Below are 56,524 nucleotides of genomic sequence, written 5' to 3'. Positions count from 1 at the left end.
GGGTGGCCCGAGTTGGCGCGCTGGACCGCGTCCATGGACAGGGCGCGGATGGCGTTGGCGAGGTGGCGGCGCGGCGGGCGGTGCTGGGTCGGGTCGGAGGCCATCGATCTTCCTGCGGTGGTGAGAGAGAATCCATCAATCACGCGGTACAACGCGCGGTGTGACGCGTGGCGAAACGCATGCGCGGGCCCGAACGCCCGCGAGGCGCATTCTAATCCACCGTGCCCGGCCAGCGGCCGCGGCCGGGCCGCCCTCCCCACCGATGGCTGCCGATCTTGCCCGCACCGCGGCTTCCGCGCTATAATCGACCGGATTTGCTGCCGGGCCCTGGCGCCCGGCGGTGAACGAAGACTCGGGGCACGCCCCCGAACAACTACACACGCATTCCGTCACATCCGGCGGGGTTGCCGTCCCGGCTCCGGTCACACGGGCCCGACGGTCGTCGGATGGGGAACTGCGGAGGCCTAAACCGAACGGGATCGATCCTACGCACCTGAGCGTGCGGGACGGCCCGGACAACGAGGAAAACGACATGCCCAACGTCACCATGCGCCAGATGCTCGAAGCTGGCGTTCATTTCGGACATCAGACCCGCTACTGGAACCCGAAGATGGAACCCTATATCTTCGGCGCGCGGGGCAAGATCCACATCATCAACCTGGAACGCACGCTGCCGATGCTCAAGGAGTCGCTGGACTTCCTGAGCCGCATGGCCAGCAAGCGCGGCACGATCATGTTCGTCGGCACCAAGCGCGCCGCGGGCCAGGCCATCGCCGAAGAAGCCGCGCGCTGCGGCATGCCCTACGTGTCGCACCGCTGGCTCGGCGGCATGCTGACCAACTTCCGCACGATCCGCCAGTCGATCAACCGCCTGAAGGAACTCGAGGCGATGGAGACCGACGGCAGCTTCGACAAGCTGGTCAAGAAGGAAGTGCTCGAACTGACCCGTGAGCGCGACCGCCTCGAGCAGAGCCTCGGCGGCATCAAGAACATGGACGCCCTGCCCGATGCGATGTTCGTCATCGACATCGGCCACGAGGACATCGCGATCGCCGAAGCCCGCAAGCTGGGCATCCCGGTCGTCGCCGTGGTCGACACGAACCACAACCCGGAACTCGTCGACTACGTGATCCCGGGCAACGACGACGCGATCCGCTCGGTCCGCCTGTACGCCCAGCTGGCCGCCGACGCCGTGCTCGAAGGCAAGGCTTCGGTCCCGCAGGTCGCCGGCGACAAGGACGAGTTCGTCGAGCTCGACGCCGAGGGCAACCCGGTCGAGTCGGCCGAACCGGCCAAGAAGGTCGCGAAGAAGAAGACCGCCAAGAAGGTCGCGAAGAAGACCACCAAGAAGACCGCCAAGAAGGTGGCCAAGAAGACCGCGAAAAAGGCGGCCAAGAAGGCTGCGGCCAAGTCCGACGACGCGCCGGAAGCCACCGCGACGGTCGAAGAGAAGGCAGCCGACGACGCTGCCGGCAACGAAACGGAAAGCAAGGACGAGTCATGAGCATTACTGCATCCCTGGTCAAGGAACTGCGCGAGCGCACCGGCGCCGGCATGATGGAGTGCAAGAAGGCACTCGTTGAAACCGACGGCGACCTCGACGCCGCGATCGAGCACCTGCGCAAGAGCGGCCTGGCCAAGGCCGACAAGAAGGCCGGCCGGGTGGCCGCCGAAGGCGCGGTCATCGACGCCGGCGCCGACGGCAAGGCGGTCCTGGTCGAGATCAACTGCGAAACGGACTTCGTGGCCAAGGACGACAACTTCCTCGGCTTCGCCAACCGCGTCGCCGAGATCGCCCTGGAAACGGGAACGGAAGACGTCAAGGCACTCGGCGAAGCCGAATTCGCCGACGGCGAGACGGTCGAGGCGCGCCGGCAGCAGCTGGTCGCCAAGCTCGGCGAGAACATCCAGCTGCGCCGCACCGCGCAGATGGGCGTCGACGGCGGCGTGATCGGGCGCTACATCCACGGCGGCCGGATCGGCGTGCTGGTCGGCCTGCAGGGCGGCGACGAGGAACTGGCCCGCGACATCGCCATGCACGTCGCGGCGCTGAACCCGCCCTACGTCGACGAAGACGACGTGCCGGCCGAAGTGCTCGAGCGCGAGAAGAACATCCTGAAGGCCCAGGCCGAAGAGTCCGGCAAGCCCGCCGACATCATCGAGAAGATGATCACCGGGCGCCTGCGCAAGCACCTGGCCGAGATCACCCTGGTCGGCCAGCCCTTCGTCAAGGACAGCGACCAGACGGTCGGCAAGCTGCTCAAGAGCGCCGGTGCCAAGGTCGTCGGCATGGTCCGTCTCGAGGTCGGCGAAGGCATCGAGAAGGAAGAGTCGGACTTCGCCGCCGAGGTGATGCAGCAGGCGCGCGGGAACTGATCCGGCCATGGTCGATTCCACGCGCTTCGGCCGGATCCTGCTCAAGCTCAGCGGCGAAGCGCTGCTGGGCGAGCAGGACTACGGAATCGACCCCAAGGTCAGCTCGCGGATCGCCCGCGAGGTGGCCGAAGTCGCCCGAGCCGGTGTCCAGGTGGGCATCGTCATCGGCGGCGGCAACATCTTCCGCGGCGCCGGCCTGGCCTCGGCCGGCATGGACCGGATCACCGGCGACCACATGGGTATGCTGGCCACGGTCATGAACAGCCTGGCGTTGCAGGACGCGCTCGAGCGTGCCGGCGTCACCACCCGCGTGATGTCGGCAATCTCGGTCCGCGAGGTCTGCGAGGACTACATCCGTCGCCGCGCCGTCCGCCACCTCGAGAAGGGCCGCGTGGTGATCTTCGCCGCCGGCACCGGCAACCCCTTCTTCACCACCGACACGGCCGCCAGCCTGCGCGCGATCGAGATCGGTGCCGACCTGATGATCAAGGCGACGAAGGTCGACGGCGTCTATTCGGCGGACCCGATGACCGATCCGGACGCGAAGCGCTACGACAAGGTCGGCTACGACGAAGTCATCGAACACAAGCTCAACGTCATGGACACCAACGCCATGGTGCTGTGCCGCGACCAGTCGATGCCGATCCGGGTGATCAACCTGAATACCAGCGGCGCCCTGGCCCGCCTGCTGGACGGCGAGGACGTCGGCACGCTGGTCGAATAGACCGCGACCCGCCGAACCGACGCGCCGGCGCCCGACCCCCGCCCGCCGCCTGCCCGAATTCCGCCCGATTTGACTGCTACAATCGCGAGTCGAATCGCCCCGTGCACGAGTTCGCGGAGCCCCCTGTTTCCACTGCCCGAGTGAACCGATCATGCTTGCTGACATCAAGAAGGATGCCTCGTCGCGCATGGACAAGAGCCTGGATGCGCTGAAGTCCGAACTGGCCAAGATCCGGACCGGACGCGCCCACCCCAGCCTGCTCGAACACGTCCATGTCGAATACTACGGATCGGAAGTGCCGATCGGCCAGGCCGCCAACGTGACCGTCGAGGACTCGCGGACGCTGGCCGTGACCCCCTTCGACAAGTCGATGGTGCAGAAGATCGAGAAGGCCATCATGACCTCCGATCTCGGCCTGAATCCGGCCACCGCCGGCACCGTGATCCGCGTGCCCCTGCCCGCCCTGACCGAAGAGCGTCGCGCCGACCTGACCAAGATCGTGCACGCCGAGGGCGAACAGGCCAAGGTCGCGATCCGAAACATCCGCCGCGACGCGAACCAGCACATGAAGGAAATGCTGAAGAGCAAGGACATCACCGAGGACGACCTGCGCCGCGGTGAAGCCGACATCCAGCAGCTCACGGACCAGCACGTCGCGCGCGTCGACGAAATGGTCGCGGTCAAGGAAAAAGAGCTGATGGAGATCTGACCCATGGTGTCGGCGGATCGACCGCGCCACCTGGCCATCATCATGGACGGCAACGGCCGCTGGGCCGCCCGGCGCGGCAAGGCCCGGACCTACGGCCACCAGGCCGGCACGGAAGCGGCGCGCAAGATCGTGCGAGCCGTGGCCGAGCGCGGCATCCCGATCCTGACCGTCTACGCCTTCTCCAGCGAGAACTGGACCCGGCCGCGTCACGAAGTGCGGCGCCTGATGTCGCTGTTCCGCCACGCCCTGGACCGCGAACTCGATCGCCTTCACGAGCACGGGGTTCGCTTGAACTTCATCGGCCGCCGCGAGGCCTTCTCCAGGCTGCTCCAGCGCGGCATGGAACGCGCCGAGGCGCTGACCCGCGAAAACGACCGCCTGATCCTCAACGTGGCGGCCAACTACGGCGGCCGGGCCGACATCACCGACGCGATGCGCGCGATGGCCGGGAAGGTCCGCCGCGGCGAGCTCGATCCCGATGCGATCGACGAGACGGTCGTGGCGCAGCACCTCGCGCTGCGCGACATGCCGGAACCGGACCTGTTCATCCGCACCGGCGGCGAGCAGCGCCTGTCGAACTTCCTGCCGTGGAACCTCGCCTACACGGAACTCTATTTCTGCGACACGCTGTGGCCGGACTTCGACGAGACCGACCTGGACCGCGCGCTCGATGCCTTCGCGCTCCGCGAGCGGCGCTTCGGAGGGCTGGGCGAGCCGACCCTGAAGCATGCTTAGGTCCCGCGTCCTGACCGCGCTGGTGATGGCCGCGGTGCTGCTGACCGCGATCTTCGCCCTCGATCCGGTGCCCCTGACCGTCGCGCTGGCCCTGCTGGTGCTGGTCGTCGGTGGACTGGAGGGCGCCGGCCTGGCCGGCCTGCACGGCGCCGTCGCCCGGACCGGCTGGATCGCCTTCCTGCTGGCCCTCGGTGCCGGGCTGCTGCTACTCATCCACCGCCCGGGTGCCGCCGTGTTCCTGTTCGCCATCGCCACCGGCATCTGGCTCGGCCACTGCATCGCGCTGGCCTGGCCCGACCGCGGCCGACCGAAGGGCACGGAACTGCAGTGGCGCAAGCTGTTCGACCTGGCCCTTATCCTGGGCGCGACCTTCATTTCCCTGGCCTGGCTGCACGCCGGCAGCCCGTGGCTGGTGTTCGCGCTGATCCTGGTGATCGCCGGCGCCGACATCGGCGCCTATTTCACCGGCCACGCGATCGGCGGCACCAAGCTGGCACCCCGGATCAGCCCGGGCAAGACCCGCTCCGGCGCCGTCGGCGGCATCGTTGCCGGCGCGCTCGCCGGCGCGGCGACCAGCCAGCTGCCCGACGTGCCCTACGGCCCCCTGACCGGCCTCGGCGCGGGCGCGTTGCTGGCGCTGCTGTCGATCGGCGGCGACCTCACGCTCAGCCTGATGAAGCGCCACCGCGGGATCAAGGACACGTCGAACCTGCTGCCGGGCCACGGCGGCATCCTCGACCGCATCGACAGCGTCGGCGCGGCCGCGCCCGCGTTCGCCCTGCTGATCTGGTTCACCCGGGCGGTCGCGGCATGACGCGGACCGGAACGAACGCCGAAGGGGCCCGCCGCCATGCTTGACGTGCTCGCCTCCGTCGGCTGGCTGGCGCTCGCCCTGGGCCTGCTGGTGACCTTCCACGAGTACGGCCACTACTGGGTCGCGCGCCGCTGCGGGGTGCGCGTCCTGCGCTTCTCGATCGGCTTCGGCCGCCCGCTGCTGCGCCGACGCAACGCCGCGGGCACGGAGTTCGTGGTCGCGGCGATCCCGCTCGGCGGCTACGTCAAGATGCTCGACGAGCGCGAGATGCCCGTCGCGCCGGACGAGGCGGACGACGCGTTCAACCGGAAGTCGCTGGCCCAGCGCTCGGCGATCGTCGCCGCCGGCCCGATCTTCAACCTGATCTTCGCGGTCGCCGCCTTCTGGCTGATGTTCATGATCGGCATCGCCGACTCGCGGCCGGTGATCGGCCCGCCGGAGGGGTTGGCCGCGGAAGCGGGGCTGGAGAACGAGGACCGCATCGTCCGGGTCGGCGACGAGCGGGTCGAGACCTGGACCCACGCCCTGCTCGCGCTGATTCCGCCGGCGCTGGATCGCGAAGCCGTCGAGGTCGAGGTCGAGGACGTGGCCGGCCTGCGCCGCACGGTCGAGCTGCCCCTGGGCCGGCTCGGCCCCGAATTCCGCGAGGACCGGACGCTGGAGGCGATCGGCCTGGCGCCGTGGCGGCCGGACCTGCCGCCGGTGATCGGGACGGTCTCGTCCGACTCGCCCGCCGAACGCGCCGGCCTGCAAGCCGGCGACCGCGTCGTGGCCGTCGACGGCGAGCCGGTCGACGGCTGGCAGCGGATGGCCCGGGCGATCCCCGAGGCGACCGAAGGCGGAGGCGCCATCGACCTCACCATCGAGCGCAACGGGAACCTGCGCACGGTCTCGATCGTGCCGGAACTCGTCGACGGCCGCCCGGTGGTCGGCATCACCGCGCCGGACGCCGATGCGGAACTCCGTCGTCGCATGGAGCGGACCTTCACGATCCTGCGCTTCGGGCCGGTCGAGGGGCTGGGTCAGGCCTTCGCCGAGACCTGGCGCCTGACCAGCGGCACGCTGGGCATTCTCGGCCGCATGGTCACCGGCCAGGCGTCGCTGGCCAACCTCTCGGGGCCGATCACCATCGCCCAGATGGCCCAGGACTCGGCCCGCCTCGGCGTTTCGCGGTTCCTGTTCTTCCTCGGCCTGATCAGCCTGTCGCTGGCGATCATCAACCTGCTGCCGATTCCCGTGCTCGACGGCGGCCACCTGCTGTATTTCCTGATCGAGGCGATCAAGGGCAGCCCCGTGTCGGAGCGCGGCCAGGTCATCGGCCAGACGATCGGTCTGGTCGCGGTTGCCGCACTGATGAGCCTGGCGATATTTAACGATATAGTACGAGTCTTTCAGTAAACTCGGCGCGCGTCATGGCGCCGAACCCACCCGGACACCGCTTTTTCATGAGAAAACTCCTTCTTCTCCTGGTGCTGCTCGCGAGCGCGCCCCTGCACGCCCAGAACTTCGTCGTCGAGGAGATCCGCGTCGACGGCCTGCAGCGCATCTCCGAGGGCACGGTGTTCAGCTTCCTGCCGATCGAGGTCGGCGACCGCCTGACCCCGACCCTGGCCCGCTCGAGCATCCGCGACCTCTACCGCAGCGGCTTCTTCCAGGACGTCGAGCTCGCTCGCGAGGGCGACATCCTGATCATCGAGGTGGTCGAGCGCCCGGCGATCTCCTCGGTGACGATCACCGGCAACAAGAAGATTCCCTCGGAGGGGCTGATGCCGGCCCTCCAGGACATCGGGATCGCCGAGGGCGAGGTGTTCGACCGGCTGGCCCTGGACCAGGTGGAACAGGAGCTCATCCGCCAGTACTACGGCCAGGGCCACTACAACGTCGACATCGACGTCCGCCTGTCGCAGCTCGACCGCAACCGCGTCGACATCGGCATCGTGATCGTCGAGGGCAAGGTCGCCAAGATCCGCCACATCAACATCGTCGGCAACGAGACCTTCGACGAAGACGAACTGCGCAAGGACTTCGAGTCCGGCACGGAAAACGATTTCTGGGGGCTTTACTTCTGGCAGGGCCGGCCGAACTACACGCGCGAGAAGCTCTCGGGCGACCTGGAGCGCCTGCGCGCGTTCTACCTCGACCGCGGCTACGTCGACTTCGCGATCGAGTCGACCCAGGTCTCGGTCAGCCCCGACCGGCAGAACATCTACATCACCGCCAACGTCCGCGAAGGCGAGGTCTATTCGGTCACCGACGTCAACCTGACCGGTGACCTCGTCGTCGATTCCGAGGTCCTCGAGCCCTTCGTCGCGATCGAAGGCGGCGAGACCTTCTCGCGCGAGAAGGTCGAGCAGACCGTCGACAACATCACCGGACTGCTGGCGAACTTCGGCTATGCCTTCGCCAACGTCAACCCGGTACCCCGGATCGACCGCGAGGAAAAGACCGTCGACCTGACCTTCTTCGTCGACCCGGGCAAGCGGGTCTACGTGCGCCGGGTCGAGTTCCGCGGCAACACGGTCAGCAAGGACGAAGTGCTGCGCCGCGAGATGCGCCAGTTCGAGGGCGCCTGGTTCTCGCAGGCCGCGGTCGACCGTTCGCGCCAGCGCCTGCGTCGCATCGGCTATTTCGAGGAGGTCAACATCGAGACGCCGGCGGTCGAGGGCACCGACGACCAGGTCGACATCATCGTCAGCGTCGAGGAGCGATCGACCGGCAGCTTCCAGGTCGGCCTCGGCTTCTCCCAGCTCCAGGGCCTGATCGCGTCGATCTCGGTCCAGCAGGAGAACTTCCTCGGCTCGGGCCGCACGGTCGGCTTCGCGGTCAGCCGCAGCCGGATCAACCGCCAGGTCAACCTGTCCTACACCAACCCCTACTGGACCGACGACGGCGTGTCGCGCGGCTTCTTCGTCAGCTACTCCGAATTCAACCAGGGCCGGGCGAACATCTCGGCCTTCTCGACCAGCCAGGCGGCCGCCGGCGTGAACTTCGGCTTCCCGGTCACCGAGGTCGACTACGTCCGCCTCGGCGCCAGCTACCAGGCGCTGGACATCAACATCGGCAACTTCGTCGCCGTGCCGATCGACCCGGACGACCCGGACAGCCCGGTCAACTTCGAGCTCGCCGCGACCCGGCCGCTGGCCATCACCCTGGACCGCGACGGCGACGGCTTCCTGTCCGGCGACGAGCGCGACGTCGAGACCGTGCTGTTCAACGGCAGCTGGGGCCGCGATACGCGCAACCACTTCCTGACCCCGACCCGCGGCTCGCTGAACCGCCTGTCGCTGGACCTGGCCGTGCCTGGCAGCACGCGCGAGTACTACAAGCTGGCCTACCGGGGCCGCAAGTACTGGCCGCTGGGCGAGAACCTGGCGTTTGCCGTGCGCGCCGACGTGTCCTACGGCGACGTCTACGACGACAAGGAACTGACCTTCGAGGACGTCGAGCCCGAGCGCCTGGCCGGCAACTGCCAGCTCGACGAGATCGTGACCTCCGACGGCGGCCTGCCGTTCTGGGAGCACTTCTTCGCCGGCGGCGTGTCCGACGTGCGCGGCTTCGACGACAACACGCTCGGCCCGAAGGACCAGTTCTGCCGCTCCGTGGGCGGCGACTTCAAGGTCACCGGCGGCGTGGAGATCGCCTTCCCGATCCCGTTCGCCGAGCTCAGCGGCACGCGCCTGGCCTGGTTCGTCGACGTCGGCAACGTGTTCCAGCGCTACGACACCTTCGACGAGAACCTGCTCCGCGCCTCCACCGGCCTCTCGCTGACCTGGGAAGCCCCGGTCGGCCCGATCATCATCAACCTCTCGACGCCGCTGAAGGACCGCCCGGGCGACGACGTGCAGCAGATCCAGTTCTCCTTCGGCGCCCAGTTCTAGCGATTGACCTTTCGTCCCGGGGCCGGCGGCCCCGGGCGCCCCCTGCAACGTCGCGCAACGCGGCACCCCTCGCGCCCCGTCCCGGGCACCCGGGGGGCCGCGGCGGGGAGTCGCGTTCGCGCGGCGGGGGAGGAAATTTCGCGCGCGAACGCCTATACTCGGGTACCTGAGCGTTCGGAGAAAACGCAAGAATGGTTCGCGTCCTGACATTGCCGATTGCGCTGATGATCGCGTTGATGATGGCCGGCTCCGCCTGGGGGCAGGCCGACCTGCGCATCGGCTACGTGGACATGAAGCGCCTGCTCGACAACGCACCGCAGGTGCTGGCCGGCCGCGCCGAGCTCGACATCGAATTCCGCCCCCGCAACGAAGCCCTGCTGGCCGACGAAGAGCGCCTGGTCCGGATGGAGCAGGACCTGGCCGATTCGATCGGCCTGAGCAATGAGCAGATCCTGGCCCGGGAACGCGAAATCCGCAACCTGCGCCGCTCGATCGACCGGCGGCGCGAGGACCTGGCCGAGGAACTCAACTTCCGCCGCAACGCCGAGATCAAGTCGCTGGGCGAGGAGATCGAGCTGGCCGTGCAGACCGTGGCCGAGCGCGAAGGCTACGACCTGGTGCTGTCCAGCCCGGTCGCCTTCGCCTCGCCCAAGATCGACATCACCGACCAGGTGCTGGAATTCCTGGAAGTCGACTTCGAGTTGCGGAGCCGGCGCGCGCCGCAGTGAGTTCGATGGCTGCCGGCTCCGGGGGCGATCCGGTCGCCGGGTCCGATGCGATCTCCGTCGGCGAACTGGCCGAAGCGCTCGGCGCCCGCCTGGTCGGCGACCCCGACGAGCGGGTCGACCGTCCGGCAACCCTGGCGACCGCCGGCCCCGGCGCCCTCGCCTTCCTGTCCAACCCGGCCTACCGCCCCCAGCTGAAGGAGACGCGCGCCACCGCCGTCCTCCTGGCCGAGTCCGCGCTGGATGACTGTCCCTGCGCGGCGCTGGTCGTCGACGACCCCTACCTGGCCTGGTGCATGGCGCTGGAGCGCTTCGCACGCGAACCGGACCTCGATCCGGGTATCCACGACCGTGCCCACGTCGATCCCGAAGCACGCGTCGATCCCGGCGCCGAGATCGGGCCGATGGCCGTGGTCGAAGCCGGGGCGCGCATCGGGGCCGGCGTCCGGGTCGGGCCGGGCTGCGTGGTCGGCCGGGACGCCCGACTCGAGCGGGACGTCCGCCTGACCGCCAATGTCACGCTGGGCCCGGGGGTGCAGCTCGGCGAACGAACGATCGTCCATCCGGGCGCGGTGATCGGCGCCGACGGCTTCGGCCTGGCCATGGACCAGGGACACTGGCGCAAGGTGCCCCAGCTCGGCACGGTGCGGATCGGCGCCGACTGCGAGATCGGCGCCAACACCACGATCGACCGCGGCGCGATCGACGACACGGTGCTCGGCGACGACGTGCGGCTCGACAACCAGGTCCAGGTCGCCCACAACGTGGTGATCGGCGACCACACGGCGATCGCCGGCTGCGTGGGCATCGCCGGCTCGACCCGGATCGGCCGCTACTGCATGATCGCCGGCGCCAGCGGCATCGGCGGCCACCTCGAAATCTGCGATCATGTCGTGATCACCGCGATGAGCACGGTGCTGGATTCGATCAGCGAACCGGGCCAGTACGGCTCCGGCATTCCGGCCCGGCCGCTTCGCGCCTGGCAGCGCACGCTGGTCCGACTCGGCCAGCTCGAGCGCCTGTTCCGCTCGCGCCGCCGCGCGCCGCGCTGAGCGACGAAACCCGAACCGCTGTCGACCCGACTTCCGACCCCTTCTTCGACCGACATGGACGTTACGGCATGACCGAACCCCGAACCGCCGACATCGAACGCATTCTTTCCCTGCTGCCCCATCGCTACCCGTTCCTGCTCGTCGATCGCGTGCTGGACTGGTCGGCCGACGAGAAATCCGGTCAGCCGCCCAGGATCCACGCGATGAAGAACGTGACCATGAACGAGCCGTTCTTCCAGGGCCACTTCCCGGGTCATCCGGTGATGCCCGGCGTGCTGATCCTCGAGGCCATGGCGCAGGCCGCAGGCTGCCTGGCCCACCTGGCCCGCCAGGAACAGGGCGCGAAGGACCAGCTGTTCTACCTGGTCAAGATCGACAAGGCCCGCTTCAGCAAGACCGTGGTCCCCGGCGACCAGCTGCACTTTCACGTCACCCAGAAGCGACTGATGCGCGGCATGGGCCTGTACGAGGCCGAGACCCACGTCGACGGCAAGCGCGTGGCGAGTTGCGAGATGCTCTGCGCGGCGCGACCGGACGATCGATGAACGGACGACCGACGAGCGACCACGGGGCCCGCATCCACCCGACCGCGATCGTCGACGAAGGCGCGCGGCTCGCCGAAGACGTCGAGATCGGCCCCTACGCCATCGTCGGCGGCGAGGTCGAGCTCGAGGCGGGCTGCCGGGTCGGGCCGCACGCGGTCGTCACGGGCCGCACGCGGGTCGGTGCGGGCACCCGCATCTTCCAATTCGCATCGATCGGCGAAGAGCCGCAGGACAAGAAGTTCGAGGGCGAGGCGACGGAGCTGCACATCGGGCGCGACAACACGATCCGCGAGTACGTGACGATAAATCGCGGCACCGCCGACGGCGGCGGCGTCACCCGCGTCGGCAACCGCAACTGGATGATGGCCTACAGCCACATCGCCCACGACTGCCGGGTCGGTTCGGACTGCGTGTTCGCCAACGGCGCGACGCTGGCCGGCCACGTCACCGTTGGCGACTTCGTCATCTTCGCCGGCTTCTCCGGCGCCCACCAGTTCGTCACCATCGGCGATCACGCCTTCCTGGGCATGTACGGCGGCGTCAACCAGGACGTGCCGTCCTTCGTGATGGTCTCCGGTCGCCCACCGCGTCCGCGCGGGATCAACAGCGAGGGCCTGAAGCGTCGTGGCTTCGACGCCGACGCGATCCGCGCCATCCGCGAGGCCTACCGCCTGGTCTACCGCCTCGGCCGTCCGCTCGACGAAGCGCTGGCCGAGCTCCGCGACCGGGCCGACGAGCAACCGGCCCTTCGGCGGTTCATCGAGAGCATCGAGGCCGGCACGCGGGGCCTGCTGCGCTGATGTCCTTCGTCCTGTCGGCCGGCGAAACGTCGGGCGATGCGCTGGGCGCGGCGGTCGCCGAGGCACTGCGGCAGCGACTGGGCGAGCCGGACCTGGCCGGCATCACCGGGCCGGCGATGCGCGCCGCCGGAGTCGAATCCATCGAGACCATCGACGCGCTGGACGTGATGGGCCTGTTCGAAGTGATCGGCCACCTGCCCCGCCTCGTGCGTCTCCGGCGCGGTCTGAGAACCACCATCCGCGACCGATGCCCGCGCGCCTTCGTCGGCATCGACGCACCCGATTTCAACCTGGGCCTGGCCCGCGGTCTGAAGCGCGACGGCATCCCGACCGCCCACCTGGTCGCCCCATCGGTCTGGGCCTGGCGCGGCTACCGGGTCAACAAGATCGCGCGCTCGCTGGACCTGCTGCTTGCATTGTTTCCGTTCGAGCCGGACTGCTTTTCGGGCACCGGCCTGGACTGCCGCTTCGTCGGCCACCCGCTGGCCGATGCCCTGCCGCAGTCTCCGGACCGCGCGGCCGCCCGGCGTGACCTGGACCTGCCCGCCGACCGCCCGATCGTCGCCCTGCTGCCCGGCAGCCGCGGCGGCGAGATCCGCCGCCACGCGGCCCTGCTCGCCGAGACCGCGAGGCGCATCCGGCGCGACCGGCCCGACGTCGAGCTCGTCGTGCTGCTCGCCCGGGACGACCAGCGCGAGGCCTTCTGCAGTGCTGCCGGCGCAGATGCCGCCGCCGAGACCACCGATCAGCTGCAGATCGTCACCGATCGCACGCGCACCGGTCTGACCGCCGCCGACGTCGCGCTGGCCGCGTCGGGCACGGTCACCCTCGAGGCCCTGCTGACCCGCACGCCGATGGTCGTCTACTACCGCCTGCCGGCAGCGACCTACGCCACGGCCCGCGCCCTGCGGCTGGTCCGCAGCGCGCACGTCGGCCTGCCGAACATCCTGGCCGGGCGCGAACTGGTGCCCGAACGCATCCAGTCCGAGGCCACGCCGGAACGGCTGGCGCGCGATGCGCTCGACTGGCTGGACGACGCGCCCCGGCGCGATGCCTTCCGGGCCGCCGCCGACGAACTGCACGCCACGCTGGCACGCGGGGCGGCCGATCGGGCGGCCGAGGCCCTGGTCGAACGCTTCGGAGCCTCGCCTTGAAGGCCGCGACCGTCATCCGGAGAATCGCCGGCGTCGACGAAGCCGGCCGGGGCCCGCTGGCCGGCCCGGTGGTCGCCGCCGCGGTCGTGCTCCACCCCGACCGCCCGATCGACGGCCTCGACGACTCCAAGAAGCTGACGGCGCGCCGCCGCGACGAGCTGTTCGAGTGCATCCGCGAGCGCGCCGCCGCCTTCGCGATCGTCGAGGTCGGCCCGGCCGACATCGACCGGCTCAACATCCTGCAGGCGACGATGACCGCGATGGCGCAGGCCGTCCGCGCCCTCGACCCGGCCCCGGACCACGTCCGGATCGACGGCAACCGCCTGCCCGACCTCGGCGGCATGTCCTGCGAAGCGCTGGTCGGCGGCGACGGCCTGTGCAAGGCGATTGGCGCGGCCAGCATCCTGGCCAAGGTCCACCGCGATCGCTTGATGATCGACTACCACGCGCGCTGGCCCGACTACGGCTTCGACCGCCACAAGGGCTACCCCACCGCCGCGCACCTGGCCGCCCTGGACCGCCTGGGCCCCACGCCGATCCACCGGCGAAGCTTTCGGCCGGTGCGGCAGCAGGAGTTGTTCTGAGAGGGGCAGACAGGAGATTTCGGCTGGCGTTCGGTCGAGTCGGAGCAGCCGACTCATAATCGGTAGGTCGCAGGTTCAAGTCCTGCAGGGCCCACCATCTCCCTGAATCCTATGGGATTTTGGGGGCAGTGACTCATTGATTTCTGGGTCGGGTGGTCGCGGGGGCGATCGTCGGGGTCAGTAGTCGGCGCGGCACGTTCGGTCTCCCACATTGGGCGTGGCCGAACGATACGGGCACAGTCAGACGAAGTAACGCTTGGGAATACCAACGGCTACCAAGATCAAGAACCCCAATACCAGGAAAGTCTGAGCGAGGAGAGAGAGCGCGGGAACTGGCAATGCCTCCGGAAGTGCAGGCAGGAAGGTGATTTCGAAGCTCGCTTCATCATCGCTGGGATCCGGATCCGTGAAGCTGGACAAGTATCGAATCTCAATGGTCTCGCTCGCATCCACGACACTCAATGCCCGCAGTGAGAATTGACAGTCCAGCGTCTGGTTAACGAGAAGCGGCGATATTTGCCAGACAATAATGTAGTCAGAAGGATCAACGCCTCTGCCTTGCCCAACAACGAAGCCGGGGCAATCAGCATCGAACGGAAATGAAAAATTACGGATCAGGCCGGTGGCGCCAATGACCAAGAGATCGACGTCAGCCGGCCCCTCGTTCACAGAAAGAAAGCTAACGCGTATTTCCTCGCCCGGGCGGATTTGAATGCCGTCGCTGTTGCCATTGATCAGTATATCGAGCGCAATATCTGTATCGCCGCCCGATTGAGCGACGATTGGCAGGCTGATCAGCAGGATTAGTGCAGCAGAAGTGCGAATCTTCATTGCTCAAAGCTCGACGCGAAAATAATCTCTGGCCGATCTCGATAATTAGCAATGACCGGAGCTGTCAGGACGAATGCTTTTGCATTTTCGCGGACATTAGGGATTCCGGCTGGAAATCCATTGCACTGAGCACACACAATATCAGCGTTTGAGAAAAGAAGGGGTTGGGTGCACGGCGGTGAACCACCGCCGCACCATAACGGCCAATTGACAGTCATTAAGGTCGTAAATGCCCCGCCCGTATCGGCATTGCTGTAATGCCCAAATGCGTACGGATAGGACACCTCACCAGGAGGATCTCCAGGATTAACCGGTGACTCTTCCGGGTTGTGCTCACCGCCGAAGTTGTGCCCGAACTCATGCGCGTCAATATTTTGTCCGATCTGGTTGCTGTAGATATTCACAGAGAACGCTGCAAAGGAGGAATCCCCCAACTGAATGGCTCGCGGTATATCCGCATATCCAGCAAACCCCGCTCCGCTCCCTGTCGTCATCGTTACCAAATCAGCACCAATTTCATCTCGTAGCGCCGACACGGATGTATCTGAACAACTGAGACACCCACCACGTAGGAAATAGCCTACGCCAGATCGAGGCGATTTACCGATGCGGTCAGCAGAGTTCGCGGCATAGGCTGGTGCCACGTCTTGTCCCAGGGTTCTGCGATGCCTCAGCCGCGCTGCCGTCTCGTTTCTCTTGAAGCCACCCCGCACTACCACGTGGTCAGTCGATGCGTCCGACGCCAGTTCCTCTGTGGGAAGGACCGGCTGACCGGGCGGGACTTCTCGCACCGGCGCGATTGGATCCGGGCGCGGATCTTCGAACTCGCCGAGATCTTCGCCGTCGATATCTGCGCTTACGCGGTGATGAGCAACCACGTGCACCTCGTATTGACGCTGCGCCAGGACGTGGCGCTGGCGTGGGACGACCGCGAGGTCGCGGAGCGCTGGCTGCGCTTGTTCAGCGGCCGGCCGGTGGTGAAGAACTGGCTGGCCGGGCGCCGCCAGTCGGAAGCGCAGGTTGCAGCGGCGCTGGAGCTGGTCCGGACCTACCGCGAGCGGCTGTTCGATCTGTCCTGGTTCATGCGCTGCCTGAACGAGCCGATCGCCCGGATGGCGAACGCCGAGGACAATGTCACGGGGCGGTTCTGGGAAGGGCGGTTCAAGTCGCAGGCACTGCTCGACGAGGCCGCACTGGTATCCCTGATGGCCTATGTGGACCTGAACCCGATCCGGGCCGGGATGGCCGAAACGCCGGAGGAATCCGACTACACCTCCCTACAGCAGCGGGTGATCGAATCCCGTCTGGAGAATGCACCGGAGCAAAAGGAGGCGCTGCCGGAGGACCTGCAGGCGGCGATCGGCAAACTGGCCCGCTTCGCCCCCAAGTCCGGCCTGCGGGAAGACGGCGTCCTGCCCGTCACCTTCGCCAGTTACGTGGAGCTGGTCGACTACACCGGGCGCGCGATTGCCCACGGCAAGAAGGGCGTGATCGATGATCGGCTGCCGCCGATCCTGCAACGGCTCAAGGCTCGGCCCGAAGGTGTGCTGGAGTTCCTTACCAAGCCGCAATCCCTGCGATCGCCCAGTGTGCTGGGCCCGGTTCAAGCGCTCCGCGAATTGGCCCAGGAGTTCGGACGCAAGTTCCTGAACGGACACGCCCTCGCAACGCAGTTGTTCGGCTAGACACAGGCCTGGCCGACGCCGGTCGTTATTCGATCCAGCGCTCGGGCCGCACGAGAGCGGCCGAAGAGACTTGGGTGGCTGCCTTCAGATCCGTAGTCCTGGCCGATTCCACGCCCCGCTCACGCCGATCGGTTCCTGGCCGATCACCTTGGCGATGGAAAAGCCCATGGGTGCCTCTGTTCAAAAAGCGAAAAGGCCATAAGGGCCATGAAAAGCCAAGGAGCAAGGCCATGGGCGTCTTGGTTTGGTGAAGGATATGGGTGTCTCCGTTCAGAAAGCCTTGAAGGATATGGGTGTCTCCGTTCAGAAAGCCTGGGTGTCTCCGTTCAGAAAGCCATCCCTCTCCCCTAGTCCCTCTCCCCTTGCCCCTGCCCCCTTCCACCTCGCCATTTGAATCCCCGCGGCGCGCTCCCTATACTGTGGCGGCCGTCACATCGTGGCGGCGGGGACGGGGCGACCGGCACATCCGGTCCATGGGAGCCCGTCCTTTTTCAGGGACGCCGGACCGCCGATTCCGTCCGCATGCGGCTTCACTCGCCGCGTTCGACGCGACATCGAGCCCGCCCGGCAGCTACAACCAAAAGAGGTAGACACCATGACATTCAGGATCGCCCTTCCCGGCGTTGTCTTGGCGGCCGCGCTCGTGCTGTTCGGCAGCACCGCGTGGTCCGCGACCGGCGTCGCGTTCGTCCACGGCACCGGCAAGCAGACCGACGCGCTGAACGACTACTGGACCACGGACATGGTCAACTCGGTCCGCCAGGGCCTGTCGAACAGCGCCAACTACACGGTCATCAACTGCGACTTCGAGCAGTACATGTGGAACAGCCAGGCGGCAGGTTGCCTGGCCGGGCAGTTGACCAGCTTCATCAACGCCCGCGGCATCACCGACCTGGTCGTGCTGACCCACTCCAACGGCGGCAACGTGATGCGCTGGATCCTGTCGAACCCGACCTGGGACAGCCGCTACCCGAACATCATCAACAAGACGCGCTGGGTGAATGCGCTGGCGCCGTCGTCGACCGGCACGCCGCTGGCCGAGGCGGTGATGCAGGGCAACGTGTTCGAGTCGGCGCTGGGCTGGCTGCTCGGCTACCAGAACGACGCGGTGCGCATGCAGCAGCCGAGCTGGATGGCCTACTACAACTCCAGCTGGCTGCTCGGCACGTCCGGGCGCCCGAGCCTGCCGAAGGGATTCTGGAACGTGGTCGGCACCGACGTGCGCTCGGCCATCTGGGACGGCGCCGCCTACTGCGGGGGCTACTTCAACCAGGTCGGCCTGGAGATCACCCAGAACTGGCTCGACAGCTGTTCCGACGGCTTCCTCGACTGCAGCAGCCAGAACGGCGCGGGCAGCCTGTGGTTCTACGACTACCAGGTGTCCGGCGACCGACTGTCCCACGCCCAGAGCCGGCGCGACTGCCACGGCCTGGACGTGATCCTGCGCAACGACCTGTAACGGAGGCCCCATGAAGATCACAACCATCACTCTTGCCGCCCTGGTGGCGGCCGGGCCGATCGCGTTCGCACCGGTCGCGGCCCAGGATATCGAGCCCGGCCTCAGCGCCGCCGACATCGGCTTTGCCGAGCCGCTCTCCGCAAGCTGGCTGGCCCGCCAGCCCGGCGACTTCGGTGCCGCCAAGCTGGTCGCCGACCCCGCCGCGGTACCGGCCAGCGAGCACACCGAATCGCTGCCCGTGCAGTTCGCGTGGCCCTTGAACGAAGCCCCCGCGGCGACCTTCGACCTGCCGCGCGTCGACAGCCGGCAGTACTGGGTCGACGCCACCGGCGGCGACCTGGCCAAGGGCATTTCCCTGCCGCTGACCGCGCCCGGTGCGGTGATCCGCATCTCGCCGCTAGATGCGCAAGCGAAGGTCCGCATCGCACCGGATCACCTGTCCCTGGCGATCGCTCCCCCGGCCGGGGACGAACGCACGCTGGATGCCGGCGCCCTGGCCCACCTGGCCGACGGCGCGGCGCTGAAAGCCGCCGGCATGGACGTGCCCGAAGCCTCGCTGGCGTTCCAGCTGGCCGATTCGGTGCCTGCCGGTTCGCTGAAGCTCGGCGTCGGCGCGCTGCCGCCCGGCGAGCGCATGGTGGTCCACGTGTTCGAGCCGAGAAGCCCGTGGTCCGGCCAGCTGACGCTGCCGGCGCGCGACTTCTTCACCGGCGACACGGTCTCGATGGGCTTCGGCATCGGCGACGGCAAGTCGCAGCTGCCGGTCGGCTCGGTCCAGGCCGTGGTCACGGACCCGACCGCGCGGCGGCAGTTCGATGTCCGCCTGGACCCGGCCTCCGGGACCCTGGTCGGTGACCTGCCGAAGGACCTCGACGTCACCGGCCGGAGCGGCCTGTTCGAAGCCCACGCCTACCTCGAGACCACCACCCCCGACGGGCTGGTGGTGCGGCGCGACCTGAAGATCCCGTTCTCGGTCGCACCGCCGCTGGCGCGGCTCGACGGTTCGGTGAAGGCCGAGCTGAACGCCGGCCTGACGCTGGACATCGGCGTCGAGACGGCGGTGGCCGGCCGCTACCAGCTCAACGGCCTGGTGTTCGGCACGCGGGCGGACGGCTCGCTCGCACCGATCGCCCAGGCCCAGGTCGCCGCGCCGCTGGCGGCGGGTTCGGGTCGACTGCAGCTCAAGGTCGATCGCGCGATCCTGGCCGCGAGCGGGCTGGATGCACCGTTCGAGGTGCGCGGCCTGGAGCTGCTCGACCAGGGCCGGATGTTCCGCCTGCAGCGACAGCAGGACGCGCTGCGCATCACGCGCTGATCGCTACGGCCGCCGTCCCGGCTCCGGGGCGGCGGTCGAGGCCATCGACACGGGGCCGGAAACGCCGGCGGGGCCTTCCCCGTCGGCGTTTTCTTTGCTCGTCGGGAGCGGGGTCGGCGCCGGTCTCGCGGGACGGCCGCCAGGGAGCGGCTCGGGGGCTCGAACCGGGGGCTCGAACCGGGGATTCGATTCGGAGTGACGAAGCGGCCAGTCAAGCCGGGAAGTCGATCCGGAGGCTCAGCCGGTCGTGAAGTGCTCCGGGGGCGTCGCGTCGGACGGTTCGCGCTCGACGCACTCGACCCGGGCCTGGGGGGATCCGTCGTGCAGCCAGCGCTCGAGCGCATCGAGCGCCTCGTCGTTGCCGCAGGCGAGCACCTCCACGCTGCCGTCGGCAAGGTTGATCGCGTGGCCGGTCAGGCCCAGGCGCTGCGCTTCGCGCTGGGTCGATGCGCGGAAGAACACCCCCTGCACGCGACCCTCGATGCGGAATTTCACGCAGCTCATGTCGAGGGTTCGGCGTCGACCCGGTTGCGCACGGTCTCGCCGGTGATCGGCCCGATCCAGGTCTCGGCCAGGCGCCCGTCCGGGGCGATCAGGTGGGTCGTCGGCAGCGCACGGGGCGTGCCGAGCGACGGCGGCGGCGCGTAGACATCGACCCGCAGGATCGGATAGGAGGCCGGATAGTCCTGCAGGAACTCGCGGAAGGTCTCGACGTCCGTGTCCTCGAAGGCCAGGCCGAGCACCGTGATGTCGTCGCGGCTGTCGTGCAGGTCGGACAGGTCCGGAATCTCCTTCCGGCAGGGTGCGCACCAGGTCGCCCAGTAGTTCACGACCACCCACTGGCCGCGCCATTCGCTCAGGTCGCGGGTGCGGCCGTCGAGGTCGGGCAGCGAGAATTCGGGCAGCGACGTCTCGGACTGGCCGGCGGCATCCGCGGTCGGATTGCCGGTCGGATCGCCGGTCGGAGCGCGGTCCGAGGCGAACGCCGAAGGGATGGACGCGGCAAGGGCCAGCGAAAGGCCCAGCAGCGCGGCGGGAAACGTGGTCATGGTCGGGCTCCGTGAGAGGGTTCGACAGCGGTCATTCGTCGCTTCCGGCGCGGCGCTTGCCGGCCCCGGACGATCCGATCACCAGCGACTTCAGGGGGCGATCCATCAGCGGGCGGACCGACTCGCCGATCTCGTCGAGCGCCTCGCGCAATCGACGATCGCCGTCGCTCGGCGGCGGAAGCGAGTCCGATTCTGCCAGCGGCAGCACGAAGGGAACGTGTGCGTAGAGTTCGGCCAGCGTGTACTCGGCCGGGTCGATGGTCAGGAACCAGTCGCCGTCCTCGTCGCGCTGGACCACGCCGGCGCCGTCGAGCTGGCCGAGCAGGAGCTGCAGTTCTCCGTCGGTCATCGCGTCCTCGCGCGCCAGGAAGTCGGCCGAACCGAGGCCGGCGCCGCGGCGCTGGGCCAGCGCCAGGTGATGGATCAGGCGGATCGCCAGCAGCAGGTGGTGCCTCGGGTTCCAGCGCCAGTCGGCGCGCTGGTAGTTGAAGGTGGTCAGCGCCGCGGTCACGCTGGCGCCGAGCAGGATGACCACCCAGGTGACGTAGATCCAGACCAGGAAGATCGGAATGGTGGCCAGCGCGCCGTAGAGCCGCTCGTAGGTCGGAAAGGTCGAGACGTAGAACACGAAGCCGTGCTTGGAGGCTTCGAAGGCCACCGCCGAGAACGTCGCGCCGGCCAGCGCGTGATGGACCCGCACGCGGCGATTCGGCACCACCGAGAACAGCAGGGTGAACGCCGCCAGCGCGATCAGGAACGGCGTCAGGCCCAGCATCAGGGTCTGGATCAGGCCACGGGCGAACTCCGGCGCCAGCCGCGGCAGCGCGGCGATCACCGAGGTCAGGCCGACCGACACGCCCATCAGCACCGGCCCCAGGGTCAGCACGGACCAGTAGACCAGCAGCCGGCTGCTGATCCGGCGCGGACGGTCGACGCGCCAGATCCGGTTCAGGCTCTTCTCGATCGTCGCCATCAGCAGCAGCGCGGTGACGACCAGGAACAGCGTACCCGCGCCGGTCAGCTCGCCGGACCGCTCGACGAACTGGTCGACGTACTGCTGGACGATGTCGCCGGCGGCCGGAACGAAGTTGTTGAAGATGAAGTCCTGCAGGCGCTCGACCCCGGAGTCGAAGACCGGGAAGGCGGAGATGATGCCGATCACCACCGCGGTCAGGGGCACCATCGCCAGGAGCGTGGCGTAGCTCAGCGCACCGGCGGCCTCGAAACACCGATCCTCGGTGAAGTGCCGGACCAGGTGGCGTCCGAAGGCCTTCAGCCAGCGCGGGTCGCGGAGCACGCCGAGCGGACCGGGCAGGGGCAGGCTTGACGCCGACCGGGCCTCGGATGCGTCAGAATGTCGGTCATCGGGCTTCGATTCAGCCATGTCTCATCGAACAGGAGGTCACATGCAAGTCACTGTGTACCACAACCCCCGTTGCTCCAAGAGCCGGACCACGCTCGAGCTGCTCGAACAGCGCGGGGTCGAGCCGAAGGTGGTCGAGTACCTGAAGACCCCGCCGAACGCGGCCACGCTGGAGAAGCTCCACGCCGCGCTCGACGCGCCGGCAAGCGAAATGGTCCGCACGGGGCAGGCGGAGTGGCAGGAGACCGGGCTCGACATCGCCACGGCGAGCGACGCCGACCTGTTCGCCGCGATCGCCGAGCATCCGATCCTGCTCCAGCGGCCGCTGGTGGTGGTCGACGACGGTGCGACGACCCGGGCCCGCATCGGACGCCCGCCGGAGCGGGTGCTGGAGATTCTCCGATGACCGACGTGCTGGTCCTGGTCCACTCGGTGCACGGCAACACGCTGGCGCTGGCGCGCGAGATCGCGCGCGGCGTCGAATCGGTCGATGGGGCGGCCGCCCGCCTACGCGGCGTGCCGCCGATCACGTCCGCGCTGGATCCGAAGCCGGCCGAGTGGCCCGACGATGGGCCGGCGCTGGTCGAGAATCGCGATCTCGCCGAGTGCGGCGGCCTGATTCTCGGCAGCCCGACCCGCTTCGGCAACATGGCCTCCGCGGTCAAGCACTTCCTCGACGGCACCGCCAGCGAGTGGTTCTCGGGCACGCTGGCCGGCAAGCCCGCCGGCGTGTTCACGTCGACCTCCAGCCTGCACGGCGGCCAGGAATCGACCCTGCTGTCGATGATGATCCCGCTGCTGCACCACGGCATGGTCCTGGTCGGGCTGCCGTACACGGAACCGGCGCTGACCTCGACGAGCTCCGGGGGCACGCCGTACGGGGCGAGCCACTGGTCGGGTCCCGACAGCGACCGACCGCTGACCGACGACGAGACGAAGCTGGCGCGCGTGCTCGGCAAGCGGGTCGCCGGCCTGGCGGTGAAGCTGTGATCCCGACGCACTGGGCACGCTGGAGCTGGCTCGCCCTGATCGGCGTGCAGCTGGCCTGGTTCGGCTGGTGGTCGCCGTCCGACGTGCTCGGCTACTGGCCCGCGCTGCTGCTCGCCACCGTGCCGCTGCTGTTCCCGCTGCCCTGGATTCTCCGCCTGTCGCCCGCCGCCCTCGTGGTCGGCGGCATGATTCTTCTGCTGCACTTCAGCGTCGCGGTCTCGGAGGCGTGGGTCGACCCGGTCGCGCGCCCCCTGGCACTGCTGCAGATCGCGCTGATCGTCGTCTACTTCCTGGCCCTGCCGGCGTTCGGCCGGCGCCGGCCGCGCACGACCGGCGACGCCGCCGATCGCTAGCCCCGGCGCAGGGCGCCAGCCGCCGGGGCCGCAGGACCGCGGCCGAGCGAAGTCGTGGTCCGTTTCTCGACAACCGGTAGACTGACGCCGGACTCGTCCGCACCCGCAGCCCGCATGACTCGACGCCGTTCATCGTCCGAAGACCTTTCGACCACCCAGCAACCGCCGCGCCCCGGCGACGGCTGGGCCCATCACGGCAACTGGGTGCTGCGCGCCTGGCTGGAGCGCGCGGTTCCCGAGGACCTGCTCGAGGCGCACCGGCCGGTGCTCGCCGAACTGGGCCGGCGCTCGGGCGCGGAGTGGTACGACCTGCAGCTGGCCGACCGCTTGAACGAGCCGCGCCTGACCCAGTGGAGCGCGTGGGGCGAGCGGATCGACTCGATCGAGCTGACCCCGCTCTGGCAGCGCGCCCATCGCTGGGCCGCCGAGTACGGCCTGGTCGCCACCGGCTACGACGATTCGCTCGGCGAGCACGCCCGGCTGCTGCAGTTCGCCCGAGCATGGATGTACATCCCGTCGACGGACTTCTACGGCTGCCCGCTGGCGATGACCGACGGGGCGGCGCGCGTACTCGCCGATGCGGGCAACGAAGAACTGGCATCGCGCGCCCTGCCGCACCTCCTCTCGACCGACCCCGGGACCTTCTGGACCTCGGGCCAGTGGATGACCGAGACGGTCGGCGGCTCCGACGTGGGGCGGACCGAAACCGTCGCGCGCCAGGACGAGGACGGCACCTGGCGATTGACCGGGCGCAAGTGGTTCACGTCGGCGGCGACCTCCGAGATCGCCCTGACCCTCGCCCGTCCGCAGGGTGACGGGGAGCGCGCCGAAGATGGCTCGCGCGGCCTGGCGCTGTTCTATCTCGAGCCGCGCGACGACGAGGGCCGGTTGCGGAACATCGAGATCCTCCGCCTGAAGGACAAGCTCGGCACGCGCAAGCTGCCGACCGCCGAGCTGTGGCTCGACGGCGTGCCGGCCCAGCCGGTCGCCGGGCTGGAACGCGGCGTCGCCTCGATCGCGCCGATGCTCAACATCACGCGGACCTGGAACGCCGTCACCGCCTGCGCGCTGATGCAGCGCGCGCTGGCCCTGGCCGACGACTACGCGGGCAAGCGCGAGGCCTTCGGCAAGCCCCTGGCCGAGCTGCCGCTGCACCGGGAAACGCTGGCCGACCTCGAAGCCGACCGGGCGGCGGCCAGTTGCGCCTTGCTCTCGACGATCGACCTGCTCGGCGTGGTGGAGCATCAAGGCGGGACGAGCGAAAGCTCCGATCGCGCCGCCCTGCGCCTGCTCACGCCGTTGATCAAGCTCGGCACGGCCCGCGATGCGGTCGCCGTGGTGTCGGAGGCGCTGGAAGCGATCGGCGGTGCCGGCTACATCGAGGACACGGGCATCCCGCAGCTGCTGCGCGACGTCCAGGTGCTGTCGATCTGGGAGGGCACGACCAACGTCCTTTCGCTCGATGCGCTGCGAGCGATCGCCGCGGTCGGCATCGACCCCTGGCTGGACCGCCTGCAGCAGCGCCTCGACGGCTGTCGTCAGCCGGCCCTGGCCGGCCGGGTCGACCGGGCGCGCGACGCGCTGTCCGCCGTGCCCGGATGGCTGGAACCCGGGCCCGAGGCGCTCGAGCCCCAGGCCCGGCGCCTGGCCCTCAACCTCTATCGCCTGACCGGGCTGGTCGAACTGCTCGGCCTGGCCGACCACTGGCTGGCCCGAGACGACGACCGTCCGCTGGCGGTCGCGCGCCACTACCAGGACCTCCGGTTCCGCCTCGAGCCGCTGCGCGGCCGCTGAGCCGGACTCAGAAGGTCGACAGTCCGCTGAATTCCATCAGCCGGTAGCGCGCGTAGCGCAGCGCGCTGTCTTCGGCGTACGCCTCGTAGGGCAGCGAGAACGATCGCCCGGCCGGATTCGTCCAGCGCATCTCGAACCAGTCCGCGGCCTCCTGCAGCACCGGCAAGCCGGCCGGCCCCGCGACACGCACGCTGGTTTCCAGGTTCAGGTCGTCGAGATTGCGCCGGGTGAAATTCGCCGAGCCGGCGATCAACTCGCTCGTCCCGGCCCGGGTCCGGGTCTGGAGGAACTTGCTGTGGCACTGCTCGCCGGTCGTGTGGCACCAGCGGACCTCGATGCCCGCGTCGACCAGCTCGCGCGCCACGGGCCGGTTGGGGATGCCGGACTTCTCGTTGCCGAACGCGGCGATGTTCGGGTCGAGCAGCGCGCGCACGCGCGCGCCGCGTTCGACGGCGCGCTCGATGGCCCGGACGATGCCGCGATGGGCCAGGTAGAACATCGCCAGGTCGACCCGGTCGCCGGTGCCGACCCGATCGAGGGCGGCGATCGCGGCGTCCCGGATCGCGCTTTCGGTCAGCACCTGGAGCGTCCCGGCGGACCGATCCACGCGCATCGGCGACGGGGCCGGCGGCGCCGGCAGCGTGCCGAGCGCGGCGCCGGAGAACTCGGCGACCGGAAGCTCGGTGGCCAGCAGGTCCAGTGCGGCGGGGCCACGGAACTCCAGCGCGACGTTGCCGTGCGCGCTCGACGCATCGTGCGGGTTGCCCGAGGTCACCAGCCCGACCCAACCCGAGGGGCTGTCGGCAACCAGGGTCTTGCGGTGGTTGGCCTTGAAGTTCAACAGCGCCAGCCCGGTTCGCAGCGTCACCTCGCCCGGGCCGACGGGATTGGGCAGCCAGCCGCCGTCGGGCGAGTTTCCGGCCCAGCGGCAGCACAGACGCCACGCCCCGGACCAGGCCGGGTTCGATGCGCGCAGGCGGCCGAGGTCGGTGATCACGACCTCGACGCCGGCGGCCCGCAGGCGGTCGAGGCGGTCGGAGCGCAGTCCGCCGTACAGCGTGTTGATCGGGTCGGTGATCAGGATCGCGCGCAGGCCGGGCACGGCCGCGCGGCGCGCCCGCAAGGCCTGCTCGAGCTCTTCGGAGAGGCGGCGCATGTCGTCGCCGTCGACCTGTCCGGCGAAGTCGTTGAACAGGAACATGTCGATGACCACGAGCCGCTCGGCGCCCTCGACCAGCTCCAGCACCCGGTCGAAGATCCGCTGGTCGACCTGCCGCTCGCCGCTCGGATCGACCCAGGTCAAGTCGGCCAGGAACCGCACGTCGACCGCGGGGCGCTCGGGCATCGCCACGGACAGACCGTCCGGCAGGGGCTTGTAGCGGTGGAACAGGGCCATGGCGAGCCAGAGGACCACGGCGGCGAGGACCAGCACGCCGACGAGGCGGCGCCATGCCAGCCTTCGAACGGCGGTCTTGTCCTCGGCGGTCATGGGCGAAGTCTAGCCGCGCGCGGGGGACCCTGCACTGGCCGGCGCTCGGCGATCGGCGTAGAGTGAGGGGGTCCATCCACCGTCTCCGAGGGTCCGCCATGCGCCACACGCCGACACCGACTTCGCCCCTTCCGCTCTTGCTGCTGCTGGTCCTGCTCGTGGTTCTCGCCGTCGGCTGCACCGACGACGCTCACCACCCGGACGCCGAGACCGACCCGGACACGCGGCCCGACGCCGGCCTGCTCGAGCCGCATCGGCAGGCGATCGAGCGGGCGCGCGGGGTCGAGGACGACCTCGCCGACGCCGCCGCTCGCCAGCGCGAACGGATCGAGGACGAGGGCGGCTGATCGGTTGGACAATGGGCCGGACCGGCACGCCGAGGCGCGGATTCGCGTATTCTGGGGACTGCACTGCGGCGCTCGTTCGCGCGGCGTGCCTTCACCCGCGGCCCGGCCTGATCGGCCGCCGCGGTCCGATCTTCAAGGAGAATTCTCTATGTTCAAGCAGAGCCTGACCGCAGTGGCCGTGGCCAGCCTTTCCCTTTCCGCAGTGGCCCAGGAGCCCAACATCGAGCCCGGCATGTGGGAAACCACCAGCACGGTCTCGCTGAATATCCCGAACATGCCGGAAGGCTCCATGCCGCCGCAGACCCAGACCGAGTCGAACTGCATCACGCCGGAAGACATCCGCGACGGCGAAGCGTTCCTGGCCGACAACGAGGAATGCGAAGTCGCCGACAAGGAAATCAGCGCCGACGGCATGAGCTTCACCATGACCTGTCCGAGCCCGGACGGCAGTGCGATGACCATGAACGCCGACATGTCCTTCGACGGCGACACGATGTCGGGCACGGTCGACGGCCAGATGGACTCGGCCATGGGGTCGATGACCATGTCGGTCGAGATTTCCGGCAAGCGCACCGGCGACTGCTGATTCGCAGGTCCTGCTTCCGCCCCGGAGCCCCCGGACTCCGGGGTCGGACCCGAGCGTCGGAACGGACGACCGTTCCGGCCTCCGGCAGCCGGTCGACCCGGACCGACCCCTTCGATCGCGCCCCCACCCGGAGCGCCCGCACCCTACCCGTCCAACGCGTCCGGAGCGGCACCGAGCCGCGCCAGCCAGTCGCGATCGGCCGGCGCGTCCTGCGCCGGTGGCACCACCAGCGTCGTGTATTCCTTGAAGCGGGCTCGGGGCAGGCCGGACAGAGGCATGCGCTCGGCCCGGAAGCCCTCGATCGGTAACTGCGCGGCCTCGTAGAGAACGGCTTCGGTGTCCGGTTCATACCACCGGGTCAGCTTCTCGACCAGCAGGGCCAGTGCGGCCGGCTCGGCGTGGAACCGCGTCAGCGAAAGGTCGCCGACGAGCGCGGCCTGCCACAGGATCAACAGGCTCGACGGGTCCGGCCGGCAGTCCCGGACCAGGAACTGGGTCGCCTCCCACGACTGCACCCCCGAGCGGCCCGGGTCGAGGCCGAGATCCGCATACAGGCAGGCTTCAGCCGAGACGCCCGGCTCCATCCGGGCTGGCAGACCCAGGGCCCGAACCGCCCGGATCGCACCGTGGGGCACGTCGGCGAATACGCCCGGGTGGCCGTAGAACACCGCGCAGACCCGGGCCCCATCGCGCACCGCGTCGACCAGCTCGCGCTCCATCGCCCGATAGGCATCGCGCCGATCGTTATTCCTGGACCCCTCGCGGTAGTGGCGGCCCAGGCCGATGCAATCCGGCCGGATCGACGTCAGCCAGTCCATCGCGAACGCGTCGGCCAGCGCGAACACCCGGTCCGCGACGCGGATTTCGGACTCGGCCCGGCGCGAGATGTGGCGGCCGAGCTGGATGCCGCAGCCGACCACCACGAGTTCACCGCTTGCCGCGGCCACTCGTGCGTCACCGGTCACGGCTCGTCGCCGTCGGCGAGTTCGGCGGCATCGATCAGCTCATCGCGCCCGGAGCGCTTGGCCCGATACAGCGCGTCGTCGGCGCGCGACCGCAACCGTTCCAGCCGGCGCTCGCGCCGCGCCTCGGCCAGGCCGAAGCTCAGGGTCACGGCGATCGACGAATCGCCCACGGTCACCGGCCGCAGCCGCCGGCGCAGGTCCTCGACCCGCTGCCGTGCCTGCAGGCGATTCTGGTCGGGAAGGAACACGGCGAACTCCTCGCCGCCGACGCGTCCGACGATGCCGGGCGGCGGGAACACGTCGCTCAGCAGCTGGCCGAGATAGGACAACACCGCGTCACCGGCCTGGTGACCGAAGCGGTCGTTGACCTGCTTGAACAGGTCGACGTCGGCGGCGATCAGGGTGCACGGGCGTCCGTTCTCGCGGCTGTGCTCCAGCGCCCTGCTGGCCGCTCGATGAAACCGGCTGTGGTTGAGCAGACCGGTCAGGCCGTCGCGCTCGGACAGGCGCCGGAAGCGCCGCCGGTCCGCGCGGAAACGGATCAGCAGGCCGATCAGCAGGACCCCGATCACCGCCGCCATCACGATGGCGACGGTCCTCGCCTTCTGGCGTGAGGTCTGTGCCTGGCGTTCGAGCTCGAACAGCTCGTTGCGCTGCCGCAGCATGGCCAGTTCCTGCTGCTGCCGCTGGTTCTCGAATTCGGCCTGCTGGTAGGCGATGCGAAGGCTGCGCTGGATGTCGTTGAAGCGCCGATCGGCCTCGAACTGCGCGCGCAGGTGGTCGAGCGCCCGCCCCGGCATGTCGCGACGCTCGAAGGAGTCGGCCAGCGTCGCGTGCAGCTCGATCAGGCTCTGCCAGTCCTCGCGCGATTCGAAGTAGCTCACCGAATCGAGCAGGCGCCGGGTTCCGCCTTCCGCATCGCCGGCCGCCAGCAGCGCGCGGCCAAGATAGTACCTCGACTCGGCCACCCCCACGGCGAACTCGCCGGCGCGGTGCTGCGCGATGGCCCGCTCCAGCCAGCCGACGGCCTCGTCGAAGCGACCGGCCTCGAGCAGCGCCGCGCCCATCGCCATCATTCCGGTTCCCTGCAGGACCGGGTCGCCGCTTTCCTGGCAGCTCTGCCACATCGCATCCGCGCTTTCGGAGGCGGCGTCGGCCAGGCCGACGCGGAGCTGCTGGAAGACCAGGTCCTGCTCGGCGAAGCACCGGGTCCGGTCATCGCCGCTGTCCTCGGCGGCCGCGAGCGCTTCGGAAATGTAGTCCATGGCCAGCCCCTGCTCCCCGGCCAGCGAGTGGAATCGGGCGGCCAGCACCAGCAGGCCGGCCTGTGCGCCGGGGTCACGCGCGTCCGGCAACAGCTTCAGGGCCTCGTAGAGGTAATTGAAGGCCAGCGCGTACTGCTGGTCGATGCCTGCCGCATTGGCCGCCAGCTCGAGTGCCCGCAGCCTGAGGTCGATGCCGACGGGCCGCGACAGCACGCGATCGAGGCGATCCATGGCATCGTCGAAGCGGCCCGCGAGCACGAGATTGCGTCCTTCCATCAGGTCGAGCCGCGCCCGCTGGTCGGGCGTGGCCCCGTCCAGGCCGTCGGCTCGCAGGGCGTCGATCGCGCTCTGCGATTCCTGCCATGGCCGTTGGAGGTGCAGTTGCTCGATCGCATCGATCCGCGTCGAGAGTCCGGCATCCGCAGACGCCGGCAGCGTCCCACCGGCCAGCAGGGCGACCAGCAGAACGAACGTAAGCAGGGGCGGCACGGGCGAGCCGAAGGGGACTAGCGGTAGGCCTTGACCGTGGAGTTGGTCAGGCGCAGCTCGTCCAGCCCGCTGAGCTTGCGCAACGCATCCAGGTCGCCGTTCTTCATCGCCTCGGCCGCCTCGTCGGACACCTCGTACTCGGCGAGCACATCGTCGGGATCGCTTCGGTAGCGCGCTTCGAGTTCGGCATCGCGGCCGAGGTCGACCAGCAGTTTGGTGAGGTTGTCCATGTCTCGAGCTCCCTTGGGTTCCGGTTGGATCGCTCGGCCCCCCTCGGGACCGCCTTGCCGTCGCATCGCGACGACTGCGGGGAATTGTAGCGGGGTTCCGTTCCGGCTGCCTGCGGCGGCCCCGCGCCGAACGGGACGAGGGAGGAAGATCGCTACAATGCAACCATGGCACGACGACTGATGAACCTGCGCCACGTTCCCGCCGAGGAAGCCGACGGCGTGCGGACGATGCTCGACCAGCTCGGCGTGGACTGGTACGAGCTCCCGCCGACCGCGTTCGGCCTGAGCGCGGGCAGCATCTGGATCCGCGACAACGAGGAGTACCCGAGGGCCAGGGACGCCTTCGACCGGTTCCAGGACGAGTACACCGCGCGGGCCCGCGCGGACGCCGGGAACGCTCGACGGCCGATCGACCCCATGCGATTGCTCGCGGCGGTGATCGTCGCGGTCGTGGTGCTCGGGTTCTTCTTCTGGCCGATCGTGGAGTTGATGGGCGGCTGAACGGCCACTCGCAAGCGACCCAGCGCCTGACCGCAACACGGTGACGCCCGGCACGCCCGCCGAGCGTCGCGGTTCAGCGGGTGCTCAACGGGCACTCAACGGCGGACGGACGGGGCCAGCGATTCCAGCCGGCCCAGAAAGGCCTTGCCGTATTTTTCCAGCTTGTGCCGGCCCACGCCGGGCACGTCGGCCAGGTCGTCGAGGCTCGTCGGGCCGGCTTCGGCCATGGCCACCAGCGTGGCATCGTGGAAGATCACGTAGGGCGGAACGCCTTCGTCTCTGGCCAGCTCCAGCCGCAGCTCGCGCAGTGCTTCGAAGATCGGCGCGATCGCCTCGTCGACCGGGGCACGCTTCGATCTCGTCGTCGACCGGGTTCGTGCCCGGACCGCCGGCTCGCGCATCGTCCACTCGACCTCGCCCCGCAGCAGGGGCCGGGCGGCCGGATCGAGGCGAAGACCTCCGTGCCCGTCCGGGTCGGTCGCCAGCAATCCGCCGGCAAGCAGCTGGCGGACCAGGGCCTGCCAGTAGCCGCGCGGATGCTCCTTGCCGATCCCGAACGTGCTCAGCCGGTCGTGGCCCAGCGAACCGACGCGGTCGGTCCGCCGGCCGACCAGCACGTCGATGACGTGGCCGGCACCGAAGCGCTGGCCGGTGCGGTACACGCAGGACAGGGCCATCCGCGCCGGTTCCGTGGCATCGACCATGGTCGGCGGCGACAGGCAGTTGTCGCAGCGCCCGCAGTCGCCCGGATGGTGTTCGCCGAAATAGCCCAGCAGGGGCGGGCGGCGGCAGCCTGGCTGCTCGCAGAAACCGAGCAAGGCCTCCAGCCGCTGGCGCTCGATCCGCTGCCGGTCCTCCGGCAGGTCGGACTCGGCCAGCATCTGCCGCAGGCGATAGACGTCGTCGAGCCCGAACACCATCCAGGCGTCGGACGGCAGGCCGTCGCGCCCTGCCCGGCCGGTTTCCTGGTAGTAGGCCTCGATCGAACGGGGCAGGTCCAGGTGCGCGACGAACCGTACGTCGGGCTTGTCGATGCCCATGCCGAAGGCGATGGTCGCGACGACGATCACGCCGTCCTCGCGAATGAACCGGTCCTGGGTTGCCTCGCGCTCGGCGGGGTCCAGCCCCGCGTGGTACGGACGGGCGTCGAAACCTTCTTCCTTCAACCAGCCGGCCACCTGCTCGCAACGCCGGCGGCTGAGGCAGTAGACGATGCCGGCATCGCCCTCGTGCTCGCCCCGTACGAAATCGACCAACTGGCGTCGGGCATTCGCTCGCGCCGTGACCTGGTAGCGGATGTTGGGCCGATCGAAACTCGCGGTGAAGCGTCGGCACCCGTCGTCGAACAGGGCGCGTTCGATCTCGTCGCGCGTGCGAAGGTCGGCGGTGGCCGTCAGCGCGACCCGGGGTACGCCGGGGAACCGTTCGGCCAGCTGCCCCAGCGCGAGGTACTCGGGACGGAAATCGTGACCCCATTGCGAGACGCAGTGTGCCTCGTCGATCGCGATCAGCGCGATCGGCGTGGTCGCCAGACGATCGAGCATGTGCGGCTGCATCAAGCCCTCGGGCGCGACGTAGAGCAGGTCGAGGCGGCCGTCGTGCAGGTCGGCGAGGACCTCGCGGCGACGCTCCGGCGAGAGGCTGGAGTTGAGCACTTCGGCGCGCACGCCGAGGATCTTCAGGGCCTCGACCTGGTCGCGCATCAGCGCGATCAATGGAGAGATCACCAGCGCGGTGCCGTCGCGAACCAGCGCGGGAACCTGGTAGCACAGCGATTTTCCGCCGCCGGTCGGCATGAGTACCAGCGCGTTCTCGCCGGCCATCAGCGTGTCGACCACACCGGCCTGCTCGCCGCGAAACGCCCGGAAGCCGAACACCTCGCGCAGGACGCGCCGGGCAGTCGCGCTTTCCGGAACGGCCGGATTTTCTGCCACGACGTTCGCCACGGTGGTCCCGATCAGTCGTCCAGCTCCAACCGGACCGCGGCCCGGTCGGCGCGTTCGACCCGCTCGGCCAGCAGCTCTTCGTCGACGCCGGTGGTGCCGCCGAATTCCGGCCAGCCCTGGCCGTGCCGCCAGCACAGTTCGGCGAGCACGCGCGCATGGTCCGGCTCCGCATTGAGTGCGGGGATGTACTCCAGGCGCTCGCCGCCGGCCTCCTCGAATTCTTCCCTGTTCTCGACCCCGATCTCGTCGATGGTCTCGAGGCAGTCGACGGCGAAGCCCGGGCAGACGACCTGGACGCGTTTGACGCCCTCGCGGGCCATCGCCTGGAGCGTCTGGTCGGTGTAGGGCTTCAGCCACTCGGCCCGGCCGAGGCGCGACTGGAAGGTCACGCGCCAGCGGTCCGAATCGAGCTTCAGGCGAGCGGCGATGCGGCGCGCGGAGGACTGGCACTGGCAGTAGTACGGGTCGCCATCGAGCAGGTAGTTCTTGGGAATGCCGTGGAACGAGAACACCAGCTGCTCCGGTTCGCCGTGCTCCTCCTGGTGGGCACGAATCCGGTCGGCGACCGCCTCGACCCACGCCTCGTCGTAGTGGTAATGGGTCACGAAGCGGAGCTCCGGCAGCCAGCGGACCGACCTCAGCGCTGCGGCCAGGCCGTCGAACACGCTCGCCGTCGTGGTCGCCGAGTACTGCGGATAAAGCGGCAGCACGATCACCCGCTGCACGTTGTCGTCGCGCATGCGGGCCAGGGCCTCTTCGATGCCGGGCTGGCCGTAGCGCATGGCCGGATAGACCCGGACGTCCGGGTGATTGCGCTCGAACTCGCGCTGCATCGCTTCGGCCAGGTCGCGCGTGTGATAAAGCAACGGCGAGCCGCGCTCCGTCCAGACGCGGCGGTAGGCCTCGGCCGACCGAGGGGCGCGGAAGGGCACGATGACCAGGTTCAGAATCAGCCACCAGATCGGGCGAGGCACTTCGACCACGCGGTCGTCCCAGAGAAACTCCCGGAGGTAGCGGCGCAGCGCACGGGCGTCGGGCCGGTCGGGCGTGCCCAGGTTGGCGAGCAGCACCCCGGCGCGGGCAGGCGCCCGGTGCGCGTCGACCTGGCGGACCTCGGCGCGACTGCGGATTCGATGCTTCGGCATCGGGTATTCCTTGCAGAGACGTAACGGAAGTCGCCGAGTGTACCGCGCGCCGGTGGTCGAGCCGGTCATCGGGTCGGGAGTCGGGCCGCCGACACCCTGCGACGTCGGTCGACGGCATTGCTGCGCTCGCTGTGATCCGTACGTCGAATCTGCTATTCTCGCGAGCGTGAAGCTGTCCTGATTTCGAGGAGAGGAAAGAGCGTCCCGTGACCCGCGCCCGTCGCATCGTCGTCGTCGCACTGCTGGCCCTGCTGGGTCCGGCCGGCGTCGCGTATGCGGAGCCGCTGGCCTGGGCCGTGAACTCCCGCGGCAACCTGCCGAACAACGAGGACGTGCACGCCCTCTGGCAGGTCGACCTGGCGACCGGGGAAAGCAGCTACGTCGGCTGGACCTCGTTCCTCGACATGGAAGGCCTGGCCCTGGCCGACGACGGCACCCTGTTCGGCGCCGACGACGAGAGCAACTCCCTGGTCACGGTCAGCACCGCGACCGGTCTCGGCATCGCGGTCGGCAACCAGCGGACGAATTTCGGCATCGCGCTGAGCGAGGTCCTGGATCTCGGCATGACCTTCACCTGCGAAGGACGCCTGCTGGTCAGTTCCGATCAGCGCGAAACCCTCTACGAAGCCGATCCGGACACCGGACTGCTGACGCCGATCGGTCCCGCGGGAAGCCTCGGCGCACCGATCACCGACATCGCGGCCTGGGGCGACACCGTCTACGGCATCGGGCAGGGGCTGGATTCGTCGGGAGCGAGCGACAGCCCGAACCTCTACGCCATCGACCTCGACGACGGCACCGCCACCGAGATCGGCCCCCTCGGCAACGCGGTCGCACCGTATGCCAACGCCGGGCTGTCCTTCGACGCCGACGGCCAGCTGTGGGCCCTGACCGACCGTCGCGACGGCGGCGACCCGAACCTGTTCTCCGAAGTGCTGCGCATCGACACGGCCACCGGCACCGCCACCAAGATCGCCGACGCCGACGTGGTCGGCTTCGAATCGCTCGCGGTCGCCCCCCCGGGCGGCTGCAACCGCGGCGGCGCGGCCATCGTTCCGGTCCCCGCGCTCGGCCGCTCCGGCCTGCTGGTGCTCGGCCTGCTGCTGCTGGCGCTCGGCTGGACGCTGCTCGCGCCTCGGCGGTAGACTAGTCGTCCACTTTCTTCCGGCCCGGAGCCTTCCGACATGGCCAATATCAGCCCCTGGCAGTTGCTGATCGTCCTGCTGATCGTCCTGTTGATCTTCGGCACCAAGAAACTGCGCAACATCGGCGGCGACCTGGGCGGAGCGATGAAGGATTTCCGCAAGGGTCTCCGCGACAGCGACGACGACTCCGACTCGAAGTCCACCTCAGAAGAAGACGACGCTTCCGGCTCGACCAAGCACTGATCCATGGGCGGCGTCGGGTTCACCGAATTGCTGCTGCTTGCGGTCGTCGCACTGATCGTGCTCGGTCCGGAGAAGCTCCCCGGTATCGCGCGCAAGGCCGGTCAGCTGACGCGCCAGGCGCGACGCGCATGGCAAGGATTGCAGTCCGAGCTCCAGGCCGAGCTGGATGCCGACCACAATCGCCGGATCATGGAGGCCACGTCGCGCCAGGAGGCCGAAAGGAAGTCGGCTGCCAAGCAGGACGGCAGCGCCGACAGCGATTCGCGCGACAAGGAACCGAAGGCCGATGACGACGCCGACCGGTCCGACTGAATCGGAGATCGATGCGGGCGTCGATCAGGAACTCAGCCTGATCGATCACCTGCTCGAGCTCCGCACGCGCCTGATCCGCGCGGTCCTCGCGGTCGTGCTGTGCATGCTGGCCATGGTGCCCTTCGCCCGCACCCTGTACTCGATCGTGTCCGAGCCGCTGGTATCGCGCCTGCCCGAAGGTTCGAGCATGATCGCGATCGACGTCGCCTCGCCGATCTTCGCGCCGTTCAAGCTGGTCATGGTCCTGGCCCTCCTTGTGGCCATGCCCTACGTCATCTACCAGCTCTGGGCGTTCGTTGCCCCCGGCCTTTACCAGCACGAGAAGCGGCTGGCGCGGCCGCTGCTGTTCGCGGCCACCGCGCTGTTCTACCTGGGCTGCCTGTTCGCGTACTTCCTGGTCCTTCCGCTGATCTTCGCGTTCATCACCAAGATCGCCCCGGACGGCGTGGCGGTGATGACCGATATCACGCGCTACCTGGATTTCGTCATGGTGCTGTTCCTGGCCTTCGGTTTCGCCTTCGAGGTGCCGGTGATCACCGTCGTGCTCGTCGCGATCGGCGTGGTCACGCCCGAGGGCCTGGCGAAGGCCCGCGGCTACGTCGTCGTCGGCGTGTTCTTCGTCGCCATGCTGATCACCCCGCCGGACGTGATCTCCCAGACGCTGTTGGCGATCCCGGTCTGGGCCCTGTACGAACTCGGCATCGTGTTCTCGAAGATGGTCGTCCGCGATCGCGAGGCGACGAAGCCCCCGGGCGACTGACGGGCAGGATGGCGTAAGAGAACCGCCGGTATCGATCAAGTGCCCCCCTCACCGCGGAGAACGCGGGAGGACGCCCCAAAAAACAAGAACAACCGCAGATGAACGCGGATGAACTCGGATAAGAACAACTGCGGAAGCGATGTGCAGTCCGGGGCGCTGCGGGCGCAGGTCCGTCAGCCAGGCAAAGCCGCTCGTTCGGAACGCTTTCACCGCCTCGCTTCCCTGCATTGGTGGCACCAGAGAGCTCCGGTGGCGATCATGACAAGCGGATTCGACCATCGGTGAGCGCGGAATAAACGCGCTCGGATCGGGCTGAAGCCTTCGATCATTGTTCTCGCGCAATGCGCATGTCGGGCCACGGTGACCCGAACCCAGCACGCCCAGGCCCCATGGCACCGGCGCTCTTCCGCACTTCAATCCGCGTTCATCTGCGGTCAAAGCACTTTTCAGCTCATGCGCGCCCGACAGCGGTTGAAGTGTTTCCGGCGACCCGCCGGCCGCCGGCTCACCCTTTCGCGAGGGTCATCCGGATCGCGTCGACGAAGATCGCCCCGAGCTTGGCCGAGCGGGCCGGCGACCAGCCGATCTCGGGCATCGGATGGTTGGCCGCGTCCTTGAACGGCATCTCCAGGGTCATGGCCAGACAGCCGAAGGTCTCGGCGACATAGTCGGTGCACTTGCGCAGGTCGGCGCTGCCGGGCGGATCGACGTCGTAGCCGTGCTCGACCTGGAAGTCCGGCGACAGGTCCGCCAGCAGCGACTTGAACGCGTCGAGGTCGGACTGCATGGATTCGTCCCAGCGCGGCACGCCCTCGCCGCCGGCGATGAAGTTGTACGGCAGGCCTTCGTCGCCGTGGACGTCGAGCGCAAAAGCCACGCCGGTCTCGTGCATCTTCGCGCGCACGTGGAACACCTCGGGTGACTCGTCCTCGTCCGGATCGCGCCAGGCGCGGTTCAGGTTCACTCCGCGGGCATTGACGCGCAGGTGACCGCGGACGCTGCCGTCCGGGTTCATGTTCGGCACGACGTAGATCACCGCTCGATCGAGCAACGCCCGGGACGCCCCGTCCTCGGGGTCGAGCAGGCGCTCGAGGAAGCCCTCGACCCACCACTCGGCCATGGTTTCGCCCGGGTGCTGGCGCGCGGTGATCCAGACCGGGATCTTGTCGTCCCCGGGCTCACCGACCGTCAGCAGGGTCAGCGGCCGGCCGTCGGGTGTCGCACAGAGCACCTCGCTGCGTACGTTCGGCGAGTCGCTGGCCGTGGCGATCAGCCACTGGTGGCGTTCGAAGCTGTACGGGGCGAAGTAGGCGTAGGACACCTGGTCGGCTTCGGGCGTGTGTTCGATGACCAGCTGTGTACCGTCGAAGGTGGTCGGCACGCGGAACCAGGTCTCGCCGTCGATCGACGCGACCGCCCGGTAGCCCTCGAAGCCCGAGGGATAGGACATCTCGCCGGCGTTCTCGATCGTCATCCGGCACGCCCGGTCCCGCGCGTTGCACAGCTGGAAATGGAACCACTGGGCATGGCGGTCGCCGACGTCGCGGCGGATGCGCAGCCGGAGTTCGCCCGGCTCGTCGGCGGCGACCACCTCGATGTTGCCGCTATCGAAGCAGCTGGAAACGTTCAGTCTGGCCATGGTTCGGACACTCGGTGAGACGGACCCCACAGGGTAGCCGACTCAGGACGGGCCGTTGCGGCTGCCGCCGGCCCGCAGATGGTGGAGCAGGCTCTTGAGCGCCAGCGGCCGGATCGGCTTGTGGAGCAGCGCGCAGCCGGCCGCTCGCGCGGCGCGGCGCACCGCCGCTGCATGGTCGGCACTGACCAGCACCGCGGGTGCCGAAATGCCCCGGTCGCGCAGCGCCTGCAGCACATCCATGCCGGTTCGCCCTCGATCGAGATGGTAGTCGAGCACCAGAAGATCGAAGGGGCCGGAGTCGCGAGCGGCGGCCAGGGCCTCGTCGTGGCTGCCGCGGGCGACCGTGTCCAGCCCCCAGTCGGTGAACAGGGCCTCCAGCGAGGCCCGCATGGCCGGCTCGTTGTCGACCAGCAGCACGCGCGACGGCGCCGGGTCCATGGCGGCCGGGCCGGATGCATCGGCCTCGCCTGCGGTCTCCGCTGCCGCTGCCGGCAGCACGACGCCGAACAGCGTGCCCCGCCCTTCCCGGCTTTCCAGCACCAGGCGGTGATCGAGCAGGCGCGCCATGCGATCGGAAATGGCCAGGCCCAGACCGAGGCCGGGTGCTGCGTCGTCCGGGTCCAGCCGGCGGAACTCCTCGAACACCTCGACCCGCGCCGATTCGGGGATCCCCGGACCCGTGTCCCAGACGCCGGCCAGCACCGAATCGCCGCGACGGCGAGCGGCCAGGAGAACGCCCCCTCGATGGGTATACCGGACCGCGTTGGACAGGAAGTTCTGCAGGATGCGCCGAAGCAGCTGCGGGTCGCTCTCGACGAAGCGGCCGGAGCGCCGCCACCTCAGAACCAGGCCCCGCGCTTCGGCCAGCACCCGGAACTCGCCGGCCAGCTGCTCGAACAGGTCGTCGAGCGCGAACCGGGACCGCCGGGGTTCCAGTCCGCCGGCATCCAGGCGGGAGATGTCGAGCAGCGCCGCGAGCAGGTCCTCGGTCGCACCGAGGGCGCCGCTGATCTGCTTGAGGACCCGGCGCGGTGCCTCGGCGTCGAGCCGGGCCGACAGCGAGTGGGTCATCAGCTGGGCCGCGTTCAGCGGTTGGACGAGATCGTGGCTGACGGCGGCAAGAAAGCGGCTCTTGGCCGCGTTCGCCTTCTCGGCCTGGACCATCGCCTCGCGAAGCTCGGTGGTGCGAGCCGCGACCCGTTGCTCCAGCGTCTCGTTGATCCGTTTCAATTCGCTTTCCGCCCGTCGAAACGCCGTCACGTCGGCAAAGGTGGCGACGAAGCCGCCGCCCGGCATCGGATTGCCGCGGATCTCGATGATGCGGCCGTCGGGCCAGGATCGCTCGATCCGATGGGCCGTGCCGGCCCGCTTGTGGGCAAGACGGCGCTCGATGGCCGCATCGAGGTCCTCGGTTTCGACCAGGCCTCGGCGCGCGTTGTGGCGCAGCAACTCGGCCACCGGCCGGCCGACCCGGATCAGCTCCGGCGGGTAGTCGAACAGGTCGAGATAGGGACGGTTCCAGGCCACCAGACGAAGGTCGGCGTCGACCACGCAGATGCCCTGGCTCATGTTCTCCAACGCGCCGGACAGCACGGCCTGGCTGAACTGCGCCTGTTCCGCGGCCTGGCCGACCAGTTCGGCCACCGTATCCAGCGGGGCCGGCGTGCGGCGCCGCGCAGCGTCGAGCAGCAGCCGCGCCGACGCCGCGCCGACCACGGCGGCCAGTTCGTGCTCGACGGCGCGCTCACGCTCCAACGACCCGGCGCCGAGCACCTGAAGCAGGCGCCGGCGCTCCGGCGACAGGAAGCGTTCGGCCAGACCGTCGAGCACCGAGTCCGGCAACGGCACATCGTCGTTGGATGGGCCAACCGGCGACCATCGCCGGGCCGTCGCCGCAACGATCGCCAGGTTCACGAGCAGGCTGGCCAGGACCGCGCGCGGCAGGGCGTCGAGACCCGCCAGCCCGAACAGGCCCGACGGGGCCAGCCAGGCCGGCCATCCAGCGCCCGGGTCGGGCGGACCGGTCAGCGGCCAGAGCAGCACGTAGGCCCAGACCGCCACGCCGCCGAGCAGGCCGGCCAGGATCGAGCGCGCCGGCAGGCCGGGACGATAGACCGCAAGCACCACCGCCGGGGCGAGCTGGGCCAGCCCCGAGAAGGACAACGCGCCGATGTCGGCCAGCGCCTCGGCCGACCCGCTGAGGCGGCTGTAGACGTAGGCCAGCATCAGCACGGCAACGATGCCGACCCGGCGCTGGATCCGCACGGGGATCAACAGGTCGCGGCCCGATGCGCCGGGACGCTTGAGGAGCAGCGGGGTGATCCAGTGGTTGCCGAGCATGATCGACAGGGTGAGGCTGGCCAGGATGACCATCCCGGTCGCAGCGCTGAGACCACCCAGGAACGCGAACAGCGCGAGCGCGGACTGCTCGTGGGCCAGCGGCAGCATCAGCACGTAGAGGTCCGGGGCCACCCCGGCGTCGCCGAGCAGGGCCACGCCTGCGCGCGCGAGCGGCAGCACGGGGAGAGCGATCAGCAGCAGGAACACGGGGAACAGCCAGCGGGCGGTGCGCACGTGGCGCTCGTCGCGGCACTCCACCACGCCGATATGGAACTGGTGCGGCAGCGTGAACATCGCGAGCGCGCCGAGCAGGGTCAGCGTGGCGAAGGACGCCGGCTCGCGGAACGGCAGCTCCGGCGTGCGGGCCGCGAGGTCCAGCGGGCCCTGGAACAGGCCGAACACCACGAACAGGCCCAGGGCCAGCATCGCCGTGAGCTTGAACAGGCTCTCGAAGCCCATCGCGAGCACCAGCCCCCGGTTGTGGCCGGTCGCCACGGCGCGACGCGTTCCGAACAGCACGGCGAACAACGCCATGACGACGGCGACGTAGAACGCCAGGTCCTGCCAGGCCGCACGACCCGCCTCGTTCTCGGCCAGGCCGGCAACGGTCCCGAAGCTCATCGCCACCGCCTTCAGCTGGAGCGCGATGTACGGCACCATCCCGAGCACCGCGACCGCGGTAACCACGGCGGCCAGGGCCGAGGACTTGCCGAAGCGACTGGCGATGAAATCGGCGATGCTCGTGGTGTTGTGGCGCTTGCTCAGGCGCACCAGGCGGATCAGGAACGGCCCGCCCAGCGCGAACAGCACGATGGTGCCGACGAAGGTGGGCGGGATCGGCCAACCGGAGCGCACGGTCTGCGTAGTGACGCCGTAGAAGGTCCACGCGGTGCAGTAGACCGCCAGCGACAGCGAGTAGACCACCGGCCACCAGGCGCGGGATCCGGCCGGGCGGCGCTCGCCGAACACGGCGACCGCGAACAGCAGGCCGAGCCAGGTCAGGCCCGCCAGCGCCAGCAATCCGCCGGACAGATCGCTCACGGCCCGCGCGGGATCCGGCCGAGCACCGGCAGAGGCTGTTCTTCGGGCCGTCGGAGGGGGACGTTCATGGGGCTAGCCTAGCGTGTTTCGCCGACCCGGACGCCCGCCGGGGCCGGCAAAGAAAACGGGCCGGCAGGGCCGGCCCGGAACGGGTGTCGTCAATGGGAGTCTTGCATCACCCGACGCACGACGTGGGAAGAAACCCGCGCGTCAGAAGTTCACTCGGCCGGTCAGCGTGATCGTGCGCGGCGGGCCGTAGAAGGCGTTGGCGATGCCTTCCAGGCCCAGGGTCGATGCGCTGCCGTCCGGCGTCGCGAACAGGTAGCCGGAGGTCTTGTATTCCTCGTCGGCCAGGTTGCGGCCGTAGAGGCCGATTTCGTACTTGCCGTCCAGGCGCTTCCAGACCAGGCTCAGGTCGTAGAGCGAGTAGGCGTCCTGGTCCAGGAATTCCGACGGCGTTTCGAACTGATTGGTTTCGCCGCGGTAGGACCAGCCGCCCAGGATCGAGAAGCTGCCGGCGACGTTGAACCAGTTGACGGGGCGGTCGTACTGCAGACCGAGGTGGGCGGTCCAGTCCGGCGTGTTCTGGAATTCGCGCTGATCGGACACGTCCTGCAGCGCCTGCGCGCCGCTGGCCGGATCCGTGACCAGGGCGATGAACTCGTCGTACTCGGCGTCGATGTAGCCGATCGCGGTCCGTGCGGTGAACGAGTCACCGTCGGTCATGAGGTTGCGGCCGAGCAGCGCGGAGCCCTCGAACTCGACGCCCTGGACCGTGGCCTCGCCGGCGTTGGTGGTGACCCCGGCGAAGGTATCGGACAGGCCGTCCCCGTCCGTGTCCACGCCGATCGAGCCCGGCACCTGGATATCCGTGTAGTCGCTGTGGAACACGGCCAGGCTGGTCGAAACGCGGCGGTCGAAGAGGCTGGACTTGATGCCGACCTCGTAGGTATCGACGATTTCCGGCTCGAACTTCATGAACTCGAACACCTCGCCCTCGGACACGGTGCCGTCGCCGTCGAAGTCCGGCGCCGCGGTGGTCAGGCCGCGGGGATCGAAACCGCCACCCTTGAAGCCCTGGCTGTAGCTCGCGTACAGGTTGTGGAACTCGTTCGGCTGCCAGGCCAGGCTGACGCGCGGCGTGAACTCGGTGAACTCCTCTTCGCCGCGGAAGTCGGACGTCGTCGCGATCGGCACACCCATGCCGCCGAAGCGCGGCGAATTGCCGCCGACGAAGGTCTGCCGCAGCACCCGCGAGTCGCGCTCGTCGCTCGTGTAGCGTCCGCCCAGCGACAACTCCAGCCCGGTGGCGAGGCCGAAGTAATCGGCGAGGTCGATGCTGACGTCGGCGAACACCGACCACGACGAGGTATCGACGTCGCCCAGGGTGAACGCATTCAGGCCCGGCAGGTCGATCAGGTCGCCGGTTTCGGCCAGCAGCACGTCGAAGGCGTTGAACGCGTTGGCGTCGAGGTAGTAGAAACCGGCCACGCCGCTGACCCGGTCGGCGGTGAACAGCAGCTGGAACTCCTGGCTGAACTGCTCGTTGGAATAGTTGACCGGAACGTCCACGTCGGCAGCCGGCAAGGCATCGAAGTCGATCTGCTGCCAGTTGTCGTCTTCGCGATACGCCGTGATGCTCTTGAACAGCCAGTTCGGGTTGATGTCGTACTCCACGGTCAGCGCCGCACCCTTCTGCTCGGCCTCGTGGCGGCCGGCGATCCCCCCGCGGGAATCGTAGACATCGTCGAGCACGGGGGCGCCCGAGAACAGGCCCGGAATCAGGCGATGCCCGCCGACGGGGCTCGAGTCGTCTTCGCTCCAGTCTCCGGCCAGGCGGACGAACAGGTTGTGCGTCGGAGTCCACTCGGCGCTGGCGCGAATCGCCAGCAGGTCCTTGTCGTAGTTGTCTTTGCCGGTGGTCAGGTTCTCGCCGAAGCCGTCGCGATCGAAGGAAGCGATCGACGCGCCGACGGCGAAGGTATCGCCGATCGGCATTTCGCCGGAGGCGATCAGGTCGGTCTGCGAGAAGCTGCCGATCGAGGCCTCGAGGCTGCCGGCCGGCTGGCGCCCGAGGCGGCGGGTCACGTACTTGATCGCGCCGCCGATCGTGTTGCGGCCGTACAGCGTTCCCTGCGGTCCACGCAGGACCTCGACCCGCTGCACGTCGTAGATATCGAGCACCACGCCCTGCGGGCGGTTCAGGTAGACGTCGTCGAGGTAGATGCCGACCCCGGCCTCGAAGCCGGCGACCGGGTCCTGCTGGCCGACGCCGCGGATGAAGGTCGACAGGGTGTTGCTGGTTCCGCGCGAGATCTCGATGGTCGCGTTCGGCACCACCTGATTGAGGTAGGTGATGTCCTGGGCGCCGCGATCCTCGAGGTCCTCGCCGCTGATCGCGGTGACCGAGATCGGTACGTCGCGCAGGGTTTCCTGGCGACGTCGAGCGGTGACCTCGACCGCGCCGAGATCGGCAGCCTCCTCGGTCGACGCGCCCTCTTCGTCACCGCCATCGTCCTGCGCGTGGGCCAGGCCCAGGCCCAGGCTGAGTCCGGTGACCAGCGCAAGGCGGATCGCGCGATCCAGGACGCGGACGCGGTTCGTTTCATCGAATTGCATGGAAACGGAAGCTTTCATTGTCGACCTCGGGTTCGGTGTTCTTGTTGGGTGACGAGCGACGGCCGTATTTCGAACACGGTCCGGCACCGATACGTCGCAGTCTACGAACGGAGGTCGCGATGAGAATTGGACCAAGGTACAGGGGACCGTCGGCACCGTCCGCCGACGCGGAGCGGCCCCGTTGGACCTTGGTACAGTGTTCGCCGTTGCGCCGTCGCCGCACCATGAGGTCCTGTCAAGAACGCAATCGCAACGGACACGCCTCATGCTGAGTCTGATCGGGCTGCTTGGCGGCCTCGCCCTGCTGATCGTGCTGACCATGCGCGGGATGAGCCTGTTCGTGGCCACCCCGCTGTGTGCGTTGCTGGTCGCGCTGACCAGCGGCATCGCGCTGCTGCCGCCGCTGGCCGCCGAGGACGGCGTCAACCTGGTCGGCCAGTACATGAGCGGCTTCACCGGCTTCATCGCGGCCTGGTTCTTCATCTTCTTGCTCGGCTCGCTGTTCGGCAAGCTGATGGAGTCGTCGGGAGGCGCGGAGAGCGTGGCCCACTGGATCGTCGCCCGGCTGGGCAGCGCCCGCGCTGCACTGGCCGTGGTGCTGGCCTGCGCGGTGCTGACCTACGGCGGGGTCAGCCTGTTCGTCGTCGCGTTCTCGGTCTACCCGATGGCGCTGGCGCTGTTCCGCGATGCCGACCTGCCCCGCCGCTTCATTCCCGCCACCATGGCCTTCGGCTCGGTCACGTTCACGATGACTTCGGCCGGGTCACCGGAAATCCAGAACTGGATTCCGGTCGAGTTCCTCGGCACCAGCCCGCTGGCGGCGTGGCAAGCCAGCCTGGTGGTCGCGATCTTCATGGCCGCGACCGGCTACGTCTGGCTGAAATGGATGCTCGATCGCGCGGTCGCGCGCGGCGAGTCGTTCGAGGCGCGTGACTTCGACCCCGCATCGGGCCGCGGCGACCTGCCCCACCCGGCGCTGGCCGCGGTACCGCTGCTGGTCGTCCTGGGGATTTCCTTCACGACCCACGACGCGCTCGGCACCTCGGCCCTGATCGTCGCGCTGCTGGCCGGCTGCCTGGCCGCTGCCGCGATCAACCTGCGTCACCTGCACGCGCCCGGCGAGGCGCTGGCCGAAGGCGGCACCGGCGCGCTGATCGCCATCGGCAACACGGCCGCGGTGGTCGGCTTCGGTACGGTGGCCAAGGCGGCGCCGGCCTTCGAGACGGCGGTCGACTGGGTGACCCACCTGCCCGGCAACGGCCTGGTCAGCGCGGCGATCGCGGTTTCGGCGATCGCCGCCATGACCGGCTCGGCCTCGGGCGGCCAGGCGATCGCCCTGCCGATCCTCGGGCCGCACTACATCGACCAGGGCGTCGATCCGGACCAGCTTCACCGAGTGGTCGCGATTTCCTCCGGTGCGCTGGATTCGCTGCCGCACAACGGTTACGTGGTGACCACGATCCGCGCCATCTGCGGCGAGACCCACGCGGCCGCCTATCCGGCCATGGGCGCACTGACCGTGGTGGTTCCGCTGGCCGGCCTGGTGCTCTGCCTGGGGCTGTTCGCGATCGGCCTCTGAGCCGGTCAGTCGGACGCTTCGGCCGTCGACGCGCCCGCGCGGGCTTCGATCCAGCGCTCCATCCGTTCTTCCAGTGCGTCGAGCGGCATCGCGCCCTGCCCGAGCAGGTGGTCGTGGAACGCGCGAAGGTCGAAGCGGTCGCCCAGGCGGGCCTCGGCTCGAGCGCGCAGGTCCCGGATCAGAATCTCGCCGGTCTTGTAGGCCAGCGCCTGGCCCGGCCAGGCGATGTAGCGCGTGACTTCCGTACGGACGTTGTGCGGGGCCAGTGCGGAGTTCTCGAGCAGGCAGGCCTCGGCCCGTTCACGGGTCCAGCCGAAGTAATGCATGCCCGTATCGACGACCAGCCGGCAGGCCCGCCACATCTCGTAGGTCAGCCGGCCGAAGTGCTCGTAGGGCGTGGTGTAGATGCCCATGTCGATGCCGAGGAACTCGGTGTACAGGCCCCAGCCTTCGCCGAAGGCCGTGATGTAGGTGTTGCGGCGGAATTCCGGCACGTCCTCGAGCTCCTGCGACAGCGCGTTCTGGTGGTGGTGCCCGGGCACCGCCTCGTGCAGCGTCAGGGCCGGCAGGACGTACAGGGGGCGCTGGTCCAGCGCGTAGGTGTTGACCATGTACCCGCCGGCGACGCCGTTCTCGAGGTCGCCCGGCCAGTAGCGGCCCGTTGTATAGGTCGGCGCAAGGTGCTCCGGCACCGGGCGTACGCCGTAGGGCAGCCGCGGAAGACGGCCGAAGAACTCGGGCATCCGGTCGTCGGCGCGCTTGGCGATCCACGCCGCCCGCATCAGCAGCTCGTCGGGCGTCTCGGCGTAGAACCGTGGGTCGGTCCGAAGGAAGGCCAGGAACTCGGCGAAGCTGCCCTCGAACCCGACCTCGTCGACGATGGCCTCCATCTCGCCGCGGATGCGCTCCACTTCGGCCAGGCCCTGGGCATGGACCGCTTCCGGCGTGGTGTCCAGGGTGGTGTGGCGGCGGACCAGGGCGCGGTACCAGGCCCGGCCCCCGGGCACGTCGGAGATGCCGATGCTCTCGCGGGGCTCGGCCAGGTACTCGTCGCGGAAGAAGTCGGCCACCGCGGCGTAGGCCGGCAACACCTTTTCCTCGATACGAGCGCGCGCCTCGGTCCGCAGCCGTTCTCCGTGTTCCGCGGCCAGGTGGGGCGGCAGCGCGTTCATCGGCGCGATCAGCGGGCTGTCGTCGGGCCCCGAAGCGATGATCGTGTCGAGCTGGACCAGGACGGCCTCGACCACCTGGGCGGGTTGAACGAAGCCGTCCTCGACCCCCTTGCGCATCCAGTCGACGTGCGCGGCCAGCCACGCCGGCAGCGCATCGAGCCGGGCGAGCCAGGCCTCAGCCTGTTCGAGGGTGGCCGGCCGGGTCGACGCCGCGACGTAGAGGGGCGTGGTGAAGAACCCGGAGTCGTTGACGAAGGGAACGCGCTCGGGGTCGAAGGCCGCGGCCTCGACGTCGGACGCGAGCAGGTAGTCCAGCACCGTATGGCTGGTGCGGTCGGCGGGGTCGAGGGCATCGGGGTCGATGGCCCGGAGACGCTCGAGAAACCCGCGCGCTCGCGTCCGGCGGCGGTCGACCGCCGCCGGGGTCGGATCGGGCCAGCGGGCGAGGGCCTCCAGGTCGCCGCGTCGACCGGCCTCGATCGGGTTCTGTTCCAGCCGCCAGGCCTCGTAGTCGCCGACCAGGCGCTCGAAGGCCCGGGTCGCGCCGTCGTCGGCGGCGACGGACGTGCCGAGGACCAGGGCGAAAAGCCCCAGCCGCAGCGGGCCGAGCGGGCTCACTGGCCGCGCTCCCGCTGCCACTCCCGGTAGCCGGAGTAGCGGGCCAGCTCGTCGAGACTCAGGACGCGCGGGTAGCGCTGGCCGTCGATGATCCAGGTCGGGTAGCCGGAGATGTCGTTGAACACGCACTCGGAGGCCACCGGGCCGCGCCGGCCGCTGGGCGAACATTCGACGTAGGGCAAGCGATCGGCCGAGCGACCGAACAGGTCGCGCTGGTCCTGGCAGTTCGGGCACCAGAACGCGCCGTAGTACTTTGCGCCGGTGGCTTCGAGGTGCTCGGCCAGGCCGCGCAGGCGCGGGTCCTCCGGCGGCTGCAACAAGCCGTTCTGCCAGGCGTAGAGGCCGCCTGAAATCACCGCCCCGACCAGCAGCAGCGCGCCGGCGAAGCGCGGCCAGGGTTCGCCCGGCGCCGATTCCGGGCGCCGGGCGAAGACCGCGATCAGCAGCGCCAGCATGACCAGCTGGGAGGCCAGGCACCAGGCGCACCAGGCATCGAGCACCAGCAGTCCGGTGAGGGTGAAGTACAGGCTGACGGCCGTACCCACGGCGGTCAGCCAGGCCAGCCGGCGCCACCGCTTCAGCCGGGCCGGCAGCAGCGTGGCCGACCACAGGATCGCCAGGTACCAGACCAGCCCCCACAACGCAACGGGCAGACCCAGCAGCGTGCCGTAGCTGCTGTTCTGGACCAGGTCGCAGCCCGAATCGGGGCCGCAGAACGGCGGCGCCTCGGTGATCATTCCCGAAACGGTCATGAACCCGGTGATCAGGACCCCGACGGCGGCCAGCACCGCGACGAGGCGATCGGGTTCGGGGGCGGCTTTCCGGGCGGGCGGTGGGGAGACGGACTTGCGCTTGCGGCTCATGGGCGGGTCTCGTGGTTCGACAATTCGACAGGCGGACCAGTCTACTCAAGCGGTCCCGGCGTGTCGCCCACTGCGTGGCGGTTCCGGCCTCGGCCCTGCAACGTCGGAATTGACCGGCCGGCCAGTTCATGCGAGACTTGCCGCATGAATACCGCCACCGCAACCCGTGATCCGGACCTGACCCGCCGCCAGATCCTGGCCGCCGCACTCGACCTGTTCGTCGAAAACGGCTTCGCCGACGTGTCGATGCGACAGATCGCCGAGAAGAGCGGCGTGACCAAGAGCCTGATCCATCATCACTTCGGCTCCAAGGACGCGCTTTGGGAGGCGACCAAGGAGCAGGCGCTGGCCCAGTACGCGGCCGAACAGAAGCAGGAACTCGAGCAGGCCGGCGCACCGGACGGCCGCCTGCTGCGCGACGGGGTGGTCAAGTATTTCCGGTTCCTGCAGGACAACCCGCAGGTCGCCCGACTGCTGGCCTGGACCCACATGGAAGGCGACACCACCTGCGGCGAGATGGATGCCGAGCTGGTCCGCCTCGGCGCCCAGCGCGTCCGCCAGGCCCAGGAAGGCGGCGTGTTTCGCGACGACGTCAACCCCGTTCACGTGGTCACGCTCTTCATCCTGGTCTGCACCCAGTGGTTCCAGGCGCGCACCCACCACGGCCAGTGGCCGGGGATGGGCTCCGACGACGAGTTCCTGGACGACTTCCTGAAGATCTACATGGACGGCCTGTCGCCCGACGGCCCGCGCAGCGCAACCCACTGACCCCGTTCGAGGACCGAAGCCGATGACCGCCCGCGTTCCCCCGATTGCTGACCGGCCGACCAGTTCGTTCCATTCGAAGCCGATCGCGTCCGCCGTCCTGTCCATCGCACTCCTGACCGCACTGCTGGCGGCCGCCGGGTGCAGCGAGTCGGAGGAACCGCAGGCCGCGGCGAGCCCGCCGCCCCGCCCCGTCGAAGCGGCCCCGGTGATCGAAGTCCCGGCGGTGGAGACGATTCGCTTTCCCGGTGTGACCCGGGCGACCCGGCGCGCGACGCTGTCGTTCCTGCAGGCGGGAACCCTGGCCGAACGCCGGGTCGAGCGAGGCGATGCGGTCGAGGCCGGCCAGTTGCTCGCGGTGCTCGACAATCCGCGCCTGCAGCCCGGGGTCGCAGCCGCACGCGGCGCGCTGGCCGAGGCCGAGACGCGACTGGCCCAGCTCGAACGGGACACGGAGCGCCAGGCGCGACTGGTGGAACGCGAGCTGGTCGCCGCCGACGACCTCGAGCAGGTGCGCGCCCAGCGCGACGCCGCCGCCGCCGCGCGAGACCAGGCCCGGGCACGCCTCGACGAAGCGATCGCACAACTCGACGAAGCCGCCCTGCGCGCGCCCTTTGCCGGTCGGATCGCCGAAACGCACCTCGAACCAGGCGACTTCGCCGCCGCCGGCCAGGCGATCGTCGACCTGGTCGACACCACCGCACTCGAGATCGAGGTCCGGCTGCCGGCGCAGCGCGCGTCCGGCCTCCGCACCGAACTGCCCGGTCGGGCGGTTCGGCGCGTCACCGACGGCGCGACCACCGATGCCCGGCTCGCCTCCCTCGGCCGCGCATCGCCCGGCCGCACGGCGCCGGCCGTTTTCACGCTCGTGGGCGCCGACGGCTTCGCGCCCGGCGATCCCGTCGAAATCTCGCTCGACTTCGCTGCCCGCCCCGGCATGGCCGTGCCGCTCTCGGCGGTGGTCAATCCCGGGACCGCGATCCATCGCGTCTTCCGGGTTCGCGACGGCCGCGCCGAGTCGGTCGCGGTCCAGGTGGGGCGACTGCAGGGCCGTCACGTGACCGTGTTCGGCGACCTCGCGCCCGGTGATCGGGTGATCGTCAGCGGTCAGTCGCAGCTGCTCGACGGGGAACCGGTCCGGGTGCTGCCGTGAGCTGGCTGAATGCGGCCCTGGAGCGCCGCCGGCTGGTGCTGGCCACGGTGCTGCTGCTTTCGCTGATCGGCGCGGCCGCGTGGTTCGGCATGAACCGCCAGGAAGATCCCTTCTTTCCCTACCGCTATGCGCAGGTCGTCGTGCAGTGGCCGGGCGCCGAGCCGGCCGAGGTGGAGCGGCTGGTGCTGAACCCGGTGGAAGAGGAGCTGGCGCAGGTCGAGGAGGTCCACGAGATCATCGGTGCGGCGCGACTCGGCGTCGCCGTGCTGACCGTGGGCCTGGGACAGCACGTCTACGACACCGGAAGCGCCTGGGACCGGGTGCGCGTCGCCCTGGATCGGGCCCAGCAGAGAATTCCGCCCGAGGCCGGGACGATCGAGCTCGACGATCGATCCATGGACGCCCACGGGATCGTGCTCGCGATCACCGGCAGCGACGATCCACTGGTTCGCCTGGACGCGGCCCGATCGATTCGACGCGACCTGTTCGGCCTGCGCGACATCGCGCGGATCGAACTGCTGGCCGACCCCGGCGAGCAACTGCTGATCCAGCTCGACCCGTCCCGGGCGAGCGCCGTCGGCCTGGGCCCGGACGCCCTGATCGCCCAGCTGGCCGAGCGCAACCGGACGGTCGCGGGAGGAAGCCTCGACGTGGACGGACGATCGCTGCTGGTCAACCCGTCCAGCGACTTCGATTCGCTCGACGAGCTGGCCGCCACGCCGATCGAACTCGCCGACGGGGCGCTGGTGCCGCTTTCGGACATCGCCTCGGTGTCGATCGTGCCGCGCGAGCCGGCGACCGAGCGGATGTGGATCGACGGCCGGCCGGCGATCGGGCTCGGCATCGTGATTCCCGACAACCGGGTCAATGCGGTCGAGTTCGGCCGCGACGTCCGCGCATTGATCGAACGCATCCGGCCGCGCTACGAGCCGCTGGTCATCGAAGAGATGTTCTACCAACCGCGCTGGGTCGAACAGCGCCTGTCCGAACTCGGACGATCGCTGGTCATCGGCGTCGTGACCGTCGCAGTGGTGCTTCTGCTGTTCATGGGCCTGCGCCTGGGCCTGCTCGTCGCCAGCCTCCTGCCGCTGGTCACGTTCAGTGCACTCGCGCTGTTCGCGATCGGCGGCGGCGTGCTGCACCAGATGGCGATCGCCGGCATGGTGATCGCCCTCGGGATGCTGGTCGACAACGCCATCGTGATGGCCGAAAACCTCCAGTACCATCTCGATCGCGGCCTGCGCCGCGCCGCCGCGGGAGCACGTGCCGTGCGCGAACTGGCCGGCCCGCTGACCGCCGCCACGGGCACCACGCTGGCGGCGTTCACGCCGTTGCTCCTGTCACGCGGCGACACGGCCGACTTCACGCGCGGCATTCCGATCATGGTCATGCTGGTGCTGACCGTGAGCCTCGTCTACGCGCTGACCGTCACCCCCCTGTCCGGCGCGATCGTGTTGCACGCGAACCCGGGCACCGACCGGCGCGCCTCGCGCTTCGAGCGGATCGGCCGGCGTCTCGGCGGAATCGCCACCGGCCGGCCCGGGCGGGTCCTGATCGCCGCTGCGCTGCTGCTCGGCGTCGCCGCAACGCTGGCCCAGTTCCTGCCGCGCGACTTCTTTCCATCGACCGACCGTAATCAACTGATCGTCGACCTGCGGTTCCCCGAGGGCACGCGGACCACCTATTCGGCGCTGCAGGCGCGCGGCCTCGCCGGCCAGCTGCGCGAGCGCGAGGACGTCGAGGCCGTCCATGTCTTCGCCGGCTTCAGCGGACCGCGGTTCTACTACAACCTGATCGGCATTCCCGCATCGCCGCATCTCGCCCGCCTGGTCGTCATCTCTCGCGACTCGGCCGACCTCCCGGACCTGATGCACGACATCCGCCGCATCGCGCCCCGGTCGATTCCCGAAGCCCAGGTCATCGCCCACCGACTCGGCCAGGGCCCGCCGATCGACGCGCCGGTCGAGCTTCGGCTGTACGGGCGCGATCCGGACGCGCTGCACGAAGCAGCCCTGCTGGTGATGCGGGTGCTCCGAAGCGTGCCCGGCGCCGAGGACGTGCGCCACAAGCTCGGCACCGGGATCCCGTCGCTGGACTTCGAGATCGACATCGCCGAGGCCCAGCGTTTCGGCGTGACCCGGGCGAAGGTCGCGCGATTGCTGGCCGACGCATCGCTGGGCCGTTCCTTTTCGGTCTGGCGCGCCGGTACCGACCCGATCGACATGCGCCTGCGAGCACCGGAAGGCGAGGCCTTCGCGGCCGAGGCGCTGGCCGGGCTGGAGGTCGCCACTCCGGATGGTCGCACCGTCCCCCTGGCCCAGTTCGTTCGCCCCGCGATCGGCTTCCAGCCGGCGGTCATCGAGCACCGCGACCTTCAGCGCTTGACTTCGGTGCTGGCCGAGACCGCCGACGACGTGACGGTCTACACCGTGCTCGATGCCTTCGAGCGGGCGATGCGCGACGAAACGCTGCCGGACGGAGTCCGCCTGGCGATCGGCGGCGCGGCCGCCGAGGCCGGCGACGCGAACTCCGCGCTGTTCTCCGCCCTTCCGATCGGCGCGGTCCTGCTGCTCGCATTCCTGCTGTGGCAGTTCAATTCGTTCCGCCTGACCGCGCTGGTCCTGGTCACCGTGCCGCTGGCGGCGGTCGGTGTGGTGCCCGGCCTGCTTCTGGCCGGCCAACCGTTCGGCTTCACCGCGATGCTCGGCGTCGTGGCACTGGTCGGCATCGTCGTCAACAATGCCATCGTTCTGCTGGATCGGGCCGAGCGGGAACGACACGAAAACCGGCACAGTGCCCAGGACGCCATCCGGGCGGCGATCGAACGACGGACGCGGCCGATCCTGATGACCACGACCACGACGGTGCTCGGCCTGCTGCCTCTGGTGCTGACCGAATCGACGCTGTGGCCTCCGATGGCCTGGGCGATCATCTCCGGCCTTGTGATGTCGACCGCGCTGACGCTGCTGGTGATTCCTGCGCTCTACAGCGTGCTGTTCGGAAAACGCTGAGGCGCACGGACTGCCCATCGCGGCGGAATTTCGGTACACTATGCGGCCATTTCGGGCGATTAGCTCAGCGGGAGAGCACTGCCTTCACACGGCAGGGGTCGCTGGTTCGAACCCAGCATCGCCCACCATCACCCCGAAAGAACCCCGGCCGTCCGCCGGGGTTTTTTCATGCGCAGTTCCGCTGCAGGATTCGGACCGGTCCGGACAAGAAAAAGCCCCGGCGAGGCGCCGGGGCTCTACATGAACTACGGGTGAGGCGGGATCAGCCGGTACGGCGCACCAGCATGATTCCACCGAGGGCCATCAGCACCAGCACCAGGGCCACGAAGCCGTAGCGGCTCATGGTCGGTACCGGCACACCCACACCTCGCGCCGACGGCGCCGGGTGCACGAAGCACTGAGCCGTGTCGGCGACCACGGTGCCCGCGGTATTGCAGGCGTAGGTCAATCCGTCATCGGCCGCGGCGTTCTGGATGCCGGTGGTCGAACCGGAACCGTCTTCCGGGTTGCCGGCCAGGTGCTGGAAGACGATTTCGTAGCTGTCGTCATACAGGATGGCCTGGAAGGACCACGGACCGCCGCCGCCGAAGTGGGTCACGTTGTTCCACTGGAACACGTGGCAGCCCAGACCGCTGACCGGGAACTGGTCCGACGGGCGGGGGCAGTTGGCGAAGTACTCGTAGAAACCGTCCGAGATCAGGTCGTCGTGCATCGGGTAGATGCGGGCTCCGCCGCCGGTGCTCGGCGTCGCAGGGAGCGGACAGTCGTTCGACAGGTCGGGACCGGTATCGGTGTTGTCGGTCGACAGGTAGCCGTTGGACGCCATCACGAGTTCGGTGACCTGGGTCCCGTAGAAATCGAAATCGGTCGGGATCGGGATCGGGGCCGAAGCGACGTCGTCCCCGCTGAAGGTCGGCGCGCCGGATGCGGAGATATCGACGAAATCGAACTGGCAGGTCGCACCGCTCGAATCCGAAAACGTGTATCCGAAGTTGTCACCGACGACGCCCTGGGTTCCGGGCTCTACGCTGTTGCCGGACGACGGTGGATCCTTCGGCTCCTGAGCAACTGCACTGACGGCCAGCGAAATCGCGGCCGCGGCAAAGATGGACTTCCGTATCATGGGGCTTCCCTCGCTTTATATTTGGCTGTTCAACTCGTCCTGTCTGTGGCTCTTCTGGTCCCACGCGCTAGGCGCTTCTTCGGAGCATACTCCAACATGCAATCCATCCGCAAATCCCGTTTTGCACGAATTTCACGCGTGATCGCGTGCGCGGCCCTGGCCCTGCCGGCGGCCGTCGCAGCCCGGGACGCGAGCCCGCCCGACGACGCCATCGAACCGCTCGCGCTACCGCAGGCGGTCGATGCCTGTCGCCGCCTGGACGATCCGGACCGCCGGCTGGCCTGCTATGACGCCCTTCCGGGCGCCGAGGTGTCCCGTTCCGCCGAGGAGCGGGCCCGTATCGAGCTGGACGAGGAACGTCGACTGGCCGCCGCCGGCGAGCAGGGGCTGGAATCCCTGCCGAGCGCGGACGACGACGAGACGCCGTTGACGCGCTCGGCCATGACGCGAGAATGGGAACTCGACGATGCGACCGACGGCGGCCTGCTGCACCTCCGGCGGCATCGACCCGTCTACCTCCTGCCGGTGCGCTGGAGCAATCGCCCGAACCGGGCGCCCTTCGTCGACCTCCCCGGCGCGGTCGCCCCGTCTCCCCGCAGCATCAACGAGGCCGAGGTCAAGTTCCAGTTCAGCCTGAAGACCAAGTTCGCCGACAACCTGGTCGGCGACAACGTCGATCTGTGGGCGGCCTATACGCAGCAATCGAACTGGCAGGCGTACAACTCGGTCGAGTCGGAGCCCTTTCGCGAGACCAACTATTCCCCCGAACTCTTCGCCAGCATCCGCACGGGCGTCGACCTGCTGGGCTGGCGCTGGCGGATGGTCAACCTCGGTTTCATGCACCAGTCCAATGGCCGGGCCGACCCCCTTTCGCGCAGCTGGAACCGGGTCTACGCCACCTTCGGCTTCGAGCGGGGCCGCTACCGCCTGCTGGTGCGTCCGTGGTGGACGGTCCGCGGCAGCGACGACGACAACCCGGACATCGACGACTACCTGGGCTGGGGCGACATCCGCTTCGACTGGTCGCGCGGCCGGCACGACTTCGGCCTGATGGGCCGCTGGGCCCCCGGCGAACGTCGGGGTGCCGTCCAGTTCGACTGGCACTACCCGCTGTACGGTGACCTCAAGGCCTACCTTCAGGTCTTCAGCGGCTACGGCGAAACACTGATCGATTACAACCATCGACAGACGACGATCGGCATCGGCATCTCGCTGGTGCAATAGGGACGATGGCGCACGAAGAACGCACCGTCGCCGTGGAGGCGGACGACGGGCACCGTTTCGAGCTGATCGAGATCGGCCCGAACGAAGGCCCGACCCTGCTGTTCCTGCCCGGCATGGGCATCAGCGCCCGCAACCTGATTCCGTTCGGTCGAATGCTCGGTGAACGGGGCGTGCGGGTTCTGCTCCACGAGTGGCGCGGAAACGGGTCGTCCTCGCTTCGAGCTCGTAGAGGCGTCGACTGGGGCTACGACGAACTGCTCGATCTCGACCTGCCCGCTGCGATCGCGGCGGCGCACGAGGGTGCGGGACACCGCGGCCTGTGGCTCGGCGGCCACAGTCTAGGCTCGCAGCTGGCCTGTCTCGCCGCGGCACTCGCGCCCCGCCGCATCGAGGGGCTCGCACTCGTCGCCGGGGGCGCCCCCTACTGGCGCTGCTACCCCGCTCCGGCCGGCATCGGCCTGCTCGCCATGCTGACGCTCCTGCCGGCGCTCGTCCGCGTTCTCGGCTACTACCCGGGCAAGCGGCTGGGGTTCGCCGGAACCGAGGCCCGGCAGCTCATGCTCGACTGGGCCCGCACCGGTCGAACCGGACGCTACGCCTGGGGACGACCTACGCGCGACGAGGATCCTGCCCTGGCGCGGCTGGCGCTCCCGGTCCACGTCGTTGCCATGGAGCACGACCGCTTCGTGCCCAGGGCGTCGATGGAGTGGCTGCTCGGCAAGCTGACCGCGGCGCCGGCAACGTGTAATGTCGTCACCGATTCAACGCAGGGCCGAAGCGCCGACCACTTCGGCTGGATGCGAAGTCCGTCGGCCACCGCCGCGATCCTCGCGCCGCGCATCCACGGAACCGCCCCGGCACCGGACGATCCGACCGACCCGGGCGAACGCCCATAAAAATACGGGCGCCCCCTGGGGACGCCCGTTTCGATGCAGTCGATCAATCGATCGATCGCGGTCGCCAGCGACCGCTGACCGGTCAGATCATCCGACGAACCTGCAGGCCGCCGGCGATCATCA

The 56,524-nt window shown here is 69.1% G+C and carries 51 protein-coding genes, 1 tRNA gene and 1 pseudogene (1 of these 53 cut by a window edge); 35 read left to right on the top strand and 18 right to left on the bottom strand.

The window, feature by feature from the left end; translation table 11 throughout:
* Positions 1–104: the start of a transketolase gene (tkt, locus tag KUV67_13415; GenBank protein MBY6205883.1), read on the bottom strand. It extends 1,918 nt beyond the left edge of the window; only the first 104 of its 2,022 coding nucleotides appear in the window; the start codon lies at positions 102–104; its stop codon lies beyond the left edge, outside the window.
* A gap of 428 nt (positions 105–532) precedes the next feature.
* On the opposite strand from tkt, the gene rpsB reads away from it, so the two are divergent.
* The 14 genes from rpsB (at position 533) to rnhB (ending at position 14,096) form a co-directional block, all read left to right on the top strand.
* The gene (rpsB, locus tag KUV67_13410; protein MBY6205882.1) at positions 533–1,504 is read left to right on the top strand and encodes a 30S ribosomal protein S2; all 972 of its coding nucleotides are present in this window, start codon (positions 533–535) and stop codon (positions 1,502–1,504) included.
* Positions 1,501–2,376, top strand: a complete 876-nt coding sequence (gene tsf, locus KUV67_13405; GenBank protein MBY6205881.1) for a translation elongation factor Ts — start codon at positions 1,501–1,503, stop codon at positions 2,374–2,376. The genes rpsB and tsf overlap by 4 nt, the downstream gene beginning before the upstream one ends.
* 7 nt (positions 2,377–2,383) lie before the next feature.
* Positions 2,384–3,100 (top strand): UMP kinase, encoded by a 717-nt coding sequence (gene pyrH / locus KUV67_13400; GenBank protein ID MBY6205880.1) that lies wholly within the window; start codon positions 2,384–2,386, stop codon positions 3,098–3,100.
* Positions 3,101–3,251: 151 nt separating this feature from the next.
* Positions 3,252–3,809 (top strand): ribosome recycling factor, encoded by a 558-nt coding sequence (gene frr / locus KUV67_13395; protein MBY6205879.1) that lies wholly within the window; start codon positions 3,252–3,254, stop codon positions 3,807–3,809.
* Positions 3,810–3,812: 3 nt separating this feature from the next.
* Complete coding sequence (gene uppS / locus KUV67_13390) at positions 3,813–4,544, top strand: di-trans,poly-cis-decaprenylcistransferase (protein ID MBY6205878.1); 732 nt, start codon at positions 3,813–3,815, stop codon at positions 4,542–4,544.
* A complete protein-coding gene (locus KUV67_13385) occupies positions 4,537–5,358 on the top strand; it encodes a phosphatidate cytidylyltransferase (GenBank protein ID MBY6205877.1) in 822 nt (273 codons plus the stop codon). The genes uppS and KUV67_13385 overlap by 8 nt, the downstream gene beginning before the upstream one ends.
* A 36-nt stretch (positions 5,359–5,394) precedes the next feature.
* Positions 5,395–6,756, top strand: a complete 1,362-nt coding sequence (gene rseP, locus KUV67_13380) for an RIP metalloprotease RseP (protein ID MBY6205876.1) — start codon at positions 5,395–5,397, stop codon at positions 6,754–6,756.
* 47 nt (positions 6,757–6,803) lie between these two features.
* Positions 6,804–9,236, top strand: coding sequence for an outer membrane protein assembly factor BamA (gene bamA, locus KUV67_13375; GenBank protein ID MBY6205875.1), 2,433 nt, complete (start codon positions 6,804–6,806; stop codon positions 9,234–9,236).
* A gap of 191 nt (positions 9,237–9,427) precedes the next feature.
* On the top strand, positions 9,428–9,964 hold the full coding sequence (locus KUV67_13370) for an OmpH family outer membrane protein (protein MBY6205874.1): 537 nt from the start codon (positions 9,428–9,430) through the stop codon (positions 9,962–9,964).
* 5 nt (positions 9,965–9,969) lie between these two features.
* Positions 9,970–11,013 (top strand): UDP-3-O-(3-hydroxymyristoyl)glucosamine N-acyltransferase, encoded by a 1,044-nt coding sequence (lpxD, locus tag KUV67_13365; GenBank protein ID MBY6205873.1) that lies wholly within the window; start codon positions 9,970–9,972, stop codon positions 11,011–11,013.
* A gap of 68 nt (positions 11,014–11,081) precedes the next feature.
* Positions 11,082–11,558 (top strand): 3-hydroxyacyl-ACP dehydratase FabZ, encoded by a 477-nt coding sequence (fabZ, locus tag KUV67_13360; GenBank protein MBY6205872.1) that lies wholly within the window; start codon positions 11,082–11,084, stop codon positions 11,556–11,558.
* Positions 11,555–12,358 carry an acyl-ACP--UDP-N-acetylglucosamine O-acyltransferase gene (gene lpxA / locus KUV67_13355; protein ID MBY6205871.1) on the top strand — a complete coding sequence of 268 codons (804 nt, stop codon included), beginning with the start codon at positions 11,555–11,557 and terminating at the stop codon, positions 12,356–12,358. The genes fabZ and lpxA overlap by 4 nt, the downstream gene beginning before the upstream one ends.
* Positions 12,358–13,512, top strand: coding sequence for a lipid-A-disaccharide synthase (gene lpxB, locus KUV67_13350; protein MBY6205870.1), 1,155 nt, complete (start codon positions 12,358–12,360; stop codon positions 13,510–13,512). Before lpxA ends, lpxB begins: the two co-directional genes overlap by 1 nt.
* Positions 13,509–14,096 carry a ribonuclease HII gene (gene rnhB / locus KUV67_13345; GenBank protein ID MBY6205869.1) on the top strand — a complete coding sequence of 196 codons (588 nt, stop codon included), beginning with the start codon at positions 13,509–13,511 and terminating at the stop codon, positions 14,094–14,096. The genes lpxB and rnhB overlap by 4 nt, the downstream gene beginning before the upstream one ends.
* Before the next feature lie 240 nt (positions 14,097–14,336).
* Here the strand turns inward: rnhB and KUV67_13340 are convergent, their stop codons facing one another.
* Both KUV67_13340 and KUV67_13335 read right to left on the bottom strand, forming a co-directional pair.
* On the bottom strand, positions 14,337–14,927 hold the full coding sequence (locus KUV67_13340; GenBank protein ID MBY6205868.1) for a hypothetical protein: 591 nt from the start codon (positions 14,925–14,927) through the stop codon (positions 14,337–14,339).
* Complete coding sequence (locus KUV67_13335) at positions 14,924–15,463, bottom strand: hypothetical protein (protein ID MBY6205867.1); 540 nt, start codon at positions 15,461–15,463, stop codon at positions 14,924–14,926. The genes KUV67_13340 and KUV67_13335 overlap by 4 nt, the downstream gene beginning before the upstream one ends.
* Before the next feature lie 129 nt (positions 15,464–15,592).
* Between KUV67_13335 and KUV67_13330 the strand changes: the two genes are divergently transcribed.
* From KUV67_13330 to KUV67_13320, 3 genes and pseudogenes are all read left to right on the top strand, one after another.
* Entirely contained in the window at positions 15,593–16,612 is a 1,020-nt protein-coding gene (locus KUV67_13330) for a transposase (GenBank protein MBY6205866.1), read from the top strand.
* A gap of 658 nt (positions 16,613–17,270) precedes the next feature.
* Positions 17,271–18,071 (top strand): annotated as a pseudogene (locus KUV67_13325) (hypothetical protein).
* A 10-nt stretch (positions 18,072–18,081) separates the two neighbouring features.
* Positions 18,082–19,386 (top strand): hypothetical protein, encoded by a 1,305-nt coding sequence (locus KUV67_13320; GenBank protein ID MBY6205865.1) that lies wholly within the window; start codon positions 18,082–18,084, stop codon positions 19,384–19,386.
* A gap of 237 nt (positions 19,387–19,623) precedes the next feature.
* On the opposite strand, the gene yccX is transcribed toward KUV67_13320, so the two are convergent.
* Genes yccX through KUV67_13305 form a run of 3 tightly spaced genes read right to left on the bottom strand, consistent with a single transcriptional unit; the run spans position 19,624 to position 21,819 of the window.
* Positions 19,624–19,890 (bottom strand): acylphosphatase, encoded by a 267-nt coding sequence (yccX, locus tag KUV67_13315; protein MBY6205864.1) that lies wholly within the window; start codon positions 19,888–19,890, stop codon positions 19,624–19,626.
* Positions 19,887–20,435: a TlpA family protein disulfide reductase gene (locus KUV67_13310; protein MBY6205863.1), complete on the bottom strand. Its 549-nt coding sequence runs from the start codon at positions 20,433–20,435 to the stop codon at positions 19,887–19,889. The genes yccX and KUV67_13310 overlap by 4 nt, the downstream gene beginning before the upstream one ends.
* Before the next feature lie 31 nt (positions 20,436–20,466).
* The gene (locus tag KUV67_13305; GenBank protein MBY6205862.1) at positions 20,467–21,819 is read right to left on the bottom strand and encodes a virulence factor BrkB family protein; all 1,353 of its coding nucleotides are present in this window, start codon (positions 21,817–21,819) and stop codon (positions 20,467–20,469) included.
* A gap of 22 nt (positions 21,820–21,841) precedes the next feature.
* Between KUV67_13305 and arsC the strand changes: the two genes are divergently transcribed.
* The 4 genes from arsC (at position 21,842) to KUV67_13285 (ending at position 24,935) form a co-directional block, all read left to right on the top strand.
* Positions 21,842–22,204, top strand: coding sequence for an arsenate reductase (glutaredoxin) (gene arsC / locus KUV67_13300; GenBank protein ID MBY6205861.1), 363 nt, complete (start codon positions 21,842–21,844; stop codon positions 22,202–22,204).
* Positions 22,201–22,788 carry an NAD(P)H:quinone oxidoreductase gene (gene wrbA, locus KUV67_13295; GenBank protein ID MBY6205860.1) on the top strand — a complete coding sequence of 196 codons (588 nt, stop codon included), beginning with the start codon at positions 22,201–22,203 and terminating at the stop codon, positions 22,786–22,788. Before arsC ends, wrbA begins: the two co-directional genes overlap by 4 nt.
* Entirely contained in the window at positions 22,785–23,141 is a 357-nt protein-coding gene (locus tag KUV67_13290) for a DUF2069 domain-containing protein (protein MBY6205859.1), read from the top strand. The genes wrbA and KUV67_13290 overlap by 4 nt, the downstream gene beginning before the upstream one ends.
* Positions 23,142–23,255: 114 nt before the next feature.
* Positions 23,256–24,935, top strand: a complete 1,680-nt coding sequence (locus tag KUV67_13285) for an acyl-CoA dehydrogenase family protein (GenBank protein MBY6205858.1) — start codon at positions 23,256–23,258, stop codon at positions 24,933–24,935.
* A 7-nt stretch (positions 24,936–24,942) separates the two neighbouring features.
* On the opposite strand, the gene KUV67_13280 is transcribed toward KUV67_13285, so the two are convergent.
* The gene (locus KUV67_13280) at positions 24,943–26,424 is read right to left on the bottom strand and encodes a phospholipase D family protein (protein ID MBY6205857.1); all 1,482 of its coding nucleotides are present in this window, start codon (positions 26,422–26,424) and stop codon (positions 24,943–24,945) included.
* A gap of 98 nt (positions 26,425–26,522) precedes the next feature.
* Between KUV67_13280 and KUV67_13275 the strand changes: the two genes are divergently transcribed.
* The gene (locus KUV67_13275) at positions 26,523–26,771 is read left to right on the top strand and encodes a hypothetical protein (GenBank protein ID MBY6205856.1); all 249 of its coding nucleotides are present in this window, start codon (positions 26,523–26,525) and stop codon (positions 26,769–26,771) included.
* 148 nt (positions 26,772–26,919) lie between these two features.
* Positions 26,920–27,357, top strand: a complete 438-nt coding sequence (locus KUV67_13270) for a DUF3617 domain-containing protein (protein MBY6205855.1) — start codon at positions 26,920–26,922, stop codon at positions 27,355–27,357.
* 143 nt (positions 27,358–27,500) lie between these two features.
* Here the strand turns inward: KUV67_13270 and KUV67_13265 are convergent, their stop codons facing one another.
* The 3 genes from KUV67_13265 to KUV67_13255 are packed head-to-tail and all read right to left on the bottom strand — an operon-like array spanning position 27,501 to position 30,306.
* A complete protein-coding gene (locus tag KUV67_13265) occupies positions 27,501–28,322 on the bottom strand; it encodes a hypothetical protein (protein MBY6205854.1) in 822 nt (273 codons plus the stop codon).
* Positions 28,319–30,076 carry a GGDEF domain-containing protein gene (locus KUV67_13260; protein ID MBY6205853.1) on the bottom strand — a complete coding sequence of 586 codons (1,758 nt, stop codon included), beginning with the start codon at positions 30,074–30,076 and terminating at the stop codon, positions 28,319–28,321. The genes KUV67_13265 and KUV67_13260 overlap by 4 nt, the downstream gene beginning before the upstream one ends.
* A gap of 17 nt (positions 30,077–30,093) precedes the next feature.
* Positions 30,094–30,306, bottom strand: coding sequence for a hypothetical protein (locus KUV67_13255; protein ID MBY6205852.1), 213 nt, complete (start codon positions 30,304–30,306; stop codon positions 30,094–30,096).
* A gap of 165 nt (positions 30,307–30,471) precedes the next feature.
* Here KUV67_13255 and KUV67_13250 point away from each other — a divergent pair, with 165 nt between their 5' ends.
* Positions 30,472–30,807 (top strand): hypothetical protein, encoded by a 336-nt coding sequence (locus KUV67_13250; GenBank protein MBY6205851.1) that lies wholly within the window; start codon positions 30,472–30,474, stop codon positions 30,805–30,807.
* A gap of 95 nt (positions 30,808–30,902) precedes the next feature.
* Here KUV67_13250 and recQ read toward each other — a convergent pair whose 3' ends face one another.
* Together recQ and hemH are read right to left on the bottom strand one after the other, a co-directional pair.
* Complete coding sequence (gene recQ / locus KUV67_13245) at positions 30,903–32,741, bottom strand: DNA helicase RecQ (GenBank protein ID MBY6205850.1); 1,839 nt, start codon at positions 32,739–32,741, stop codon at positions 30,903–30,905.
* Positions 32,742–32,764: 23 nt separating this feature from the next.
* Positions 32,765–33,898 (bottom strand): ferrochelatase, encoded by a 1,134-nt coding sequence (gene hemH, locus KUV67_13240; protein ID MBY6205849.1) that lies wholly within the window; start codon positions 33,896–33,898, stop codon positions 32,765–32,767.
* A 206-nt stretch (positions 33,899–34,104) separates the two neighbouring features.
* Here hemH and KUV67_13235 point away from each other — a divergent pair, with 206 nt between their 5' ends.
* Genes KUV67_13235 through tatC form a run of 4 tightly spaced genes read left to right on the top strand, consistent with a single transcriptional unit; the run spans position 34,105 to position 36,358 of the window.
* Positions 34,105–35,043 (top strand): hypothetical protein, encoded by a 939-nt coding sequence (locus KUV67_13235; GenBank protein MBY6205848.1) that lies wholly within the window; start codon positions 34,105–34,107, stop codon positions 35,041–35,043.
* 39 nt (positions 35,044–35,082) lie between these two features.
* The gene (gene tatA / locus KUV67_13230) at positions 35,083–35,286 is read left to right on the top strand and encodes a twin-arginine translocase TatA/TatE family subunit (GenBank protein ID MBY6205847.1); all 204 of its coding nucleotides are present in this window, start codon (positions 35,083–35,085) and stop codon (positions 35,284–35,286) included.
* Between the two features lie 3 nt (positions 35,287–35,289).
* Positions 35,290–35,598 carry a Sec-independent protein translocase protein TatB gene (gene tatB / locus KUV67_13225; GenBank protein ID MBY6205846.1) on the top strand — a complete coding sequence of 103 codons (309 nt, stop codon included), beginning with the start codon at positions 35,290–35,292 and terminating at the stop codon, positions 35,596–35,598.
* A complete protein-coding gene (gene tatC / locus KUV67_13220; protein MBY6205845.1) occupies positions 35,573–36,358 on the top strand; it encodes a twin-arginine translocase subunit TatC in 786 nt (261 codons plus the stop codon). The genes tatB and tatC overlap by 26 nt, the downstream gene beginning before the upstream one ends.
* A gap of 505 nt (positions 36,359–36,863) precedes the next feature.
* On the opposite strand, the gene KUV67_13215 is transcribed toward tatC, so the two are convergent.
* The 3 genes from KUV67_13215 to KUV67_13205 form a co-directional block, all read right to left on the bottom strand.
* Entirely contained in the window at positions 36,864–37,997 is a 1,134-nt protein-coding gene (locus KUV67_13215; GenBank protein ID MBY6205844.1) for a hypothetical protein, read from the bottom strand.
* A 42-nt stretch (positions 37,998–38,039) separates the two neighbouring features.
* Positions 38,040–41,378: a hybrid sensor histidine kinase/response regulator gene (locus tag KUV67_13210; protein MBY6205843.1), complete on the bottom strand. Its 3,339-nt coding sequence runs from the start codon at positions 41,376–41,378 to the stop codon at positions 38,040–38,042.
* A 210-nt stretch (positions 41,379–41,588) separates the two neighbouring features.
* Positions 41,589–44,015: a TonB-dependent receptor gene (locus tag KUV67_13205; protein MBY6205842.1), complete on the bottom strand. Its 2,427-nt coding sequence runs from the start codon at positions 44,013–44,015 to the stop codon at positions 41,589–41,591.
* Positions 44,016–44,262: 247 nt separating this feature from the next.
* On the opposite strand from KUV67_13205, the gene KUV67_13200 reads away from it, so the two are divergent.
* Positions 44,263–45,576 carry a GntP family permease gene (locus KUV67_13200; protein ID MBY6205841.1) on the top strand — a complete coding sequence of 438 codons (1,314 nt, stop codon included), beginning with the start codon at positions 44,263–44,265 and terminating at the stop codon, positions 45,574–45,576.
* Positions 45,577–45,581: 5 nt separating this feature from the next.
* On the opposite strand, the gene KUV67_13195 is transcribed toward KUV67_13200, so the two are convergent.
* Both KUV67_13195 and KUV67_13190 read right to left on the bottom strand, forming a co-directional pair.
* Entirely contained in the window at positions 45,582–47,366 is a 1,785-nt protein-coding gene (locus KUV67_13195; GenBank protein ID MBY6205840.1) for a DUF885 domain-containing protein, read from the bottom strand.
* Positions 47,363–48,229 carry a vitamin K epoxide reductase family protein gene (locus KUV67_13190; protein ID MBY6205839.1) on the bottom strand — a complete coding sequence of 289 codons (867 nt, stop codon included), beginning with the start codon at positions 48,227–48,229 and terminating at the stop codon, positions 47,363–47,365. Before KUV67_13190 ends, KUV67_13195 begins: the two co-directional genes overlap by 4 nt.
* A 144-nt stretch (positions 48,230–48,373) precedes the next feature.
* On the opposite strand from KUV67_13190, the gene KUV67_13185 reads away from it, so the two are divergent.
* From KUV67_13185 to KUV67_13170, 4 genes are all read left to right on the top strand, one after another.
* Positions 48,374–48,997, top strand: a complete 624-nt coding sequence (locus KUV67_13185; protein MBY6205838.1) for a TetR/AcrR family transcriptional regulator — start codon at positions 48,374–48,376, stop codon at positions 48,995–48,997.
* A gap of 22 nt (positions 48,998–49,019) precedes the next feature.
* Positions 49,020–50,147, top strand: a complete 1,128-nt coding sequence (locus KUV67_13180; GenBank protein ID MBY6205837.1) for an efflux RND transporter periplasmic adaptor subunit — start codon at positions 49,020–49,022, stop codon at positions 50,145–50,147.
* Positions 50,144–53,158, top strand: a complete 3,015-nt coding sequence (locus KUV67_13175) for an efflux RND transporter permease subunit (GenBank protein MBY6205836.1) — start codon at positions 50,144–50,146, stop codon at positions 53,156–53,158. Before KUV67_13180 ends, KUV67_13175 begins: the two co-directional genes overlap by 4 nt.
* Positions 53,159–53,211: 53 nt before the next feature.
* Positions 53,212–53,286 (top strand) — tRNA-Val (locus KUV67_13170).
* A 134-nt stretch (positions 53,287–53,420) separates the two neighbouring features.
* On the opposite strand, the gene KUV67_13165 is transcribed toward KUV67_13170, so the two are convergent.
* A complete protein-coding gene (locus KUV67_13165) occupies positions 53,421–54,281 on the bottom strand; it encodes a hypothetical protein (protein ID MBY6205835.1) in 861 nt (286 codons plus the stop codon).
* 138 nt (positions 54,282–54,419) lie between these two features.
* On the opposite strand from KUV67_13165, the gene KUV67_13160 reads away from it, so the two are divergent.
* Positions 54,420–55,505 (top strand): phospholipase A, encoded by a 1,086-nt coding sequence (locus KUV67_13160; GenBank protein ID MBY6205834.1) that lies wholly within the window; start codon positions 54,420–54,422, stop codon positions 55,503–55,505.
* 5 nt (positions 55,506–55,510) lie between these two features.
* Positions 55,511–56,401 carry an alpha/beta fold hydrolase gene (locus KUV67_13155; protein MBY6205833.1) on the top strand — a complete coding sequence of 297 codons (891 nt, stop codon included), beginning with the start codon at positions 55,511–55,513 and terminating at the stop codon, positions 56,399–56,401.
* The last annotated feature ends 123 nt before the right edge of the window (positions 56,402–56,524 follow it).

It is taken from the genome of Halomonas denitrificans (genome assembly GCA_019800895.1).
GTDB lineage: Bacteria > Pseudomonadota > Gammaproteobacteria > Xanthomonadales > Wenzhouxiangellaceae.
Note: the sequence above shows the minus strand (reverse complement) of the source record. Positions and strands in the feature narration are given on the sequence as shown.

What these genes read in the sequence shown, in the direction of transcription:
- rpsB (MBY6205882.1), top strand. Translation starts at nt 533, where the DNA reads ATGCCCAACGTCACCATGCGCCAGATGCTCGAAGCTGGCGTTCATTTC.
- tsf (MBY6205881.1), top strand. Translation starts at nt 1,501, where the DNA reads ATGAGCATTACTGCATCCCTGGTCAAGGAACTGCGCGAGCGCACCGGC.
- pyrH (MBY6205880.1), top strand. Translation starts at nt 2,384, where the DNA reads ATGGTCGATTCCACGCGCTTCGGCCGGATCCTGCTCAAGCTCAGCGGC.
- frr (MBY6205879.1), top strand. Translation starts at nt 3,252, where the DNA reads ATGCTTGCTGACATCAAGAAGGATGCCTCGTCGCGCATGGACAAGAGC.
- uppS (MBY6205878.1), top strand. Translation starts at nt 3,813, where the DNA reads ATGGTGTCGGCGGATCGACCGCGCCACCTGGCCATCATCATGGACGGC.
- KUV67_13385 (MBY6205877.1), top strand. Translation starts at nt 4,537, where the DNA reads ATGCTTAGGTCCCGCGTCCTGACCGCGCTGGTGATGGCCGCGGTGCTG.
- rseP (MBY6205876.1), top strand. Translation starts at nt 5,395, where the DNA reads ATGCTTGACGTGCTCGCCTCCGTCGGCTGGCTGGCGCTCGCCCTGGGC.
- bamA (MBY6205875.1), top strand. Translation starts at nt 6,804, where the DNA reads ATGAGAAAACTCCTTCTTCTCCTGGTGCTGCTCGCGAGCGCGCCCCTG.
- KUV67_13370 (MBY6205874.1), top strand. Translation starts at nt 9,428, where the DNA reads ATGGTTCGCGTCCTGACATTGCCGATTGCGCTGATGATCGCGTTGATG.
- lpxD (MBY6205873.1), top strand. Translation starts at nt 9,970, where the DNA reads ATGGCTGCCGGCTCCGGGGGCGATCCGGTCGCCGGGTCCGATGCGATC.
- fabZ (MBY6205872.1), top strand. Translation starts at nt 11,082, where the DNA reads ATGACCGAACCCCGAACCGCCGACATCGAACGCATTCTTTCCCTGCTG.
- lpxA (MBY6205871.1), top strand. Translation starts at nt 11,555, where the DNA reads ATGAACGGACGACCGACGAGCGACCACGGGGCCCGCATCCACCCGACC.
- lpxB (MBY6205870.1), top strand. Translation starts at nt 12,358, where the DNA reads ATGTCCTTCGTCCTGTCGGCCGGCGAAACGTCGGGCGATGCGCTGGGC.
- KUV67_13340 (MBY6205868.1), bottom strand. Translation starts at nt 14,927, where the DNA reads ATGAAGATTCGCACTTCTGCTGCACTAATCCTGCTGATCAGCCTGCCA.
- KUV67_13330 (MBY6205866.1), top strand. Translation starts at nt 15,593, where the DNA reads ATGCCTCAGCCGCGCTGCCGTCTCGTTTCTCTTGAAGCCACCCCGCAC.
- KUV67_13320 (MBY6205865.1), top strand. Translation starts at nt 18,082, where the DNA reads ATGAAGATCACAACCATCACTCTTGCCGCCCTGGTGGCGGCCGGGCCG.
- yccX (MBY6205864.1), bottom strand. Translation starts at nt 19,890, where the DNA reads ATGAGCTGCGTGAAATTCCGCATCGAGGGTCGCGTGCAGGGGGTGTTC.
- KUV67_13310 (MBY6205863.1), bottom strand. Translation starts at nt 20,435, where the DNA reads ATGACCACGTTTCCCGCCGCGCTGCTGGGCCTTTCGCTGGCCCTTGCC.
- KUV67_13305 (MBY6205862.1), bottom strand. Translation starts at nt 21,819, where the DNA reads ATGGCTGAATCGAAGCCCGATGACCGACATTCTGACGCATCCGAGGCC.
- arsC (MBY6205861.1), top strand. Translation starts at nt 21,842, where the DNA reads ATGCAAGTCACTGTGTACCACAACCCCCGTTGCTCCAAGAGCCGGACC.
- wrbA (MBY6205860.1), top strand. Translation starts at nt 22,201, where the DNA reads ATGACCGACGTGCTGGTCCTGGTCCACTCGGTGCACGGCAACACGCTG.
- KUV67_13285 (MBY6205858.1), top strand. Translation starts at nt 23,256, where the DNA reads ATGACTCGACGCCGTTCATCGTCCGAAGACCTTTCGACCACCCAGCAA.
- KUV67_13280 (MBY6205857.1), bottom strand. Translation starts at nt 26,424, where the DNA reads ATGACCGCCGAGGACAAGACCGCCGTTCGAAGGCTGGCATGGCGCCGC.
- KUV67_13275 (MBY6205856.1), top strand. Translation starts at nt 26,523, where the DNA reads ATGCGCCACACGCCGACACCGACTTCGCCCCTTCCGCTCTTGCTGCTG.
- KUV67_13270 (MBY6205855.1), top strand. Translation starts at nt 26,920, where the DNA reads ATGTTCAAGCAGAGCCTGACCGCAGTGGCCGTGGCCAGCCTTTCCCTT.
- KUV67_13255 (MBY6205852.1), bottom strand. Translation starts at nt 30,306, where the DNA reads ATGGACAACCTCACCAAACTGCTGGTCGACCTCGGCCGCGATGCCGAA.
- KUV67_13250 (MBY6205851.1), top strand. Translation starts at nt 30,472, where the DNA reads ATGGCACGACGACTGATGAACCTGCGCCACGTTCCCGCCGAGGAAGCC.
- hemH (MBY6205849.1), bottom strand. Translation starts at nt 33,898, where the DNA reads ATGCCGAAGCATCGAATCCGCAGTCGCGCCGAGGTCCGCCAGGTCGAC.
- tatA (MBY6205847.1), top strand. Translation starts at nt 35,083, where the DNA reads ATGGCCAATATCAGCCCCTGGCAGTTGCTGATCGTCCTGCTGATCGTC.
- tatB (MBY6205846.1), top strand. Translation starts at nt 35,290, where the DNA reads ATGGGCGGCGTCGGGTTCACCGAATTGCTGCTGCTTGCGGTCGTCGCA.
- tatC (MBY6205845.1), top strand. Translation starts at nt 35,573, where the DNA reads ATGACGACGCCGACCGGTCCGACTGAATCGGAGATCGATGCGGGCGTC.
- KUV67_13215 (MBY6205844.1), bottom strand. Translation starts at nt 37,997, where the DNA reads ATGGCCAGACTGAACGTTTCCAGCTGCTTCGATAGCGGCAACATCGAG.
- KUV67_13205 (MBY6205842.1), bottom strand. Translation starts at nt 44,015, where the DNA reads ATGAAAGCTTCCGTTTCCATGCAATTCGATGAAACGAACCGCGTCCGC.
- KUV67_13200 (MBY6205841.1), top strand. Translation starts at nt 44,263, where the DNA reads ATGCTGAGTCTGATCGGGCTGCTTGGCGGCCTCGCCCTGCTGATCGTG.
- KUV67_13190 (MBY6205839.1), bottom strand. Translation starts at nt 48,229, where the DNA reads ATGAGCCGCAAGCGCAAGTCCGTCTCCCCACCGCCCGCCCGGAAAGCC.
- KUV67_13185 (MBY6205838.1), top strand. Translation starts at nt 48,374, where the DNA reads ATGAATACCGCCACCGCAACCCGTGATCCGGACCTGACCCGCCGCCAG.
- KUV67_13180 (MBY6205837.1), top strand. Translation starts at nt 49,020, where the DNA reads ATGACCGCCCGCGTTCCCCCGATTGCTGACCGGCCGACCAGTTCGTTC.
- KUV67_13165 (MBY6205835.1), bottom strand. Translation starts at nt 54,281, where the DNA reads ATGATACGGAAGTCCATCTTTGCCGCGGCCGCGATTTCGCTGGCCGTC.
- KUV67_13155 (MBY6205833.1), top strand. Translation starts at nt 55,511, where the DNA reads ATGGCGCACGAAGAACGCACCGTCGCCGTGGAGGCGGACGACGGGCAC.